This is a genomic window from Candidatus Acetatifactor stercoripullorum, assembly GCF_944382095.1.
GTDB lineage: Bacteria > Bacillota > Clostridia > Lachnospirales > Lachnospiraceae > Acetatifactor > Acetatifactor stercoripullorum.
On record NZ_CALWMU010000020.1, the window covers coordinates 1 to 55777 of the forward strand.

The 55777-nt window shown below is 48.9% G+C and carries 51 protein-coding genes and 1 other RNA gene; 4 read left to right on the forward strand and 48 right to left on the reverse strand.

Features of this window, described 5'->3' with window-relative positions; translation table 11 throughout:
* Positions 1 to 221: 221 nt before the first annotated feature.
* The 5 genes from ssrS to SHK35_RS07565 form a co-directional block, all read right to left on the reverse strand.
* A non-coding RNA gene (gene ssrS / locus SHK35_RS07545) (6S RNA) lies at positions 222 to 429 on the reverse strand.
* Positions 430 to 493: 64 nt separating this feature from the next.
* Complete coding sequence (locus SHK35_RS07550) at positions 494 to 2296, reverse strand: aminopeptidase P family protein (protein ID WP_318709297.1); 1803 nt, start codon at positions 2294 to 2296, stop codon at positions 494 to 496.
* A gap of 46 nt (positions 2297 to 2342) precedes the next feature.
* Entirely contained in the window at positions 2343 to 3008 is a 666-nt protein-coding gene (gene deoC, locus SHK35_RS07555; RefSeq protein WP_318709298.1) for a deoxyribose-phosphate aldolase, read from the reverse strand.
* 93 nt (positions 3009 to 3101) lie between these two features.
* Positions 3102 to 4589 (reverse strand): threonine synthase, encoded by a 1488-nt coding sequence (gene thrC / locus SHK35_RS07560; RefSeq protein WP_318709299.1) that lies wholly within the window; start codon positions 4587 to 4589, stop codon positions 3102 to 3104.
* A gap of 157 nt (positions 4590 to 4746) precedes the next feature.
* A complete protein-coding gene (locus SHK35_RS07565) occupies positions 4747 to 5367 on the reverse strand; it encodes a cell wall hydrolase (protein WP_318709300.1) in 621 nt (206 codons plus the stop codon).
* Positions 5368 to 5512: 145 nt separating this feature from the next.
* Between SHK35_RS07565 and SHK35_RS07570 the strand changes: the two genes are divergently transcribed.
* Complete coding sequence (locus tag SHK35_RS07570) at positions 5513 to 6334, forward strand: hypothetical protein (RefSeq protein ID WP_318709301.1); 822 nt, start codon at positions 5513 to 5515, stop codon at positions 6332 to 6334.
* Here the strand turns inward: SHK35_RS07570 and SHK35_RS07575 are convergent.
* Genes SHK35_RS07575 through rsxC form a run of 7 tightly spaced genes read right to left on the reverse strand, consistent with a single transcriptional unit; the run spans position 6319 to position 12531 of the window.
* The gene (locus SHK35_RS07575) at positions 6319 to 7437 is read right to left on the reverse strand and encodes a glycoside hydrolase family 25 protein (protein WP_318709303.1); all 1119 of its coding nucleotides are present in this window, start codon (positions 7435 to 7437) and stop codon (positions 6319 to 6321) included. The genes SHK35_RS07570 and SHK35_RS07575 overlap by 16 nt on opposite strands.
* Positions 7438 to 7457: 20 nt before the next feature.
* Positions 7458 to 8267: an RnfABCDGE type electron transport complex subunit B gene (locus SHK35_RS07580; protein WP_318709304.1), complete on the reverse strand. Its 810-nt coding sequence runs from the start codon at positions 8265 to 8267 to the stop codon at positions 7458 to 7460.
* A 14-nt stretch (positions 8268 to 8281) separates the two neighbouring features.
* The gene (locus SHK35_RS07585) at positions 8282 to 8866 is read right to left on the reverse strand and encodes an electron transport complex protein RnfA (protein WP_318703983.1); all 585 of its coding nucleotides are present in this window, start codon (positions 8864 to 8866) and stop codon (positions 8282 to 8284) included.
* The gene (locus SHK35_RS07590) at positions 8867 to 9625 is read right to left on the reverse strand and encodes an electron transport complex subunit E (RefSeq protein WP_318703984.1); all 759 of its coding nucleotides are present in this window, start codon (positions 9623 to 9625) and stop codon (positions 8867 to 8869) included. It lies immediately after the preceding gene.
* Positions 9618 to 10241: an RnfABCDGE type electron transport complex subunit G gene (locus tag SHK35_RS07595; protein WP_318709305.1), complete on the reverse strand. Its 624-nt coding sequence runs from the start codon at positions 10239 to 10241 to the stop codon at positions 9618 to 9620. The genes SHK35_RS07590 and SHK35_RS07595 overlap by 8 nt, the downstream gene beginning before the upstream one ends.
* Positions 10238 to 11200, reverse strand: a complete 963-nt coding sequence (locus SHK35_RS07600) for an RnfABCDGE type electron transport complex subunit D (protein ID WP_318709307.1) — start codon at positions 11198 to 11200, stop codon at positions 10238 to 10240. The genes SHK35_RS07595 and SHK35_RS07600 overlap by 4 nt, the downstream gene beginning before the upstream one ends.
* On the reverse strand, positions 11197 to 12531 hold the full coding sequence (gene rsxC / locus SHK35_RS07605) for an electron transport complex subunit RsxC (RefSeq protein WP_318703988.1): 1335 nt from the start codon (positions 12529 to 12531) through the stop codon (positions 11197 to 11199). Before rsxC ends, SHK35_RS07600 begins: the two co-directional genes overlap by 4 nt.
* Before the next feature lie 155 nt (positions 12532 to 12686).
* On the opposite strand from rsxC, the gene SHK35_RS07610 reads away from it, so the two are divergent.
* Positions 12687 to 13790: a ribonuclease H-like domain-containing protein gene (locus SHK35_RS07610; protein ID WP_318703990.1), complete on the forward strand. Its 1104-nt coding sequence runs from the start codon at positions 12687 to 12689 to the stop codon at positions 13788 to 13790.
* Between the two features lie 39 nt (positions 13791 to 13829).
* Here the strand turns inward: SHK35_RS07610 and SHK35_RS07615 are convergent, their stop codons facing one another.
* From SHK35_RS07615 to SHK35_RS07720, 22 genes are all read right to left on the reverse strand, one after another.
* Positions 13830 to 14606: a CheR family methyltransferase gene (locus tag SHK35_RS07615; RefSeq protein ID WP_318709308.1), complete on the reverse strand. Its 777-nt coding sequence runs from the start codon at positions 14604 to 14606 to the stop codon at positions 13830 to 13832.
* A 20-nt stretch (positions 14607 to 14626) separates the two neighbouring features.
* Positions 14627 to 15775 carry a 30S ribosomal protein S1 gene (gene rpsA / locus SHK35_RS07620; RefSeq protein ID WP_318709309.1) on the reverse strand — a complete coding sequence of 383 codons (1149 nt, stop codon included), beginning with the start codon at positions 15773 to 15775 and terminating at the stop codon, positions 14627 to 14629.
* A complete protein-coding gene (gene ispH / locus SHK35_RS07625) occupies positions 15756 to 16604 on the reverse strand; it encodes a 4-hydroxy-3-methylbut-2-enyl diphosphate reductase (protein ID WP_318709310.1) in 849 nt (282 codons plus the stop codon). The genes rpsA and ispH overlap by 20 nt, the downstream gene beginning before the upstream one ends.
* The gene (cmk, locus tag SHK35_RS07630) at positions 16604 to 17272 is read right to left on the reverse strand and encodes a (d)CMP kinase (protein WP_318709311.1); all 669 of its coding nucleotides are present in this window, start codon (positions 17270 to 17272) and stop codon (positions 16604 to 16606) included. Before cmk ends, ispH begins: the two co-directional genes overlap by 1 nt.
* Positions 17273 to 17333: 61 nt before the next feature.
* Complete coding sequence (locus SHK35_RS07635; protein ID WP_318709312.1) at positions 17334 to 18566, reverse strand: NAD(P)/FAD-dependent oxidoreductase; 1233 nt, start codon at positions 18564 to 18566, stop codon at positions 17334 to 17336.
* Between the two features lie 11 nt (positions 18567 to 18577).
* Positions 18578 to 19513 (reverse strand): MurR/RpiR family transcriptional regulator, encoded by a 936-nt coding sequence (locus SHK35_RS07640; RefSeq protein WP_318704001.1) that lies wholly within the window; start codon positions 19511 to 19513, stop codon positions 18578 to 18580.
* Between the two features lie 25 nt (positions 19514 to 19538).
* On the reverse strand, positions 19539 to 20102 hold the full coding sequence (locus SHK35_RS07645) for a TetR/AcrR family transcriptional regulator (protein WP_318704003.1): 564 nt from the start codon (positions 20100 to 20102) through the stop codon (positions 19539 to 19541).
* Positions 20103 to 20325: 223 nt separating this feature from the next.
* A complete protein-coding gene (locus tag SHK35_RS07650) occupies positions 20326 to 21753 on the reverse strand; it encodes an oxaloacetate decarboxylase subunit alpha (protein ID WP_318704004.1) in 1428 nt (475 codons plus the stop codon).
* 43 nt (positions 21754 to 21796) lie between these two features.
* Positions 21797 to 22948, reverse strand: coding sequence for a sodium ion-translocating decarboxylase subunit beta (locus SHK35_RS07655; RefSeq protein WP_318704006.1), 1152 nt, complete (start codon positions 22946 to 22948; stop codon positions 21797 to 21799).
* A 45-nt stretch (positions 22949 to 22993) separates the two neighbouring features.
* Entirely contained in the window at positions 22994 to 23389 is a 396-nt protein-coding gene (locus SHK35_RS07660; protein ID WP_318709313.1) for a biotin/lipoyl-containing protein, read from the reverse strand.
* A 40-nt stretch (positions 23390 to 23429) separates the two neighbouring features.
* Positions 23430 to 24230, reverse strand: a complete 801-nt coding sequence (locus SHK35_RS07665; protein ID WP_318709314.1) for an OadG family protein — start codon at positions 24228 to 24230, stop codon at positions 23430 to 23432.
* Between the two features lie 19 nt (positions 24231 to 24249).
* Positions 24250 to 25680: an acyl-CoA carboxylase subunit beta gene (locus SHK35_RS07670; RefSeq protein ID WP_318709315.1), complete on the reverse strand. Its 1431-nt coding sequence runs from the start codon at positions 25678 to 25680 to the stop codon at positions 24250 to 24252.
* Between the two features lie 157 nt (positions 25681 to 25837).
* A complete protein-coding gene (locus tag SHK35_RS07675; protein ID WP_318709316.1) occupies positions 25838 to 27196 on the reverse strand; it encodes a D-alanyl-D-alanine carboxypeptidase family protein in 1359 nt (452 codons plus the stop codon).
* A 51-nt stretch (positions 27197 to 27247) separates the two neighbouring features.
* A complete protein-coding gene (gene scpB, locus SHK35_RS07680) occupies positions 27248 to 27817 on the reverse strand; it encodes an SMC-Scp complex subunit ScpB (protein ID WP_318709317.1) in 570 nt (189 codons plus the stop codon).
* A 29-nt stretch (positions 27818 to 27846) separates the two neighbouring features.
* Entirely contained in the window at positions 27847 to 28593 is a 747-nt protein-coding gene (locus tag SHK35_RS07685; protein ID WP_318704018.1) for a segregation and condensation protein A, read from the reverse strand.
* Positions 28562 to 29482 carry a metallophosphoesterase gene (locus SHK35_RS07690; protein WP_318709318.1) on the reverse strand — a complete coding sequence of 307 codons (921 nt, stop codon included), beginning with the start codon at positions 29480 to 29482 and terminating at the stop codon, positions 28562 to 28564. The genes SHK35_RS07685 and SHK35_RS07690 overlap by 32 nt, the downstream gene beginning before the upstream one ends.
* Before the next feature lie 62 nt (positions 29483 to 29544).
* The gene (locus tag SHK35_RS07695; protein ID WP_318704022.1) at positions 29545 to 30705 is read right to left on the reverse strand and encodes a D-alanyl-D-alanine carboxypeptidase family protein; all 1161 of its coding nucleotides are present in this window, start codon (positions 30703 to 30705) and stop codon (positions 29545 to 29547) included.
* A gap of 77 nt (positions 30706 to 30782) precedes the next feature.
* A complete protein-coding gene (locus SHK35_RS07700) occupies positions 30783 to 31376 on the reverse strand; it encodes a putative ABC transporter permease (protein ID WP_318704024.1) in 594 nt (197 codons plus the stop codon).
* 88 nt (positions 31377 to 31464) lie between these two features.
* Positions 31465 to 31641 (reverse strand): 30S ribosomal protein S21, encoded by a 177-nt coding sequence (rpsU, locus tag SHK35_RS07705; RefSeq protein ID WP_016290398.1) that lies wholly within the window; start codon positions 31639 to 31641, stop codon positions 31465 to 31467.
* Positions 31642 to 31797: 156 nt separating this feature from the next.
* Positions 31798 to 32793, reverse strand: coding sequence for a hypothetical protein (locus SHK35_RS07710; protein WP_318709319.1), 996 nt, complete (start codon positions 32791 to 32793; stop codon positions 31798 to 31800).
* Between the two features lie 83 nt (positions 32794 to 32876).
* A complete protein-coding gene (locus SHK35_RS07715; protein ID WP_318709320.1) occupies positions 32877 to 33440 on the reverse strand; it encodes a chromate transporter in 564 nt (187 codons plus the stop codon).
* Entirely contained in the window at positions 33437 to 34003 is a 567-nt protein-coding gene (locus tag SHK35_RS07720) for a chromate transporter (RefSeq protein ID WP_318709321.1), read from the reverse strand. The genes SHK35_RS07715 and SHK35_RS07720 overlap by 4 nt, the downstream gene beginning before the upstream one ends.
* 384 nt (positions 34004 to 34387) lie before the next feature.
* Here SHK35_RS07720 and SHK35_RS07725 point away from each other — a divergent pair, with 384 nt between their 5' ends.
* Positions 34388 to 35269 carry a LysR family transcriptional regulator gene (locus SHK35_RS07725; protein ID WP_318709322.1) on the forward strand — a complete coding sequence of 294 codons (882 nt, stop codon included), beginning with the start codon at positions 34388 to 34390 and terminating at the stop codon, positions 35267 to 35269.
* A 62-nt stretch (positions 35270 to 35331) separates the two neighbouring features.
* On the opposite strand, the gene alaS is transcribed toward SHK35_RS07725, so the two are convergent.
* The 14 genes from alaS to SHK35_RS07795 form a co-directional block, all read right to left on the reverse strand.
* Entirely contained in the window at positions 35332 to 37986 is a 2655-nt protein-coding gene (alaS, locus tag SHK35_RS07730) for an alanine--tRNA ligase (RefSeq protein ID WP_318709323.1), read from the reverse strand.
* Positions 37987 to 38065: 79 nt separating this feature from the next.
* The gene (locus SHK35_RS07735) at positions 38066 to 40093 is read right to left on the reverse strand and encodes a hypothetical protein (protein WP_318709325.1); all 2028 of its coding nucleotides are present in this window, start codon (positions 40091 to 40093) and stop codon (positions 38066 to 38068) included.
* Positions 40094 to 40096: 3 nt separating this feature from the next.
* A complete protein-coding gene (locus SHK35_RS07740) occupies positions 40097 to 41782 on the reverse strand; it encodes an Hsp70 family protein (RefSeq protein ID WP_318709326.1) in 1686 nt (561 codons plus the stop codon).
* A 6-nt stretch (positions 41783 to 41788) separates the two neighbouring features.
* Positions 41789 to 44863, reverse strand: coding sequence for a tetratricopeptide repeat protein (locus SHK35_RS07745; protein ID WP_318709327.1), 3075 nt, complete (start codon positions 44861 to 44863; stop codon positions 41789 to 41791).
* Positions 44864 to 44879: 16 nt separating this feature from the next.
* Complete coding sequence (locus SHK35_RS07750) at positions 44880 to 46268, reverse strand: glycine--tRNA ligase (protein ID WP_318704041.1); 1389 nt, start codon at positions 46266 to 46268, stop codon at positions 44880 to 44882.
* Positions 46269 to 46308: 40 nt separating this feature from the next.
* Positions 46309 to 46878, reverse strand: a complete 570-nt coding sequence (locus SHK35_RS07755) for a hypothetical protein (protein ID WP_318709328.1) — start codon at positions 46876 to 46878, stop codon at positions 46309 to 46311.
* A gap of 72 nt (positions 46879 to 46950) precedes the next feature.
* Entirely contained in the window at positions 46951 to 47601 is a 651-nt protein-coding gene (gene recO / locus SHK35_RS07760) for a DNA repair protein RecO (protein WP_318709330.1), read from the reverse strand.
* Positions 47540 to 47722, reverse strand: a complete 183-nt coding sequence (locus SHK35_RS07765) for a hypothetical protein (RefSeq protein ID WP_318704048.1) — start codon at positions 47720 to 47722, stop codon at positions 47540 to 47542. Before SHK35_RS07765 ends, recO begins: the two co-directional genes overlap by 62 nt.
* Positions 47723 to 47777: 55 nt before the next feature.
* The gene (gene era / locus SHK35_RS07770; RefSeq protein ID WP_318704049.1) at positions 47778 to 48695 is read right to left on the reverse strand and encodes a GTPase Era; all 918 of its coding nucleotides are present in this window, start codon (positions 48693 to 48695) and stop codon (positions 47778 to 47780) included.
* On the reverse strand, positions 48688 to 49710 hold the full coding sequence (locus SHK35_RS07775) for a DUF4349 domain-containing protein (protein WP_318709331.1): 1023 nt from the start codon (positions 49708 to 49710) through the stop codon (positions 48688 to 48690). Before SHK35_RS07775 ends, era begins: the two co-directional genes overlap by 8 nt.
* Positions 49711 to 49774: 64 nt before the next feature.
* Positions 49775 to 52690, reverse strand: a complete 2916-nt coding sequence (locus tag SHK35_RS07780) for an insulinase family protein (RefSeq protein ID WP_318709332.1) — start codon at positions 52688 to 52690, stop codon at positions 49775 to 49777.
* A gap of 36 nt (positions 52691 to 52726) precedes the next feature.
* Positions 52727 to 53146, reverse strand: coding sequence for a hypothetical protein (locus tag SHK35_RS07785; protein WP_318704057.1), 420 nt, complete (start codon positions 53144 to 53146; stop codon positions 52727 to 52729).
* A gap of 45 nt (positions 53147 to 53191) precedes the next feature.
* Positions 53192 to 53935, reverse strand: coding sequence for a sigma-70 domain-containing protein (locus tag SHK35_RS07790; RefSeq protein WP_318709333.1), 744 nt, complete (start codon positions 53933 to 53935; stop codon positions 53192 to 53194).
* 25 nt (positions 53936 to 53960) lie between these two features.
* The gene (locus tag SHK35_RS07795; RefSeq protein WP_318709334.1) at positions 53961 to 54824 is read right to left on the reverse strand and encodes a hypothetical protein; all 864 of its coding nucleotides are present in this window, start codon (positions 54822 to 54824) and stop codon (positions 53961 to 53963) included.
* 233 nt (positions 54825 to 55057) lie between these two features.
* Here SHK35_RS07795 and SHK35_RS07800 point away from each other — a divergent pair.
* Positions 55058 to 55777 (forward strand): BadF/BadG/BcrA/BcrD ATPase family protein (locus SHK35_RS07800; RefSeq protein WP_318709335.1); only part of this gene is annotated, 720 nt, incomplete at its 3' end.

Here is a 55777-nt window from a genome sequence, read left to right on the forward strand (position 1 = left end):
TGTTCGTCAGACCAGAGATTTGCCTCCACCTTCCTTCAGATTCCACCTCACGATGGACACCCTTGGTCTTGGCTGTACCCTTCCCACTACCAGGGCGGGTTGGGGACTTTCACCCGTTAGCGACGTGCGCCGCAAGGCGCACCCTGAAAAGAGCAGCCCTGACGGACTGCTCTTTTTCTTTTGTTTTCACGAAGCAGCACAGCTTATGTGATGCTCCTTCTTATATCCCCGAAATGCCGCCCCTTGTTTTTTGACTCCTAGCAATGCTAGGTGGGCAACCGCAACCAGCCTTTTGCCTTCCCTTCCAATCCTCTCAGGCCAAAGACCCGGCGAGTGAGGGCTTGACAGCCAACTGGCAATATAGGAATCCCGTTTAAAGTAAATGTAGGTTCAAAAACGAACAAGAGTTGTCGTGCATTTCAGGTTAAGTATATTATAGCCAATCTCAGCCCATAATACAACTGTAATTTTTGCCAAAATCCGGCGGAAAATTTCACTGCTCTGCGCCGGTCTCCTTTTTCAGCCAGTCTCTCTCTTCCTGTGTCAGATAAGGTGATATTTTTTTATATACCTCCTTCTGATACCATGCAAGCAGCTCCTTCTGGGTGTCGTTTAAGTACCTTTCGTCAATGCCTTCCCTGTCAATGGGAACCCAGGTCAGTGTCTCAAAGTGCATAAACTGCCCGTATTCATTCTTTACGTCATTTTTGGCGATCATCACATTCTCAATGCGGATGCCATATCTTCCCTCCACATAGATGCCCGGCTCATTGGTAATGTCCATTCCCTCCTCGATCACCGCCTCCGTCATGCCGTCAGTAAACCGCCAGCGCAGATTCTGGGGACCCTCATGCACATTCAAAATATAGCCTACGCCATGTCCCGTTCCGCACTTATAGTCCAGCCCCTCTTTCCAGATAGGCTGACGGGCGCAGATGTCAAGATTTCGTCCGGTGCAGCCGTAGAGCCAGCGGGCAGCCGTCAGCTGCAGCATTCCCGCCGCCACAAGGGTATAATGCTTCTTGATCTCATCGGAAATGGGGCCCAGCACGATGGTTCTTGTAACATCCGTGGTTCCTCCCAGATACTGTCCGCCGGAATCCACAAGCAGCATTCCCTCGGGCTTAAGCTTGGCGCAGTTTTCCGGGGTTGCCTCATAGTGCATCATGGCAGCATTGGCCTTGTACCCGGCAATGGTGGGAAAGGACAAATCCAAAAATTCCGGTATCTGCCGTCTTAATCCCTCCAGATAATCCGCCGCCGACACCTCCGTGATCTCCTGCTTTCCAATATTGGTTTTCAGCCAGTAGATAAACTTTGTGACAGCAACGCTGTCCTTTAGATAAATCTCCTGCATATGAGCCAGCTCCACAGGGTTTTTCACCGCCTTTAGGAGCTCTGTGGGATTTTTTCCTTCCACAGGCTCACACCTCTCACAAAGAATTTTATACAAAAGATAGCTGCAGTGTCTTTCATCCGCCAAAACCTTGCTGTCACCGGGAAGTCCCTTTAAATACTCCACAATGCCCTCATAGGGATAAAGCTGTACGCTATGTGCCTCCAGATACTGCCTGGTCTTTTCGTCCAAAGCCCGCTCCTGCAGGAACAAAACGGCACCCGTCTGTGTGATAAATCCATAGGACATGGCCACAGGATTGCATTCCACGTCACAGCCTCTGATATTAAACAGCCACATCAGATCATCCAGCTTTGTCAGCAGCAGACTGTCCGCCCCCGCTTCCTTCACCTTGGCTCTGGTTTCCGAAAGCTTCTCTTCCATGCTCTTTCCCGCAATGCTCTCCGCAAGCACCGTTATTTTTCCTGCTGGAAAAGGTGGGCGATCCTTCCAGAGCGTATCAGCCAGATCCCCCGTACAGGCAAAAGAGACTTTTTTCTCCTCCAGCGCCTTTTCCAATTTCCTGCCCTCCATGGCGCTTATCACTCTGCCGTCAAAGCCCAGGGTTTCCCCCGTTTTCATCCGCTCCTTTAAAAACTCCTCCAGAGTGGGCACTCCCGCATCCAGCATCCGGAACAAATCCACGCCCGTACCCTCAAGCTCGGCCTGGGCCTGGATAAAATAGCGGCCGTCCGTCCAAAGTCCCGCACCCTCCTGCCATACTAACAGCGTTCCATTGGAGCCGGAAAAATTGGAAAAGAATTCCCTTACCTTAAAGTAATCATTCACATATTCAGAATTGTGAAAGTCCGCCGTAGGCATCATGTAATAGTCAATGTGTTTTTCCTTCATCAGCGCCCTGAGACCGCTAAGACGCTCTTTAATCACCGTATTTTCCATCCTTCTGTTTCCTTTCTGTCCCTTTTTTCTAAAGTCCCGAATGCTTTTAATATCCTTCCACAGTTTCTCCCTTCAGCAGCCCCACTGCCTTAGAGGTGCCGATCCGGTCACAGCCCAGGGAGAGAAACATTTCCAGATCCTCCAGCGTAGAAATGCCTCCCGCCGCCTTGATCTTTACATCAGGGCCGATATGCTTTTTAAAAAGCTCCACATCCTCCCTGACAGCGCCCCCGGTGCCAAAGCCTGTAGAGGTTTTAATGTAGTCCGCTCCTGCCCTTGTGACAGCCTTGCACATGGCTATTTTTTCTTCCTCCGTCAAATAACAGGTCTCCACAATTACTTTTAGAATATGATCGCCGCAGGTCTTCTTCAGGCGGCGGATTTCCTCCTCCACCTTTTCATAGAGACCGTTTTTCACGTCGCTTATATTGATTACCATATCAATCTCACTGCAGCCATCTGCCAGAGCCTGAACGATCTCCGCCTCCTTCGCCTCCGTAACGCTGTAGCCTAAGGGGAATCCTACCACAGTACAAATTTTAACCTTGTCTCCATAGGCCTCATGAATTCTCTTCACATACGCGGGGGGCACACATACGCTGGCCGTCTGATATTCCACGGCCTCGTCGCAGAGCTTTTTGATATCCTCCCAGGACGCATACGGCTTTAACTGTGTGTGATCCACTCTCTTCAGTATTTCCTGTGCCGTCATAATAACCTCTTTCTGCGCTTTCCTGCGCGCTTTTTTCCCTGTATGCACAAAGCAGAATCCCTTGAGGATTCCGCCCTGTTTCGTTTTTATGTATTAAAGCTTTAAAAATTCTCTGACTACATTCTGCATTTGATCCACATCACACTGCTTGTCATGTACCACCGGGGCCATACGAATCTCCTGAATCGCCTTAGGCACCTCTACATTGGCAATTTGGGAAAGGGCATCCACCAGAGCAAAATCGTCCATTGCGTCATACTTTGGATCGATGGCGTTCATTACGCTTCTGGTAAACTTAAAGGGACTGGCCGTAGATGCGATCACAGTCTTTGTCTCATCCTTCGTTTCCGCTTTATATTTCCCATAAACCGCCGCAGCCACCGCCGTGTGGGTATCCAGCACATAGCCGCAGTCCCTGTATATTTTTGCAATGGTCAAAGCCGTCTCCTCTTCCCCTGCAAAATTTCCGTAAAAGTCGGAGAGCTGTGCTTTCATGTCATCTGTAATCTCATATTTTCCCTGTCCGCCCAAGGCCGCCATAAGCTCTTTGGTTTTCTTGGCATCGCTGCCCGCAATGCGGTAAATCAGACGCTCCAGATTGCTGGAGATCAAAATATCCATGGAAGGTGATGAGGTCAGCACAAATTCCCTGTTGCGGTCATATACGCCTGTGGAAAAAAAGTCGTAAAGCACTTTATTTTCATTGGAAGCACAAATCAGCTTACCGATGGGAAGCCCCATGTTCTTTGCGTAAAAGGCCGCCAGAATATTGCCGAAGTTTCCTGTGGGAACCGCCACATTGATGGGCTCTCCCTCTGCAATTTTTCCTTCCTTAAGGAGCTTTGCATAGGCATACACATAATAGCAGATCTGAGGCACCAGCCTGCCGATATTGATAGAATTGGCAGAAGAAAACTGAAAGCCCTTCTGCTCCATCTCTGCAGCCAGAGCCTTATCTCCGAAAATTTTCTTTACCCCTGTCTGGGCGTCGTCAAAGTTCCCATGGATGCCCACTACCAGCGTGTTGTCTCCCTTCTGGGTCACCATCTGTTTTTCCTGAATGGGGCTGACGCCGTTCTTGGGATAAAAAACGATAATCCTAGTGCCTTCCACACCAGCAAAGCCTGCCAGCGCCGCCTTTCCGGTATCGCCAGAGGTAGCCGTCAGGATCACGATCTCGTTCTGAATATGATTTTTCCGAGCCGAAGCCGTCAGGAGATGGGGCAGAATGGATAACGCCATGTCCTTAAAGGCGATGGTGGGGCCGTGGAACAATTCCAGATAATATGCTCCTTCCGCTTCCACCAAAGGCGCAATCTCATCTGTGTCAAATTTCTCATCATAAGCCTTTTGAATGCAGTCCTTCAGCTCCTCTTTCGTGAAATCTGTCAAAAAAAGCTTCATCACCTCGTAGGCGGTCTCCTGATAGCTTAAGCCGGAAAGCTCCTTAAGACTCTTATCCAGCGCAGGAATATGGTCTGGCACAAAAAGTCCTCCGTCCTCAGAAAGCCCCTTGAGAATCGCCTCAGATGCCGTTACCGCCAATCCCTCGCTTCGTGTACTGTGATATAATACGTCCATATTTCTCCTCATTCTGCCGCGTGAGCGGCTTTGTAATCAGAAGGAATCTTCTCCTCGCTTCTGTGCTGCTCATTTCGCATTACTGCATTATTGTAGCATAATTTTATACGGGGTGCAATCACTTTCCAAAAGCCCGGAAACAGGGGCGCTTTGCCTGCTATCGGAAAAATTCATGTCCGCCATATTGAAACAGAAATGTAAGGTTTTCGTCAAACCATTTCATTTTATCACTGTCCGCATATTTTCTCGCTGCAAAATAAAGAGCTCCCTGGGAAATATCCTCTCCCTCAAGGGCACGTCCAACTGCTTCCCGCGTCTCTTCACTGATTTGCACCTTCCATATTTTTCCATTTGCCACCGGTGAAAACTGGGTCACTCCATTTTCCCGCTGAAATACTACCTCCGACACCGTGTCCGGAAATTTTACGCTGTTTACCCGGTTTAATACCACATTGGCCACCAAAAGCTTTCCTTCTTCGTCCTCTCCTCCTGCCTCGGCCTCCACAATCCGCAGCAGAATCTCCAAATCCTGATCCTCCAGATCATAAGCCAGCTCCTTTTTGAGTACGTCGAAATCCACCACTCTCTGCCCGGATGCCGCTGCTGACACGATTCCCATACTGCTGCTTTTACTGTCCGCTAATATACTTTCATCTGCCTTAAGCTCGTAGGCCGGCCGGGACGCCAGCTTATTTTCCTCTACGCCCCTCAGGCACAAAAAGCCAAACAGGAATAACAGATTTAAAAGCGCAAGCGCGCTGACTGCCTTTTTATACATAATGCCTTAACGCCCTTTCTGTTTTCAATTTTACTTCCAGCCATATATTAGTCTATGAAGCAAGTCCTAAAAATATTTCTAAATTGTTCCTATTTGTAAAAATAATGTTATAATAGGTTTACATTTACATGAGGTGTTTTTGATCATGAACAGATATGAGAATGAATCCAAACCCCATTATGAGGGTGTTTTTTGTTCCAAAAAAAAAGACGGGACCGTATACTACCGCGCCTCTTTAACCTACCGCAGAAAGCATATCAGCCTGGGAAGCTTTTCTTCCCCCCAGGAAGGCCGCTGTGCCTACAGGGAGGGACGGCGGCTTTTGGAGGATGAATCCGTCACCCTGCACACCTATGAAGAGAGCTCTCCTCTCCCCTTTGCAAAATGGGTCTGCCTTTTAAACTTCCGGGACAACGGTATCTATTTCGGAAATCCCATCTATATGGGACAGCGCTTTTTTTACTACTATCTGTCTCCGTCTCATGTACTGAAATTCGATCCCGACGATTTATTTTATTATGCCTCTCACAAGATCATGTGCCGGGGCAGCCATTATTTTGTGGCCGATTACGGAATGCAGGTAAATATCCGTTCCCGTTACGGCATTAAGAATTATGCGGTTCCAGGTGTGGACTTTCGTTTTATCAACAATGATCCAACAGACTTCCGCCGGGAAAATCTGGAAATAAAAAACACCTATCATGGAATCCGTTTGGAAAAACAAAAAAACGGACAGTATCTATATACTGTCCGCATTCATGTCAGGGGAACTTATCTGGTGGGAAGATATGCCACAGAGCTGGAAGCTGCCATTGCCTATAATAAAGCCATTGACTGCCTGAAAAAGAACGGCGTTTCCAGGCAGTATTCCCCGAATTACATCGAGGGAATCTCCCCTTCCAGATACGCCCAGATTTACTCCTGCCTTGAGATTTCCCCAAAAATCATAAATTATTTTTCAGAGTAATCAATAAAGCTGATATTTAAATCGGCATAGCCTGCAATGCCGTCAATGGATGCTTTCTTTGTGTACTGCCACATGGTAAACCGATAGGGATAATCGGGAATATCCGACTCCTGGGAAAGCCAGACATCATAAGCTGTCAGCTTTGACAGGTCAATATCCTTTAACAGCCATTCCTTATCTCCGTAAAGCATGGCCTTATAGCCTGCATTTTGAATGGTGTCCAAAAAGGTTTTTGTAATCTCCGTTTTCTCCGACTTGCTTAAGCTATCTATCCGGGAAGCGTCGTTTTCAATATATTCCATATCAAAGGCCACCGGATAGGTGATCTCATAATCCTTTATGTTTTCCAGCACCATGTTGGCCTCCTCCACAGCCTCCTCGTTTGATATGGCCTGGGAAAAGAAATAAACGCCGATCTCAAGCCCTGCGTCGGAGGCCCGCTTTATGTTTTCAGCAAAGTACTCGTCCAGCACAAGCTGCCCGCTTCCATAGCCCCTTGCCCCTACACGCAGCATTACAAAATCCACTCCCGCCTTCTTCAGCTTTCCAAAATCCACATAGTCCTGATACTTTGAAATATCCGCTCCCACAAAGGAAACCAGCTTGCCGTCCTCATAATACTTCATAAGATTGGACTGATATACCAGCCTGGTAAAATCATACTCATGCTTGGGAAGATAAGGGCTGATCAACACCCATTCTTCTTTGCCGTCATCATATTCAATTAAGGTATGCTTTCCGTCCGTAGCCGGGTCATTTTCCACAGTCTCCGGCGTTTCCTCCTGTGAAGGCTCTTTCGCTTCTTCTGTTTCCTCGGGATACATATCCCAAAAGTCAAAATCATCCGGACTTAATGTGCTTCCCGTCAGAATATCCTCCGTATCCGGATAGCTGCTTCCTTCAGCAGACTGCTCCAGAGTCTCCTCCTCAATAAAAACGCCTGTCTCTTTTGCCTGTGCCTGCCTTTTCCCTGCAGGACTTTGACTGTTCATAAGGAGCACCACCGCAAGAATGGCTCCCACAAAAAGCGTTACCGCCACAATGGCAGAAACCACTGTGGGCGTAAGCCCGGAATGGTCGTTATAATCCTCCGGCAAGCGCATGGCTGTTTCCTCCTTTTCTTCTATTTCGCCCCTGAAAGCCTGACAATGGCCTTTTTCGGACATTTTTCCTCACAAATACCGCACCCGGTACATTTTTCCTGATCGATCACCGCATGGAAATTTTCCACCTTCACCGCCCCCTCAGGACAGGACCTGACGCAGATGCCGCAGCCCACACAGCCTGTCTTGCATGCTTTTGCGGTAACCGGCCCCTTGTCCGTAGAGCTGCAGGCAGCTGCCGTCTTTGCCTCATAGGGAATCAGGGAAATCAAATGCTTTGGACAAACCTGTACGCATTTCCCGCAGGCCTTGCACTTTTCTCTGTCAACCAGGGCGACGCCGTTTACCACATGGATGGCGTCAAAGGGACAGACCTGCACGCAGGTGCCAAATCCCAGGCATCCGCTGTTACAGGTTTTGGGACCGCCGCCAGGCACAAAGCTCATCATACGGCAGTCCTTTGCTCCATAATAATCGTAATCCGTCGCCGCCTTGTCACAATCTCCCTGACAGTGCACAAAGGCAGTCATTCTCCGGCTCTCTCCTGCGTCCACTCCCATGATTTCGCCAATGGCCCTTCCCACTGCTTCACCACCTACGGGACAGCCATTCACCGGAGCCTCCCCTTTTACGATGGCAGCCGCAAGTCCGGAGCATCCCGGATACCCGCAGCCTCCACAGTTATTTCCCGGCAGCGCCGAAAGCACCTTTTCCTCTCTTTCGTCTGTCTCCACCTTAAAGCGGATACCGGCCACTCCCAGAAAGAGTCCAACAAAAATACCAACAATGCCTACTACGGCCGCTGCAGCCGCAATTCCTGCTATACTCATATGCCGCCTCCCTTCTATAACAGCCCGGAAAATCCACAGAAGGCGATTGCCATAAGCCCGGCGGTCAAAAGCACCATGGGCATGCCCTGAAAGGATTCCGGCACATCATTGTAAGCCATTTTTTCCCGCAGTCCTGCGAGAATCACAATGGCCATAGTAAAGCCTGCGGCTGTGGCAAAGCCGTTTACAATGCCCGTCAGGATACCGTACTCCTTCTGCACATTAGTGAGCGCCACACCCAAAACGGCACAGTTTGTGGTAATCAAGGGCAGATATACTCCCAATGCCTTATACAGCCCCGGCATGGCCTTTTTTAAGAACATCTCCACAAATTGAACCAAGGCTGCGATCACAAGAATAAAGACAATGGTCTGCAGATACTCAATATGAAATCTCTGCAGCACATATTTGTAAATCACGCCTGCAACCGCACTTGCCAAAGTTATCACAAAGATAACGGCAGTTCCCATTCCTGCCGCCGTGCTGGTCTTTTTCGACACTCCAAGGAAAGGACATAATCCAAAAAACTGGCTTAAAACCACGTTGCTGACCAGGGAGGAGCCTACCAGCAGAAGCAATAAATCTCTCACATTCTCCATTTATTTCCCCTCCTCTTCCAGATTCAGGATTTCCATATCCTGTGCAGCCTTCTTCTCTGTTTTGGGAGAAGCATCATAAAATGCGTGGCTGCAGCCGCCCTCTGAACATCCTGCACAGTCTCCGCCGCAGCCTGCCTGGCTGCGTTTTACGCTCCTGCCCTTCCTTCGTGCCACAGACTTTATATAATTCTGGAGGGCAGTCAGCGCTGCGAGCACAAAAAAGGCACCCGGCGCCAGAATGAAAATCGTAATGGGCGTATAGGAATCCGGCATCAGCTGCAGGCCAAACAAGGTTCCTGAACCCAGAATTTCCCGGACCGCACCGATGCAGGTAAGGGCCAGGGAAAAGCCAAGCCCCATGCCGATGCCGTCAAACAGGGAAGGAATCGGCGGATTGGAATAGGCATAGCTCTCCGCTCTTCCAAGAATAATGCAGTTTACCACAATCAAAGGTATGTATACGCCAAGCGACTGATTCAGCACAGGAAGATAGGCTTCCAAAAGCAGCTGCACCACTGTGACAAAGGATGCAATAATCACAATGAAGGCCGGAATTCGCACCCTGTCCGGTATCAGCTTCCGCATCAGGGAAATAATCAGATTACTCATGGCCAGCACCGCCGCCGTAGTCAGGCCCATCCCCAGACCATTCATGGCCGAGGTGGTCACCGCCAGGGTGGGGCACATGCCCAAGGTCAGCACAAAGGTAGGATTTTCCTTGATCAATCCGTTGTAAAGTCTTTCGCCTGCTTTATTCATTATCCGCACCTCCCTGCCTTAACGCTTCCGCCACCTTAAGTCCGCCGTTTACTGCATTGGTCACTGCCTCTGTAGTAATGGTTGCGCCGCTGATGGCATCTATCTCACTGTCGGAGCTGCCCCCGGTCTTAGTATAGGTAAACTGAGAAACCTGTTTCCCGCGAAACTGCGGCGCCAGCACCTCCTGCGCCCTCATGCCAAGTCCCGGCGTCTCCGAAATCTCCAACAGGGAAATGCCGTTTAATGTGCCGTCCAGCGTCACACCCAGATAGAGCACAATATCTCCTCCATAGCCCTCCGTAGAAGTACTCTGCACTACGTATCCCATAAGACTGCCGTCTGCTCCAAGCGCCTGAAAAACAGTTCCAATCTCCACACCTGTTTCCGCCAGCTCCAAGGCCAGTTCCTCTGACGCTTCATAGGGAAGCTCTGCAAACTGCGCCGCGCTCTCAAACACCTGGGCACAGGCCTCCTGCACAGCCTTTTCTTCCTGAATCCGAATGGGCTCCTTGGTAAGCTCATAGACAAAGCCCAGAATCAATCCTGCAATCAGCGTAATAGCAAATAAAATGCCCGCCTCCTTCAGCATGACATTGACATCACTGTTCTTTTTCATGGCCTGCCTCCTTCCCTGGAAGATTTCCGCGCGCCCAGCTTTCTGGATGTGCCGAAGGCCCTGGGCATGGTGCACTTTTCAATCAGAGGAACCAGCAGGTTTCCCAAAATAATGGCATAGGACACGCCCTCCGCCGACGGCCCGAAAATCCGGAAAATTCCGGTGAGAAGCCCTAAAAGAATTCCGTACACATACTGTCCCTTCCCGGTGATGGGCCTGGTCACGTAATCCGTAGCCATGAAAAAGGCCCCCAGCATCAGACCGCCCCCTGCAAGCTGCGCAGAAAGATACGCCGGATCAAAGCCATGTCCGCCGAAGATGCCTGTAAACAATACAAAGGTGACAAGATAGCTTCCCGGAATCCTCAAATCAATAATGCCAAGCAAAATCAGAAAGCACGCCCCAATCAGAAGAGCGATCATAGAGGTCTCTCCGATGGTTCCAGCCGTACGTCCAATCACCATGCTCATCACGTCAACGCTCTCACCGGCCTTAAGGGACGCCAGGGGCGTGGCTCCTGTATACGCATCGCAGGAAAAATCCGTCATCTGCGCAGGAAAAGAAATCAAAAGAAAGCATCGGGCCGCCAGCGCCGGATTCATAAAGTTCTGCCCCAGTCCTCCGAAAAGCATTTTCACCACAAGTATGGCAAATACGCCTCCAAGAACAGCCATCCAGAGGGGAAGGCCCACCGGCAGATTCATGGCCAGCAAAAGTCCCGTCACCACAGCGGACAAATCCGTTATGGTCGTTTTTTTTCTGTAAAGGCCAAACAAAAATTCCGTCAAAACCGTACTGGCCACTGTAACCAATATCAGCAAGGCCGCTCTGGGGCCGAAATTATAAATTCCAAAGCCTGCCGCCGGCAATAAGGCAATGACCACAGCAGTCATAATTCCGTTTGTGGTTGCCTGAGAACGGATATGAGGGTTGGATGATATTTTCATTCGTTGATTCACTTGCTCTTCCCTCCTGCTTCCTTTTTCTTTGCAAGCTGTATCTTCCGCATGGATTTAATCTCCTGGGTCAGGGGTCGTTTTGCGGGACATATGAAGCTGCAGCAGCCGCATTCGCAGCATTCCATGCCATTATGCTTCAGAAATGCCGCTTCGTCAAAGCGCTCCGCGTCATCTGCCAAAATGCTGGGCACAACTCTTCCCGGGCAGACGTCCACACATCTTCCACAGTTGATACAGGGTCCCGGTTCCATGGCAGACACATCGTCCTTTGAAAAGGCCAGCAAAGCCGTTGAGGTCTTTGTGACAGGCACATCCAGATCAAATATCCCGATTCCCATCATGGGGCCGCCGCAGATCAGCTTCTCTGGGGCAGTCCGAAAGCCTCCCGCCCCATCCACAAGCTCCTTGTAGCTGGTACCGATCCGCACCCGGAAATTCCGGGGATTTTCAATAGCATCCCCGCTGACGGTTACAATCCGCTCCATCAAAGGCCTTCCCTCTACCACAGCGCGGTAAACAGCTACCACGGTGTCCACATTATTCACTATGCAGCCTGCGTCTGCAGGCAGCATGGAAGAGTTGATTTTTCTTCCGGTGACAGCGTAGATCAGCTGCCGCTCCGCTCCCTGAGGATATTTTGTTTTCAGTGCTCTTACGCTGATCCGCTTTTCATCTCTGCAAAGCTGGCGAAGCAGCTTAATGCAGTCCGGCTTGTTGTCCTCCACCGCCAGAATCCCCTGGGCATGATCAAACAGCTTCAGCAAAATTTTCAAGCCGCCGATCACCCGTTCCGGCTCCTCCTTCATCCTGCGGTAATCCGAAGTCAGATAGGGCTCGCACTCCGCACAGTTTACAATTACAAACTGTATTTTATCAGGCCGCCTGGGGGAGAGCTTTACATGGGTGGGAAATCCAGCTCCTCCCATTCCCACAATACCTGCATCCTTTATAATCTGTAATATTTCATCCTTATCCAGCTTTTCCAAAGGGGCTACAGGATAAAATCCCACATCCTCGTACAAGCCGTCATTTTCTACAATAATGCTCATAACCTGCTCGCCGGTCACCGTTCTTCTGGGCTCAATGCCCTTTACCGTTCCCGAAACGGAGGCATGGACAGCTGCAGAGACAAAGCCTGCGGCCTCCCCGATCTTCTGACCGGCCAAAACCCTGTCTCCCTTACTCACGATGGGCTTCGCCGGAGCGCCAATGTGCTGCGACAAGGGATAGACCAGATCTCCCTTGGGAAGCATTTCCTGAATCGGCTTGTCCTTGGACAGCTCCTTGCCGTCATAAGGGTGAATGCCTCCTGTAAATGTTAGCCTCGCCATATACTTTTCGTCCTTTCCGTATATCCGCCTGTCCGCGGTTTGCAGTTTAAATATACTATTTTTTTCAATAAAATACTACTGCAAAATAAAAATTTATGCTATGATTAATACAAAATCAGCAGTTCGGAAACTTTATCTGCGCAAGGAGGTACACCATGAAAATTTCCGAGGAAATCTTAGAACATTTTTCCATCTCCTATCCCTTAGAGCGGATTGCCCCCCTGGAACGCATTCTGTTTCTGGATATTGAGACCACCGGCTTTACTGCAAAGTCATCCTATCTCTATCTCATCGGCTGCGCCTATTACCAGTCCGGCAGATGGCACACCATACAGTGGATCGCCGAAAATTACAGTGAAGAGGCCGCCGTGCTGGACGCTTTCTTTTCCTTTGCCAAACCATATGAATATTTGATACATTTTAACGGCAATAATTTTGACCTGCCTTTTCTTTCCCAGAAATGCCTCCAGCTTTCTCTTCCCTACAGCTTTGAGGGCATGACCGGCATTGACCTGTACAAAAGAATCCGTCCCTATAAGTTTTTTCTGAAGCTGCCAAACTGCAAGCAAAAAACCCTGGAGCAGTTTTTGGGCATCCACAGAGAAGATGTCTTTTCCGGAGGCGAGCTGATCGGCATTTATCATGATTATGTAAAATCTCCCAGTGAATTTGCCCAAAAGGCATTGTTCCTTCACAACGCCGACGATATCAGAGGTATGCTGGAAACCCTTCCCATGTTAGCCTACTATGACCTGTTTAACAGCTCCCCCAGAGCAAAAAAGGTACAGGCCAACTCCTACCGTGACTTAAACGGACACAGCCGAAAGGAGCTGTTGATCACCCTGCAGCTTCCCACCGCTCTTCCCAAACAGATTTCTGCTTCTGCAGGCGGCTGCTATTTCCACGGTGAGGGAAGAGAGGCTTCTCTCAAGGTTCCCATCTATGAGGAGGAGCTTAAGTATTTTTACTCTAATTACAAGGATTACTACTATCTCCCCGCGGAGGATATTGCGCTCCATAAATCCGTAGCAGGCTTTGTGGACAAATCACACCGAATCCCGGCCACTGCCGCCAACTGCTATACGCGCAAATACTCTTCCTATCTTCCCCAATGGGAGCTTATTTTTGAACCCTTCTTTAAGCGGGATTACAAAAGCAAGGAGCTTTTCTTCGAGCTGACCGACGAAATGAAAAAGGACAGGGATTCCTTTACCGCCTACGCCAGCCATGTTCTATCCATGATGGCCTCTTCCTATTAAAAAAAGAACCTGCTTGCCTTCAGGTTCTTTTTTCTGCCATTAAGGCTTCTGGTAAAAGAAAGAATTCTTTCTTTCAAATCCCACATCCTTGTAATTCATGATCTGTTCCGTGCTTCCGATGAACAGCATACCGCCTACAGCAAGAGAACGGCAGAATTTGCGGAATACCTCATCCTTGGCTTCCTCTGTAAAATAGATCAGCACATTGCGGCACACAATCAAGTGATATCCGCTTGGATATGTATCCTTTAAAAGATTGTGCTCCTTAAACTCCACGCGCGCCTTCACAGCATCCGAAATCTTATAGGAGGGTCCCACCTGTGTAAAGTATTTTCTTTTCATATCCTCCGGCACGGCTGCAATACTCTTTTCAGAGTAAAGTCCTACCTTTGCCTTGGCAATGACCTGTTTGTCCAGATCGGTTGCAAATATCCTTATATGGTCCAACGGGACATGGCGTGAAAGAGCCATCACCAGGGAATACGGTTCATCGCCTGTGGAACAGGCCGCACTCCACACCTTCAGGTTTTTGCCGAATTTCTGAATCAATTCAGGAATAATCTGGGTGTCAAGAATCTTCCACTGCTCCGGGTTCCTGTAAAATTCAGACACATTGATAGTAATATAGCTGACAAATTCCTCAAACAGAGCCCGGTCTGTTTTCAGCGCCTGCACATACTTGTCATAGCCCACAATCTTGTGCTTGGAAATCAAAGTGTCAATACGGCGCTTCATCTGCTTTTCTTTATAGCAGTTCAAGTCAATGGTCGTCAGGGCCAAAATTTCTCTTTTGAAGTACTCATAATCATATGCCATGAGCGTTCCCCATTCCACTGTTATTCTTCACTGTTTTCCGCTTCGGCTGCAATCACTGCATCAATATCCACAGAAACCACGTCTTCATCGGATTCCTCAGCCTTTTCAACAGGCTCGGGCGCAAGCATTGCCTTGATGCTCAGAGAAATCTTTTTGTCCTCTTCGTTGAAATCTACAACCTTTGCGGTAATTTCCTGACCGATGCTCAGCACATCCGAAGGCTTCTCCACATGCTCCTTGGCAATCTGGGAAACATGCAAAAGCGCGTCCACTCCGGGCTCCAGCTCTACAAAAGCGCCGAAATCCGTCATTCTGGCAACCTTTCCGGTCACCACATTTCCCACCGCATATTTTACAGCCGCATCTCTCCAGGGATTGGCCTCGTCAAATTTCAAGGACAGCGCAATCTTGTTGCCGTTAATTTCCTTAATCAGCACCTTAAGCTTGTCCCCTACCTTAAATACCTTTTTGGGATGCTCCACTCTTCCCCATGACATTTCAGAAATGTGAAGCAGGCCGTCAGCGCCGCCCAGATCAATAAACGCACCGAAATCTGTGACGTTCTTTACAACGCCCTCCACCACATCGCCTTCCTTGATTCTGGCAAACAGCTCCTTTTGCAGCTCTGCCTTTTTAGCCAGAATCAGCTGCTTGCGGTCGCCGATATATCTCCTTCTCTTGGGATTATATTCGCTGATTACAAATTCAATCTCCTGTCCCGCATACTTGGACAGATCCTTCTCATAGGTGTCGGAAACAAGGCTGGCCGGGATGAAAATTCTCACTTCGTCTACAATCACACTCAGTCCGCCCTCCAGCACCTGGGCAACCGTAGCCTTCAGAACCTCCTTGTTGTTATACGCCTCTTCAATTCTCTTGTTTCCTCTGTCCGCAGCCAAACGCTTGTAGGTAAGCAGCACCTGTCCTTCGCCGTCGTTCACCTTCAGGATTTTTACCTCCATGGTGTCCCCGGGCTTGGCCACAGTCGTCAAATCAACGCTGGAATCGTTGGTGTACTCATTTTTTGTAAGAATGCCGTCCGACTTGTATCCGATGTTCAGGATGATTTCATCCGGCTTCACATCGATGACCGTACCTTCGACTACCTCTCCTGCGTGTATTGTCTTTAATGATTCTTCCAGCATTTGTTCAAAAGTTAATTCTGACATAATTTTGAACCTCCTCGATTAATTTGTTTGGGGTGGAAGCCCCTGCAGTAATACCCACTAGTCGAACAGCTTTAGGTAGATCTAAATGCAAGTCATCCAGTGTCTGTATAAAATAGGTGTTCGCACATACTCCGCTGCAGATTTCATACAGCTTTCTGGAGTTGGAGCTGTGTTTCCCTCCTATCACAATCATAACGTCAGCCTCCGCCGCAAGAGCCTTGGCAGAACGCTGGCGTTCTTCCGTAGCATTACAGATAGTATTCACAACACTATCATTGTAACCTTTTTTTTGAAATATTTCAACTATATGTTGAAATTTATTGTAATTAAATGTCGTTTGAGAGACAAGACATATTTTTTCCCCCTTCGCAGGAGTGTAGGAAAGGGCCTCCTCAGGGGATTCCAGCACGGTCACCGGGCCGCTGCACCAGCCCACAATCCCTTCTACTTCGGGGTGTCCGGCGTTTCCTATGACAATAATATGTCTGTCCTCTGCGCTCTCCCGTTCCACAATCCTGTGTATTCTCTTCACAAAAGGACAGGTTGCGTCCACATACTCCAGCTTTTTTCTTTCCAAAAGCTCATAAATCGATCTGGGCACTCCATGGGCCCTGATCACCACACAGCCCGAAGAGAGCGCTTCCAGCTCTTCCCTGCCTTCTATCACGCGGACGCCTTTCTTTTCCAGGTCCCTGACCACTGCTTCATTGTGGACAATAGGACCATAGGTATATATAGCTTTCCCTGTTTTCACCAATTCATACACCTGATCCACCGCTCTTTTTACACCAAAGCAGAATCCGGCGCACTGTGCAAGTCTTACCTCCATCACCGCCGCCTTTCCCGGCAGATATCCATAATCCGTGTGATCACTTCCTCCACAGTCATGTCCGAGGTATCTACCTGTACAGCGTCATCCGCCTGTCTTAAGGGAGACGCTTCCCGATTCATATCCCGGTAATCTCTCTCCTCAATCTCCCTGCGGATCGTATCCAGATCACAGTCCTGTCCCTTCTCCAAAAGCTCCTCATATCTTCTTTTGGCGCGCACCCTGCTGCTTGCAGTGAGATAAATCTTCACCTGAGCGCCCGGGAGCACACAGGTCCCAATATCCCTTCCATCCATGATGCAGTCCCTCTGGGCCGCCAGCTTCTGCTGCATTTCCACCAGCTTTCTGCGCACAGAAGGCTGGGCGCTGGTAATAGAGGCCGCATTTCCCACCTCTTGTGTGCGGAGATAGGAATTTACATTTTCACCATTTAAATACACCACCTGTTCTCCGCCTTCATAACCGATGGAGATATCCGCTTCTTTACACTTTTCTGCTACGGCCTGGGCATCCTTTAAATCCACTCCCTCTCGCAGCATAAAAAGAGCCATGGCACGATACATTGCCCCTGTGTCCACATAAATCAGGTTCATCCTTTTTGCCACCGCCCTTGCAATAGTGCTCTTTCCTGCCCCTGCCGGTCCGTCTATCGCCACGTTAAAGCTCATATCCATACCCCTTATCTGGTTTCTGTTTTTCATTATATATGAATACCATAACAAATGTCAATTAACATCCTGCGCACGCACGGCTCCCGGCCAAATGGCCCGTAGACCATGCAATCTGTAGGTTAAAGCCTCCTGTCAGCCCATCCAGATCAAGCACCTCTCCCGCAAAGTACAGGCCCTTTATCCGCTTAGACTCCATTGTGGAGGGGTTGATATCCTTCACAGATACGCCTCCCTTTGTGACAATCGCCTCCGAAAAGCCCCTTGTCCCCGTGATGGTGAGGGAAAGCCCCTTGATCAGTTCTGCAAAGGCCCTCCTGTCCTGTCTTGTGATTTCATGCACTTTTTGTTCTGGAGAAATCCCGGAAAGCCTTACCATAACCGGAATCAGCTTTCCAGGAAACAGCCCCGCCAGGGCATTTTTAAACTGCTTGTTTTTATTCTCCTCAAAGTCCCGAAGGAGCCGCCTGTCAAGCTGCTCCAGGGTAAGGGCCGGCTTTAAATCAATAAAAAGCTCCGCCCTTTTTTCTTCCTTATTGTAATAACTGCTGGCGCTTAAGACAAGAGGGCCGCTCACGCCAAAATGGGTGAAAAGCATTTCCCCAAAGCCGCTGTATTTTTCCTTTCCATTCACCTTGAGCGTGACTGCCACATTCTTTAGGGAAAGCCCCATAAGCTCCCTGCACCATTCTTCCTTTGCGCAAAGAGGCACCAGGGACGGCCTGCATTCCACCACTCTGTGTCCTGTGGCCTCGGCAAACCGGTACCCGTCCCCCGTAGACCCCGTGGCCGGATAGGACATGCCTCCTGTACAAACAATACAGGCGTCCCCCTCTGCCGTCTCCTGGTCCGCCAGACGCACCCCCGCAAATCGGTCCTGGTTTGTCAAAATTTCCTGAACCCTTTGATTCAGCCGGATATCCACCCCTCTCTTTTTCATCTGGCGCTGCAGTGCCGCAATCACGTCGGAAGCGTGGTCTGATACGGGAAAGACTCTCTCTCCCCGCTCCGTTTTCAGAGGACAGCCCGCCTTCTCAAAAAGCTCCATGACCGCCTGATTGTCAAAACCGGAAAAAGCGCTGTACAAAAACTTTTCATTCGTGCACACATTCTGAAAAAAGGTCTCCCTGTCCGCAGCATTGGTTACATTGCATCTGCCCTTGCCCGTGATATAAATTTTCTTCCCGGGCTTTTCATTTTTTTCAAACAGACACACTTCATTTCCCTTTTCTGCAGCTGCAATAGCCGCCATCATTCCGGCGGCTCCCGCGCCGATTACAATTATTTTTCCCATCTTTATCTTTTTTAGCTTTCCTTTCCCGAATCATCTTTTCTCAGTGAATAATTCAGCATAGGCTCATCATCAATAAAGTTAATTTCGTCGTTCAGATAAACCTGATAATTATTCCATGTCTCCTCCAGCATCTCCAGATTCCGCCTGACCTCCTGAGGACACTTCAGGCACAGCGCCACCACCAGGGCATTGATCACGCTCAAAGGCGCCACCAAAGAATCCACAATAGAAACCATGTCGCTTCTTGCCAGCAGATTGCAGGAGGAATAGAGATTCATGGGAGAATGAATAGAATCTGTAATGGCAATGACCTTGGCATTTCTGTCATTGGCAAATTCCATGGCTTTTAAGGTGCGCATGGAATACCTGGGGAAACTGATGCCGATAAAGCAGTCCTTCTCATTGATTCTTATCATCTGCTCAAAGGTTTCGCTTACACTGGTGGTGGCAAGCAGCACCACCCTGTTTCTGATCATATTCAGATAAAAATGAAGAAAGGCAGCCAGCGGTTCATTGCTCCGAAGCCCCATAATATAGATAGTGTCTGATTCCAATATAATATTGACAGCCGTTTCAAAGGCGGAAGGGTCAAGATTCTGTATGGTATGCTGCAGCTTTTCAATATCTGCCGTCAGCACCGAGGTCAGCACCTCCGACTGAGAGATTCTGCCGTACTTGGCATCCATCCGCTGTACGTCGTTCAGCTTACTTTTCACGCATTCCTCCAGAGCCTTCTGAAACTCCGGATACCCACGGTATCCCACCGCAGAGGCAAACCGCACCACCGTTGACTCGCTGATGCCCAAAGTCTCCCCCAGCTTTGCCGCCGTCATGAACACAGCCTGGTCATAATGCTCCAGAATATAATCCGCAACAGCCCTGTGGCTTTTGCTCATTTTTGCGTATTTTTCGCTGATCAGGCTAAGTACGCCGCTCTTCCTCTCCATGAAATGTCAGACTCCTTATCTCTCCTTATTTCAAAGTGGTATTCCCCGAAAATGCAAGGTAAGTCCGGTTTAAGAGCTCCATAGTCTCCACATCGGACAAGTCATAGTCTCCCGTCAGCGTCATGCACGCCGCCCCATGGATGAAAATCCACATTTTTGTAAACAATTCTCCCGGCTTTGGACATCCGCTCACTCTGGCAAGATTGACCTCATAAACCACATTCCCGGCATTACCGTTTAGAAGCTCATACATGCTTTTCTTCTTCCGGCTGCCGGACACAAACAGAAGCTCAAACAAATGCTTTTCCTCTCTGGCAAAGGCAATATAAGCCATGCCCAGATTAGAGAAAGGAAGCTTGCCTGTTCTTGGATACAAGCTGCAATAATCCTGAAAAAAGGAAGCCGCCTTCTCATAGACAGCATCCCACAGCTCCTCCATGCTCTTATAGACACGGAAAATGGGCTGGGTGGAACAGCCGGCCTTTGCCGCCACCCTTCTGGCCGTCACATTGGAAAAACCCTCCTGCCTGGTCATGGCAAAGGCAGTTTCCAAAATAATATCCTGTGTAATTGATTCCTTGCGGGCCATACTCTCCTCCCTTCGTTTTGCGGCAGTCTGTGCACAAATCTTTCCAATTTCTTATTGCATTGCTATAACACTTGTTATTTTACTTTAGCATAGAGCGTTTGTCAATGGGTTCCAAAAAACGTGTGCCGCAGGCGCGCCACGGCAAAAAGCTGCCCCAAAGCGGCGCTTTTCCAAGCGTCCGTCTCTGAGGCAGCCATCCTTAAAAATTTAGTATTCTTATGGTTTAAACAGGATATGCGCCGTTCTTGGTATCGGCCTGGGTCATATCTACTTTCTCCTGCTGGGCCTGGCGATACTTGAAGAATTCCATTGCCACCTGAGGGAACAGTGCATAGCTGAGCACGTCCTCATCCTGCTGCTTCCATTCCTTCATTTCACCCTCCAGCTTATCCAGCTCGTTATCCAGCAGGTCTGCATAACGACAAGTAATTCTCTCCTCTCCGGGAATAACCTTGTCGATTACCTCCTGATTCATGGGCTTTACAGTCTGTCCGTATTCGCCGCGCAGAACTGCCTTGGTTTCCTTTGTAGCCATCTTGTAGCGCTCGCCCATCAGCACGTTGAATACAGCCTGGGTACCCACAATCTGGGAAGAAGGCGTAACGAGAGGGGGTTCTCCCAGATCCTTACGCACTCTGGGAATCTCCTGCAGCACGTCGTAGTACTTATCCTCCGCATTCTGCTCCTTTAACTGGCTCACCATGTTGGAAAGCATACCGCCCGGTACCTGATAAAGCAGCGTCTTAATATCAACGCCCATAACCTTGGGATTGAGAAGGCCGTTTTCAAGACACTCATCTCTGTAAGGTCTGAAATAATCTGCAATTTCCGCAAGCAGATTTTGATCCAGTCCGGTGTCGTAGGGCGTTCCACGGAAGGTCTCAACCATAACCTCAGTTGCAGGCTGGGAGGTACCCATGGCAAAAGGACTGATCGCCGTATCGATAATGTCCGCCCCGGCTTCCACACCCTTTAAGTAGGTCATGCTGGCAACACCGGAGGTATAGTGGGTGTGCAGCTCAATAGGCAGCTTTGTGGCTTCCTTCATGGCAGATACCAGCTTGGTAGCCTCATAAGGAAGCAGCAGGCCCGCCATATCCTTGATACAAATAGAATCCGCGCCCATTTCCTCTACTTTTCTTGCAATATCGGTCCAATATTCCAGAGTGTAGGCATCTCCCAGAGTATAGGAAAGGGCAACCTGAGCGTGTCCTCTGCCCTCCTGCACCTTGAATTTGTTGGTTGCATTTACTGCTTCCTGAAGATTGCGCAGATCGTTCAGACAATCGAAAATACGAATGATATCAATACCGTTTGCAATGGATTTCTGTACAAAATAGTCCACCACGTCATCTGCATAGGGTCTGTAGCCCAAAATATTCTGTCCGCGGAACAGCATCTGCAGCTTGGTATTCTTAAATCCATCGCGCAGCTTTCTAAGCCTGTCCCAAGGATCCTCTTTTAAGAATCGAAGAGACGCATCGAAGGTTGCTCCGCCCCAGCACTCAACGGCATGATATCCTACCTGATCCATCTTGTCCACAATGGGAAGCATAAATTCGGTGGGCATTCTGGTCGCAATCAGAGACTGGTGTGCATCACGTAATATGGTTTCCGTAATTTTAATCGGTTTCTTTACTTGTTCTGACATTCACGAAATTCCTCCATTTTATTTTACAATTAATATGCTCTCTTTAGAAAACGCCGAAGATTGCCATAAAGGTTCCGGCAGCCACCGCAGTACCGATAACGCCTGCCACATTAGGGCCCATAGCGTGCATCAGCAGGAAGTTGGTAGGATCTGCCTCCGCTCCCACCTTCTGGGATACACGGGCTGCCATAGGCACTGCCGACACACCTGCAGAACCAATGAGCGGATTCACCTTCCCCTTGGAGGCCACGCACATCAGCTTGCCGAACAATACGCCCGCAGCAGTACCAAACATAAATGCAATCAGTCCCAGCGCCACGATCTTCAAGGTATCGGCATTCAGGAATGCCTCCGCGCTGGTGGTCGCTCCTACGGAGGTGCCCAGCATAATAACCACAATGTACATCATTGCATTGGCTGCGGTATCTGTAAGCTGTCTTACCACACCGGATTCCTTAAACAGGTTGCCCAGCATAAGCATACCTACCAAGGGAGCCGTAGTGGGAAGAATCAGACACACTACAATGGTAATGATAATAGGGAAAAGAATTTTTTCCAGCTTGGAAACGGGGCGCAGCTGCGCCATCTTTATTTTCCGCTCCTTCTCCGTGGTCAGAAGCTTCATAATGGGGGGCTGGATAATAGGCACCAAAGACATATAGGAATATGCCGCCACGGCGATGGGACCTAAAATGGCAGTCTGCCCCAGCTTGTTTGCCAAAAAGATGGATGTGGGGCCATCCGCTCCGCCGATAATGGAGATCGCCGCCGCTGCCATATCGTTAAAGCCAAGAGCGATCGCTCCGAAATAAGCTGCAAAAATACCGAACTGGGCCGCCGCTCCTAACAAGAAGCTCTGCGGGTTTGCAATCAAAGGACCAAAGTCCGTCTGGGCGCCTACCCCCAGGAAAATCAAACAGGGCAGAATTGCAAGTTCATCCAGCTTGTAAAAATACCACAGCATACCGCCTGCTCCATTAGCTGCCTCATCCGGGCTGATCATAATGTCCGGATAGATATTTACCAACAGCATGCCGAAAGCGATCGGAACCAAAAGCAGAGGCTCAAATCCGTGGCGGATAGCTAAGTAAAGGAAAACGCACGCAACCAGTATCATGATGAAGTTTCCCCAGGTCAGGCTGAAAAACGCTGTCTGATGAATCAGGTTGTTGAGCGTAGTTGTTATATATTCCATTTGTTGACCTCCTGTTGTTTACTTTCGCTGTAGACTTACGTCTGACTAATTCATAGTTGCCAGTACAGCGCCTGCTTCAACAGAGTCTCCAACTGCTACGTCAATACTTGCTACGGTGCCATCCTGAGGCGCCACTACAGGGATTTCCATCTTCATGGCTTCCAGAATTACAACAGGATCGCCAGCCTTTACTGCCTGTCCCACGCTTGCTTCCAGCTTGAAAATCTTTCCGGCTGCCCCGGCTTCAATCTTAACGCTTCCCGCAGCTTTAGGCGCTGCAGGTGCAGGTGCGGGCGCAGGTGCCGCTGCAGGTGCTGCCGCTCTGGGAGCTGCAGGTGCAGGCGCCGCTGCAGGCGCTACAGGCGCTGCAACAGAGGACGCGCCCTCTTCCACTACTACATCATATACGTTTCCATTAACGGTTATGGTATAATTTTTCATTTTTCATTCCTCCATAAATTTAAGTTTGTTTCAACCGTCTTTAGTATCTGCTTCTTCTGACCTTGCGGATAGAGCGCACCACAAAGCCGTCCGTAGAGGTTTTTCCCTCGCTTGCGGCTATGGCCGCTGCAATCACCGCTATCAGCTCCAGATCATCTGTCTGGGGCGCTGTCGCTTCCAGGACAGCGGTCTGCTGTGCCGGGCTTTCCACCGCAGGCTTCTTTTCTTCCTTCTCATCCTGATTCTTTTTCCCGGTCTGCATCTTTGCAAACACTCCAAAGCAGCTGATAATCAGACAAATCAGGATCAAAACGCAGAACACAGTGCCCATGCCCACCAGGGTATTCAGGGTTGCGCCCATCATCAGCTCGCCCATGGAGGACATCGGATTCAAAGCCGAGGATTCCAGCACCATGAACATATCGTTTGAGAAAATAACTTCTGCTTCCGCATCCTTTTTCTCTCCCTCTACCTGCACGTACACGATGATCTGATCGTCGTCGATTCTTCCCTCAGCCTCACCGATGGCGGTTATGCTTCCGATATCCGCTGCGGCGGAATGATAGGACTCTATGGCCGAAGCCAGTGCGTACCCGTCTACATTCATGCTGTAGTCATTGCCGAAGATATACTCAATTTCTTCGTTGGTATTCTCCGCAAATGTCTGGGCGGCAGCATCATCCATAAAACTCGCAAGCAGCGGAACCACCTTCTGAGCCGCCAGCTGTTCTGCATAATCCACCTTCTGCTGTTCATATTCCGTCAGCGTCTCTTCGCTTCCGCAGGCTGTCAGACCAAAGATACAGGTAATCATACATATTAAAGCAAAAAATTTCTTCATCTTATAATCACCCTTTCTCTTAGACTGTTCCGTGTTTCTTTGCAGGACGTCCCTCGCTCTTTGTAAATAACATCTCAAAGGCGCCGATCACATATTTTCTGGTGTCGGCAGCATCTACGATCTGATCCACATACCCTCTTTTTGCTGCACTCTTTACATTCAGGGCAAGCTCTTTATATTCCGCAGCCTTCTCGTCTATCACATCCGCCCCCTGGCCGTCATACATAATCTTTGCAGCCAGCCTGCTGTCCATGGTTCCAATCTCCGCATCCGGCCAAGCCATGGTAATGTCCGCACCTATGGCCTTGGAATTCATCACAATGTAAGCCGTGCCATAAGCCTTGCCAATAATCACATTCACCTTGGGAACGGTAGCGTTTGCAAAAGCGTATGTAAGCTTTGCAGCCGCCTTTGCAATGCCCTTTTCAGAGCACATGGTAGCCTCATAGCCCTTTACATTGGTCAGGGTGAGCACCGGAATTCCAAATGCGTCGCAGAAATTCACGAAGTCAGCAGCCTTTTCACAGCCCTTCTTCGTCAGCACCGCATCCAGCTTCTCGGACACATTACCCTCGGCATCGAGGACTTCACTGCGGTTTGCCACTGCGCCGATGGTTACGCCGTTTAATTTGAGGAAGCCTGTCACCATATCCTTCGCATAGCCGGCCTTCACCTCAAAGAAGTTATAATTATCCGCAAGCACGCGAAGGCCCATCGCAGTATCCCCCACGCAGCCTGCCAGCTCAGCGCTGGCACGGTTCAAATCATCCGTGCAGTCGTCATAATTTAAGTTGTCCTCATTGTTTGCAGGCAAAAATCCAATCAGCGCCCTGATGCCGGACAAAATGGAGGCTTCGTCCCCAACCACGTCCACAATGCCGCTCTCCTGAGACTGAAATGCCGCAGAAGAGGAATCGCATTTTGTGATCACATTGCCCGCCAGCGCATTGGGAGAATTTACAAACAGCTTTGCATTTTTCTCCTCCATAAAGGTAAAGTCAGTCAGCGTGGGAAACAGGCCAAGTCCGCCGCCGCAGGTGCCAAAAATGGCAGTGATCTGAGGAATCACTCCGGAGGCCATTGTCTGTTTCAGATAAATTTCACCAAAGGCAGCCAGCGCATCTGTAGCCTCCTGCAGTCTAAGCCCCGCAGAGTCAATCAGGCCAATCACAGGTGCTCCTGTCTTCATCGCCAGATCATAAAGGTTGGAAATCTTTTTCGCATGCATTTCGCCGATGGTTCCGTTCATCACGGCCGCATCCTGGCTGTATACATACACGAGATTACCGTCGATCACTCCGTAGCCGGTAATGCAACCGTCAGAAGGAGTTTCGTTTGGTTTCATGTTAAAATCAGTAGCTCTTGCAGTTACAAGTCCGCCGATTTCAACGAAACTGTTGTCATCGAGTAAAGCAGTAATTCTTTGACTCGCTTTTGAAGTAGTACTCATGCTTTCAGCCCTCCGTTTATAATATGAATAAATAAAAACAAATTAATAGAGGTGGCATTTTTTGATTATAAAGCAAATGCCCCCATGATTAACGTCAGTTTAGTATAACACAAAAAAAGCAACTCGCAAAGAACGAATTGCAATTTTTTCACATTTTTTACATTCCTTGTGCTCCTGCAGCCTCCGTTTGCAAAAACCGGCAGCATATTTGCTCCAGGCACCAGACAAAGTCTATTTTTTCCACAGTTTCCATGGCAATCACAGTATCCGTCCTGTATATGGCATCATCCACTATGTAATAAATATTCCCCACCACTGTTCCGCTTTCCACAGGGGCTTTCAAATTCTTTTTTATCCGGCATTCCACCTGGATTTCTTCCCCCTCCCGCAAAAGAAGCCCGGGAAGCCCATCCTCATCCTCCTGTACGGAAAGAGGCACAAAAGCCGTCTCCCCTAATATCCGTGTTCTTCCTCCCTCCACAGGAATGGGCGCCAAGTCCCCCTGGGAGATAGCTGTTTCCTGCTCCGAAAAGGCTTGATAGAAATAGGAATCCAGTCCATACTGCATCAGCTCCTTCGTATCACTCCACTTATAATTTTTATTGTTGGGCCACCCGCAGGCTAACAGCGCCACCACAAAGATCCTGCCCTCGCTTTCAAGGGCTCCCACATAGCAGTACCCCGCCTTGTTGGTAAACCCCGTCTTTCCGCTCAGGGCCCCTGTCATCATATTCAGAAAGGCGTTGTGGTTGGTGCAGGAAAAGCTTCTTCCATTGGCCGAAAAGGAATAGCTGGGAGTCCTGGTGATTTCCAAAAAAGCATCCTTTTTCGGAGACTGCCCCACGCAGTAAGCCATAATCCGCGCAAGCTCCGTGGCCGTGGTGCAGTGCTCCCGCTCCACGATCTCTCCATTGTTCAATGTAATGGTCTCTGTGGCGTCCAAACCGTTTGGCGTGATAAAATAGGTGTTTTCACACCCTAGCTCCTTCGCCTTGGCATTCATCAGCGAAGCAAATGCCGCTACCGCCATCCTGCTTTCCTCCGCAGTAAAGTCCGACGTGCTTTTATTCTGCAGTTCCTGGGACAGATACCTTTTCCCGATGTGTTCCGCCAGCGCAGCCGCCGTATCATTGTGGGATTCCAGCATCAGGGAATAGAGCAGGTCCTTCACAGTATAGGTCTCTCCCTTTTTCAAATACAGCTTCACCTTGGGCATTCCAGCCGCATAAGAGGAAACCTGCAGCGTATCCTCCATATCCGCGTTTTCCAGCACCACAATGCAGGTCATAATCTTCGTTGTGCTGGCCATGGCCATTGGCGTATCCGCGTTTTTCCCATACAGCACTCTTCCCGACTGGGCATCGATCAATGCTGCCGATGCAGCATACAGGGAAAAATCGGGCTGCGCTTCACTATCTTCCTCTTGTCCTGCCCACGCAAAAAGGGGCGCCTGCATGAATAAAAATAATATGCCGGCAAACGCCCCTACGATCCAGTTTCGTCCTTTCATAGTCATTACATACTTTCCAGGATTTTCTACTAATATATGTTTTTTCGTTTTGTCCTATTACACATCCAGCTGCAGCGAGACCTCCGCCTCCGCCTGCTGCTTAAACTCCTCTACCTGCACCGGATTTAACTCCGGCAGCTCCTCTAAGCTCTTTACCCCGAAGCTCCTAAGAAACTGCTCCGTGGTTCCAAATAAAAGAGGACGCCCCGGCGCATCCAGCCTCCCAAGCTCCGTGATCAGATCGTATTCCAAAAGCTTATTGATGGCGTGGTCACAGCTTACCCCCCGCACTCTCTCCACCTCAACCCTGGTAATGGGCTGTTTATAGGCAATGATGGAGAGCGTCTCCAAAACCGTGTCCGTCAACACAGGCTTTCTCGGATTTTTTGCTATTTTAATCAGATATTCGTACATATCCGGCTTCGTGCACAGCTGAACCGCATTGTCAAACTGTGTCAGCGCAATTCCTCTGTCCTCCTCCTCATAGCGTCTGGACATATCCTTCAAAATTGCATTTGTGGTCTTTACGTCCTCCTCTATCACCTGCGCAAGACGGCCAATCTCCACAGATTCTCCCATGGCAAACAATACCGCCTCAATCACTGCCTCTGCCTTTGTCCGTTCCATCTATGTATCCGCTCCTATCTGCCGCAGCCTCAGGCCACGTTTGAGGTAATCATAATATCGTCAAAAATATTCTCCTGACTGATCTGTATTTCTCCCAGCTTCATCAGCTCCAGAATGATGAGAAAGGTGACGATCACCTCCATTTTGCTGGACTGCTTTTCCAGCAGCCTGCGAAAGCTGAATTTTTTGTGTTCTCTGGCGTACGCCTCCACATACAGCGTTTTTGCATCCATATCGATCTCATCCTTTTCGATATTGCCATACTGGCTTCGGATGGGATCAATCTTGTCCTCCTGGCGCTTGATCATGGATTTAAAAATTTCATGCAGCTTGTTTAATGTCATATCGCCCACAAGCTCCTGATAATCAATGGGGGGCTTATAGGCGGCCACCTCCTTTGGGAGACTCTGGCTGCGGTATATGCTTCTGCCCGCATCCACCTGTCTGTCCCTGAGCTCCAGAGACATATACTTATACATCTTGTACTCCAAAAGCTTCTGTACCAGCTCCGCTCTGGGGTCCTCTTCTTCCCCTTCCTCGTTGACCTCCTTGGGCAGCAGCATTCTGCACTTAATGTCGATCAGCGTGGCAGCCATCACCAGAAATTCACTCATCACATTCATATCTCTTTGCTGCATCTGCTTGATATAATCCAGATACTGCTCGGTAATCTCCACAATGGGAATATCGTAGATATCAATTTTATTCTTGTCAATCAGATGAAGCAGCAGGTCCAAAGGGCCTTCAAACACTTCCAGTTTTACCGGTATCGCCATAATCAGTCCTCCCTGCGTCCGTTTTCTTTTCCCCGGACGGTACAAGATCCACCACCAGCACCTCTGCGGGATTAAAAAGCCGGATAGGTATGGTGTGCATTCCCAGCCCTCTGCTTAAAAGCATGGAAGAATCTCCCTGTCTGAAAAGTCCGCCGTCGTATTTGGGAAAAAGACGGATTCCGGGAGACACCACACCCTTTCCCCAGAAAGGAATTCTGACCATGCCGCCGTGTACATGTCCGGAAAGCACAAGATCAGCCCCCCATTCTGCATACTGGGGAAAGTAATCAGGATTATGGGCGATCAAGATATTATAGCCTGCCCTGTCTATCCTTCCCAGAATGCTTTCCAGGTAATCACCTTCCATTTTCTGAACCCGGAATCTTTTATAATACTGCTTGTCTATCTGGGAACCATATATCACCACTCCCGCCTCCGGCAGAGAAACGTGCTCATTTACCAGCAGACAAATCCCCATTTTACGCAGCGCCTTTTCGTACTGCTCTCCCAAATCTCCATATTTGGAAGGATACAGTTTCAGCCGGTGCTCGTGATTGCCATTTCCGTAATAGACGGGATACAAAGCCGCAAGCGCTTCCAGAAAATGCAGCGCAGCCTCCGGACTTTTCCCCGGTTTTGCGGTAAGCATATCTCCCGCCACAAGAATAAAGTCCGGTTTGCACTCCTTGATAGCTGCAAGCAGCCGTTCATTGTTCCTTCCATATTGCTTGTTATGCAGATCTGCCAGCACCACAAAGCGACAGCTTTTCTTTATGCGTGCATCCTCCATTCTGTACCTTGCCACCACAAACCGGTTGCTGTCGTAAAGCAGCACCCAAAGGCAGATCAGCGCAAGAACGCCTATTATCGTAATCAACAGATTTATCATGGTATCCTCACAAAGCCTTCGCCCTTTACAGCGTTCTTTCTATTTTAGCACACTTAACCCGTTTACAAAAGGAAAAATACAAATATTTTTTTCAGATAGTCAAAATAGCCCGCCTTTTCAATGCTTTCTGCATACAGAATGGGAATGCTGCCAAGCTCTTCTCCATTTAAAAGATAGCGGGCTCTCCCGGCCTCGCTTCCTTCCTCCAGCGGAGCTTTTGCTTCCTGTGGCAGTTCAATGACCTTTTCCACTCCGGAAAGGGCATTTCCCTGAATATCCAGATACCTGAATTCCCCGGCATATTTCACATCCACCTGCTCCTTCACGCCCCCTTCCACCAAAAGGGGCTCCAGTGCATCCTGATTTTCGTCTATGTACAGATCACAAACGCTGTAGCCGTAATTCAGCAATGTCTGTGCATCCTGAAAACGCACCTTGTAATCCGGCGCAGCCATGACCACAGCAATCAAGTCAATGCCATCCTTGCTGGCCGTAGCAGACAGACAATATTTTGCTTTTGCGGTGGACCCTGTCTTCAGTCCCGTGGCCCATTGATATTGCTTCAAAAGCTTATTGGTGCTGGTCAGCGTAAAAATGCTGCTCCCCTGGCTGGTTACATGGGTGATGTCCTCCATCCATATCTTTGTATAATCATAGACCTGGGGATATTTCGTGATCAGCTCCCTTGACATCAAGGCCACATCCTTGGCCGAAGAATAATGATTGTCGGAATTGGTCAGCCCACAGCAGTCCTCAAAATGAGTATCCTCCATGCCAAGCTCCGCAGCCTTCTCGTTCATCAGACCAACAAAGGCCTCCTCGCTGCCCGCTATATGCTCCGCCACAGCCACACTTGCATCATTTCCGGATGCAACGGCGATACATTTTAACATAGTATCAAGGGTCTGCACCTCTCCAGCCGCCAAAAACACCTGAGAGCCTCCCATGGAGCTTGCATACTCGCTGGTAACCACCTCATCCTCCAGACTGATTTTTCCGGCTTCGATCTGTTCAAAAGCAAGAAGCAGCGTCATAATCTTTGTGATGCTTGCCGGACTTCTGCGCTCTGAGGCGTTTTGTTCGTAGATCACCTGCCCTGTGGACGCCTCTATCAGGATGGCGGACGGCGCAGATATGCTGATATCTGCATAAACCGTTTTGTCCATACACAGAAACATCACAAAGCACAGACAAAACGCCGCTATTCTCCGTTTCCCATACATAAAAAAAGCCACGCTCCCCTATTTTCTTCTAGTATAGAATATGGGAGTGCGGCCTCAGATATTCCTTCCGGCAGGGATTAATACCACCTGGCAATAAAGGAACAGCATCTATCCACAAACTGCTTTTTCTTTTCCTTCACGTCAATGTGAAATGCTTTCATCAGCTGGATCACATAATCCACAGCTACAATCAGCAAAATCACATGCAGCGCCCGGACTCCCTGATCAAACCTCACGGAATCAATCAGGCGGTAAACCGCCATGTTCAGAAACTGCACGATCCCTATGGCATAAAACCCCCAGCAGACAGTGCTCTCCAGGCAGATAATACCCTGAAAATTAAAGGGCTTTTCATTATAGTCCCACCAGAGCTTTCCAAACAGCCGGATCATGGCCCGGCCCACTATGTACTCAAAGACAGTGGCCAGAAACGCTCCTGCCAGATAAAGCTTTATGTATTGTCCTTTCAGAGGACAAAGCACAAGATAGCCGATCACAGCGCCAAAGCCGTAAATCGGACAAAAAGGACTTTTAGCAAATCCTCTGTTCGTCAGCCTGCGGTTGCAGAAGGACATATAGACAGACTCCACAAACCAGCCCAGAATGCTATATACCGCAAATGCCGCTACCAGATGATAAACATCCGTCCCAAACAGCTCTCTTGTCCACATGACAGTCCACCCCTCAGTATTTTTTACAGACTCATTTCTCCTATAACTACAAAGTCCTCAGTCGTAACCGGCCAAGGACTTTTGTGGATTAGTTATATTTACGTTTTCTTGCTGCTTCAGATTTTTTCTTGCGTTTTACGCTTGGCTTCTCGTAATGCTCTCTCTTACGAATCTCCTGCTGAATACCAGCCTTCGCGCAGCTTCTTTTAAAGCGGCGTAAAGCGCTATCCAAAGTCTCGTTCTCTTTTACGATTACGTTTGACATGACTACACCCGACCTCCCTTCAGTCCCTCTAGTAACATGACTGATTGGGTTATTCTTTATGTACAGTGTCTTACCACGTGCACATTTAACATTATAACACAAAAAAGTTGTTCGTCAACTATTTTTTTACATTGACCAGTAAAAATTTAAAAGCTTTCACCTCTCTGCCTCCAAAACTTCAAAACAATCAGTTGCAATGTAATCTTTTCCTTCCGCCCCATAAAGTACAATGCGGTATATTCCTGGCAACAGACTGGAAAGAAATTGAGTTGATTCAGGAGGTACTAAAACACTTGTGTCTTGATTGGCCGGACAAATTTTTGACATCGCTGTATTGTCAATACCATAATCTAAATAAATCCACACTCCCCTATACCACATTTCCAATGCAGGCATATCTCCATTACAAATCCAGTCGTTCGTCCTAGTATTATGAACAGTACAATTTAAATACCCTCCTTCCTCTTTTGTCAGGCTTACATCCTCAGCCATCCGCATAGAATCCATATTTTCCTTATCCAGATAAGTAGGACTTAGCTCAAAGGCCGGCAAATAAATGGTTAAGTCTTGATCAGCATATTTGTTTTGCAGGCTGTCCCATGCTGAAAATTTTGTACTCATAGGCGGTATGTATCCCAAAACATATGTCTGTTCATTTTCTAAGGCAATTTTCAGCCGATATCCTTTTGTAGCCGCATCTATAGTGTTTTGGCTCAATTTTTCAAGCCCGGCAGCATTAAAATATCCCCCATTTATCTCATATGTCACTAAGTCATATGAAAGTACATTTCCTTCCCCTGAAAATATCAAACTTTGACGACTAGTTTCACTAAGTGCATCTACATTCTGCAAGTCGATAAATGTTACGTCTGTTCCTTTTGGAACCTGAATTTGAAAATTTCCTGTTAAAGAGCAGGAAATTTCTCTCCATTTCGGATATTCCACCCACAATATATCAGATACCGTAAAATTACTTTCCACTAATCCATAGGAAAAAGTTTCCCCTTCTGCCATTTGCTCTATAAAAATTTTGTTTTTTAAAGCCATTCCGGCTCCGCCAATCACAATACCCAGAAAAAAGAAAAATAAATAAATAATGACTTTCCTCTTATTTCCAGTATTCATACCATCTGATATTACTTGCCTATACATAAGTTTTCCCCTTCATCAAAGATGATTTGGCTTAGATATTTTTCCCCAAGCACACATATTCTGCATATTTCTACATTCTATTTTTACCCTCCCGCCACAGCCACTGCCAGCTTCAGGACACCGGCAAGCAGCATCACAAGGATGGGATTCATTTTCCATTTTTTCAGCAGTGCAAAGCTGACAATAAAAATAACAACCAGACTCCAGTTGGTGCCTGCAGGCGTAACGGCTCCATCGTTTCCCCAAAAAGCCGATACAAGAATAGAAATTCCTGCGGATGCTATCATTGCCACAACCGCCGGGCGAAGCGTAGTCAGCACACTCTGTAATACATTCATGCTGCGATACTTTAGGTAAATCCGTGCCAGCAAAGTGACGATGACGCAGGAGGGCAGGATACATCCCGCCGTCGCCACAATAGCTCCCGGAATGCCGGCAATTTTTATCCCCACAAAGGTAGCGGAATTGACGGCAATAGGGCCGGGCGTCATTTGGGAAATGGTAATCAGGTCGGTAAATTCCGACATACTCAGCCATCCGTGTGACGTTACAATCTCTCCCTGTATCAAGGGCATTGCGGCATAACCGCCCCCAAAGCTGAACAGGCCAATCTGCAGAAAGCTCAAAAAAAGCTGCAAATAAATCATTGGGCCTTCCTCCTTTTTGGCAGAATTGTCCGAATGATACCGATCACAATACAAACCAAAACCACATAGACAACATTAATTTTCAAAAAGCAGGTTGCTGCAAAGGCCGCCGCCATAATCAAAATTGAGGACAACTGTTTCCCATGGATAACGCCCGCTCCCATTTCAAAGACCACCGCCGCGATGACTGCCCCCACTCCCGCCTGCATGCCTTCCAAAATCTGGCTGACAATAAAATTATCCCGAAAGGCATTATAAAATACAGAGATCAGAGAAATGATGGCAAAGGGTGGAATAATTGTGGCGATAATAGCAGTGGCCGCGCCAGCCATGCCGGCCAGCTTATACCCCACCACAATGGCGCCATTGACAGCAATAGCGCCGGGGGATGACTGGGCGATTGCAATCAAATCCAGCATTTCATTTTCTTCAATCCAATGGTATTCATCTACAAACTTTTTCTTCATCAGCGTTACAATGACGTAACCGCCGCCAAAGGTAAAAGCGCTCAAATAGAGAGTGGAAATAAATACTTTTAATAAAACCTCTTTTTTACTTTTCATCTTTCCTCCATTCCAAATCCGCTTTTCTCTTATAAGTATAGTACATCTTGACAGATAAAGAAAATACTATTACTCTATAATTACCATATATAATTTATTATATGTAATGACATTGCGGTCAAAGGGGGGGCAGTCACAAATCGCCAGAATTGTTTGTCATCTGCAGGAGTCTTAGTTGCTCCTGGAATCGGCAAAGTTGCGTTGTGAGAAAAAAATCCGCTTGTTTGAGCGCAGCGAGTTCGGATTTTTTGGAACGCATTTAGCAAATTTGTCGATTCCTGGTGCAACTTGGCTCCGAAGCCGCAAACAATTCTGAGGATTTGCGACAGGGAGACCTTTTGACCCTGACGCCATGTAATTTATTATTATTATAGGAAAAAAGCTATGACCCTTCGACACATGAAAATATTTGTGGCTGTTTTTAAGCACAGCAATATCACAAAAGCCGCCAAAGAGCTGCATCTTGCGCAGCCCTCCGTAAGCGTTGCCATAAAGGAATTGGAGGAATACTATGGCGTGCGGCTGTTTGAAAGAATCGGGAGGCGTATTTTTCCGTCGGAATGCGGAAAAGAATTTTTTGATTACGCCCTTCACATCGTTTCTCTTTTTGAGGATATGGAAAAGAAAATAAAAAACTGGAATCAGTCCGGGGTTCTCCGCGTGGGCACAAGCATTACAATCGGAACCCATATGCTTCCTCTTCTGATTCAGCAGTATCAGCTCCAATATCCTGAATTGAAAATAGAAGCATTCATAAGCAGATCCAGCGATATCGAACAAAAAATCCAGGACAACTCCATCGACATCGGCTTGATCGAAACCAGGCCTGAGCATACTGAAATCCATTCGGTTCCCTTTATGGAGGACACTATGTGCGCCATCGTTTCCTGCAGCCATCCCCTGGCCGGGCAAAAATCCACTACCCTCTCACAGTTAGCCGAATTTCCGTTTCTCATGCGGGAAAAGGGAAGCGCCGGAAGGGAGCTTTTGGACGCGTGTTTTTCTCTCCTGCAGTTATCTGTCTCTCCCATATGGGAAAGCGCAAGCACACAAGCCATTGTCAAAGGCGTTGCAGGCGGAATCGGAGTGGCGGTGCTTCCTTATCTTCTTGTGGAAAGGGACATCCAGCAAAATGTTGTCAAAATGCTTCCCCTCAAGCCGCCACTGCAGCGGGAATTAAATATCATTTACCACAAGAGCAAATATCTCACACCAAACATGAATACCTTTATTTCTCTGTGCAAAAATTATGGCAAGGAGGGCTAGCCCTCCTTGCCATAATAAATTCATAGCATATTGCTGTTGAAAAGTTCTGTGCCTCCGCTTCTTCAGGAAAGCTGCGTCTCCAGCACCTTTGCAGCCTCCGCTATGGCAGCGGGAATTCCCGCCGGATTTTTTCCGCCGGCCTGGGCCATATTGGGACGGCCTCCGCCGCCTCCGCCCACCAGGGAGGCAATACCCTTGATCAGATTGCCTGCATGGGCGCCATCCTTCAGAGGAGCATCCGTTACCATGGCGATTATATTCACCTTTCCAGCCTGATTGGAAAGCAGCACCACAACGCCCTCACCCAGCTTTTCCTTCAGCTGGTCTCCCAGCTCTCTTAAGCCGTTCATATCTACATTATCCACACTGGCTGCCAGCAGCTTTACGCCCTTTATCTCCACCACACTGTCCATAACGTTTCCCAGGGCCTCCTTGGCCGCCTTGCTCTTTAAGGATTCGTTCTCAGATGAAAGCGCCTTCACCTGGGCTGTCACATGCTCGCACTTTTCCACAAGAGCCGCCGGAGACGTCTTCAGAATCCTGCAGGCCTCCTCCAAGGTCTGCTCCAGATTCCGGTAATAGGCAAAGACGCCATTTCCTGTCAGCGCCTCGATTCTGCGCACCCCTGCCGCAACACCGTTTTCAGAAACAATCTTAAAGGCCGTTATTGCTCCGGTATTTGCCACATGAGTTCCGCCGCAGAGCTCTGTGGAAAAATCTCCCATCTTTACCACACGGACCTTCTCTCCATACTTTTCTCCGAAAAGCGCCATGGCTCCTGTCTGTTTTGCCTCCTCCAGAGTCATGATCTGCGTAACCACAGGAAGGTTTTCCGCAATCTGTTCGTTGACAAGCTCCTCTACCTTCCTGATCTCCTCCGGCGTCATAGGTGCAAAATGGCTGAAATCAAAGCGCAGTCTTTCGCCGTCCACATAGGAGCCGTTCTGCTCCACATGAGTGCCCAGCACTTCCCTTAAAGCCTTCTGCAGCAGATGGGTGGCGCTGTGGTTTTTACAGGTATCCGCCCTTCTTTTGGCGTCCACTGTCAGGGAAACCGTATCGCCCACCTTGAGCATTCCCTTGGTTACCTTGCCGATATGTCCTACCTTTCCTCCCAAAAGATGGATGGTTTCCTTTACCTCAAAGCTGCCGTCTGCAGTGACGATAGTGCCAGTATCCCCGTTTTGTCCTCCCATGGTTGCATAAAAGGGAGTTTCCTCCACGATCACAGTACCCGTCTGCCCGTCGGTAAGCGCCTCCACAAGCTCCGTCTCAGTGGTCAGCACCGTAATTCTGGAATCGTGCTTCAGTCTGTCATATCCCACAAATTCCGTGGTGATGGCGGGATCGATGGACTCATAGACCGTCACATCAGCCCCCATATAATTGGTCACCTTTCTTGCCTTGCGGGCCTGTTCTTTCTGTTTTTCCATACATGCGCCAAAGCCCGCCTGATCCACGCCAAAGCCCTTCTCTGACAGAATTTCCTCCGTCAGGTCCAGAGGAAAGCCATAGGTGTCATACAGCTTAAAGGCATTCTCTCCCGGAAGCTCGCAGACACCCGCTTTCTTCATCTCCTCTTCCATCTCATTTAAAATGCTCAGGCCCTGGTCGATGGTTTTGTCAAATTTGTCCTCCTCCTGGGTCAGCACATTTAAAATAAAGGCCTGCTTTTCCTCCAGCTCCGGATACCCGTCCTTGCACTCATCAATGACAGTCTGGCTTAAGCTTGCAAGAAACTTTCCTTCAATTCCCAGAAGCCTTCCATGTCTGGCCGCTCTTCTGATCAGACGGCGCAGCACATAGCCCCGGCCCTCATTGGAGGGCATGATGCCGTCGCTGATCATAAAGGTGGAGGAACGAATATGGTCCGTAATCAGACGGATGGACACGTCCTTGGCCTCATCCTTCTGATATTCCACTCCCGCAATCTGACAAATACGGTCTCTAATTGCCTTCATGGTGTCAATGTCAAAGACAGAATCCACATCCTGCACAACTACCGCAAGACGCTCCAGCCCCATGCCTGTGTCAATGTTCTTCTGTGCCAGCTCCGTATAGTTCCCATGCCCGTCATTGTCAAACTGGGTGAATACGTTGTTCCACACCTCCATGAACCGGTCACAGTCGCAGCCCACCTTACAGTCCGGCTTTCCGCAGCCGTACTTGATTCCTCTGTCATAATAGATTTCAGAGCAGGGACCACAGGGACCTGCGCCGTGCTCCCAGAAATTATCGCACTTACCGTTCTCATCCCGGTAAAAACGGGTAATTTTTTCTTCCGGTACGCCGATTTCCTTTGTCCAGATTTCAAAGGCTTCATCATCCTCACAGTAAATGGAGGGATACAGCCTCTCCGGGTCCATGCCTACCACCTGGGTGAGAAACTCCCAGCTCCATGCAATGGCCTCATGCTTAAAATAATCCCCAAAGGAAAAATTTCCAAGCATCTCAAAAAAGGTCAGATGTCTGGCTGTCTTTCCTACATTTTCAATATCTCCGGTCCGCACACATTTCTGGCAGGTGGTCACCCTTCTTCTGGGCGGTATCTCCTGACCGGTAAAATAAGGCTTTAAAGGCGCCATGCCTGAATTGATGATCAAAAGGCTGTTGTCATTGTGAGGCACCAGCGAAAAGCTCTTCATCTTCAGATGCCCCTTGCTCTCGAAAAAATCAAGAAACATCCTCCGCAGTTCGTTTACACCATATGCTTTCATGGGATTTATCCTCCTATTTGCTATCTTTACGTTTTATCATTATATCTGTCTCCAATGTTCCCGTCAAGAGACGGTTTCTTTAAGTCCAAAAGGCAAGCTGGTAGTAAAAGGTATAAAACACAGAGGGCGCCGTGTCCGCCAGACGCTCTGCGTTATCCGTAAACAGCAGCATCAGATAAAAGGCCATCGTAACGGCGAAGGCCGCATTTTGTAAAAGCCGCAGCAGATGAATTCTGTCCGGCATTTCCCGATTGTACTGCCAGGCCGAAAACCACGCAGTCAGGGCTCCCAGATAAAGGAGCCATCCAAAATCGCTGAAATACCGAAGCAGCACGCCCGCAGCCTGGGCGTCCACACACACCACCAAAAATCCCAGAACCACAGACATAAGGGCAAAAGCATATACGGACCTTTTTGGAAACCACTTTCGCTTTCCCAAAAACCAGAGACCAGAAAATGCCATGAGGTTCACCGGAAAAAATCCGCCGAAGGTTCCTTCTGTTATGGCTTTTCCCATGTAGGAGGTCCACTGGGAGACCTGCTGTAAATAGGGAAATCTTGCGGAAAGACTGGGGGGCTGAAACAGATAAACAAAAAACGCCTGGGGAAGCCTTCCCAGATCAACGCCCCGCCTTGTCATATCATTTGTGGTAAGATTATAGGTGGCTCCGAAATCAAAGGGCGAACCAAAACGCCTGTAATTGTACAGCATGAGAAAGGCGCCCACCGCCACATAGGGCAAAATAGCAAGTAAAGTCTTTCCCCAGGTTTTCCTGGAAAACAGCAGCCTCTTTTGAAAGACGGCTTCCCAATAGATCGGGAAAATCAAAAGAGAGCCCAAAAGAAGCTGGGGCCTGCAGCCGGCCACAAGAGCCATGGACAGACACCCTGTGACAAGCTTCCATGTGGTCACCTGGTTTTCCTTCAATGAGGAAATAAAACAGCCAATTCCAAACACAGACAAGGTTATGCCCAGCAGAATGGGAAGGGAATAAAAATCCGGCCTTCTCATGATAGTTAACGCCCCACAGCCGTTTATCATCAGCAGTGTTCCCAAAAGCCAGCCTGCGTAGGGAATGCTTCCCTTAAAATATCTGCGCACCAGATTTGCGGAAAGCCAAAATACCGCCAGAATAAACCCCACCCCGGTGATCAGCACACCAAGTCTTGTGGGAAAAGGGGTCCCCGTCACCAGATACCAGGGCAGATAAAACAAAAGCACCGGCACAATGCCAAAATACACATAGTATTTTCCGTTATAGTAAGCCACATCCCAAAGGTAGCTTTCCCCCGCGCCCTCCGTTATTTTCTGCCGCATGGCATAATCATAGGGATTTTCCATGGATGCCAAAGAGGCTGGCGGCACATCCTCCAGATAAAGCTGTCCCTTAGACAGAGCAACCGCCAGCTTGTGATACTGCATATGGTGCTCCCATTCCACGTCCCCAAACACCGGATTCAAAAACACCACTCCCACAAACAATCCAATCTGCAAAAGAACCGCCGCAAGGGTGATCCGCCTCTGAGACCAGGAATCCGCCGCCTGCATCTCTTTGTAATATTTCCCCCTTGCAGAAGCAAACGCCAGAAACCAAATGGTCAGTGTCAGCACAAAAAAGCGCAGCAGAGAAAAATTCACAGGTATTTTGGGATTCAATATCAGCTCGTCAATTTGAATGATGTCTCCCTGGCCTGCAGCCAGAAAAATCACAAGACTTTTGCACTCCCCCGACAGATGGAGCTTTAAATACTGGCTTCTTGGGACATCCTTCAAAATCTGCCGGTCCGGCAGCACATAATAATCCTGGTTTGCCTCGTCCGCGGCGTACACAGACACAGTAGTGACCTCTTCGGTTTCCTTTCCCTCCGGGTCAAGCCTGGTAAAGGAAATTTTGATCGCATTCAGCTTTTCGTTGATCTGGGGTATCTCCAGCCGAAGGGACTCCTCCACCGTAATGCTGCCATCCGCATTCCATTCACCGCCTGCATAAATACGTACATTTTCCGCCTCTTTCGGCTGATTAAAGGCCGTAAGGAGGCTGGAGTACTGGAAAAGGGTCAGCTCCAGCAATAAAGCCAGTAAAATTGCCTTCCACCATCTGCCCATGTATCATTCATCCTCCTGCTCCAGCATCTCGTTGAGCTCCTCCCTGGCGGTTTCAATTTCCTCATGCTTTCCCTTTTTCAGTGCAGTCTCAAAGGCCGTAATATAAAAATCCAGCTTTTTCCTGCGTTCGCCTAAGGATTCCTCGTACATTCTTTCCGCCCGAAGCAGCACCAGCCTGTTCTCCTCGTAATCCCTGGGCTGGATTTTCAGGTAGGCCAGCTCCTCCATGCGCTTTGCAATCTCCTCGTCGGTCATTTCATTATCCTGGCCCTTAATAATCAGCTTCTGGCTTAAGCCGGTGGAAACCACCTTTACCTCCACCTCCAAAAGGGAATTGATATCATAGGTGTAGGTCACATCCACCGCCTCCTTCCCCTTGGGCCCCGGCGGAACCGGTATTTCCAGCTCACCCAGATACAGATTGTTGCGTGCAAAGCGGCTTTCTCCCTGAAGCACCCGGACGCGCACCTTCTCCTGATTATCCCTGGCGGTATAAAGACGCTCCGTGTGGCTTGCAGGAATCACAGTATTTCGCTCTATAATGGGACAGAATCTCCCATCCTCAAATTTTCCCTCTTCATACTCCACTACGATCTCCGTGCCCAGCGTAAAGGAGCATACATCCGTAAGGATAACCTCCTTCACCTCGGCCCGTCTTTCCTTCATGGCCGCCTGTACCGCCGCTCCAAGAGCCACCGTCTCGTCCGGATTCAGCTTGGTATCCGGAAATTTTCGAAACAGACGAATCAGAAAATCCCTCACAATGGACAGCCTGGTGGCGCCGCCGATTAACAGCACCTCGTCGATATCGCTCAGCTTCAGTCCTGCGTCCGACAAGCTTTTCTTCACCGGCTCCCTGATCTTCATCAAAAGCTCCTCACAGGCCTCCTCATACTCCTTGTAAGTAATCTGCTCCTCCTTTGTCTCCTCTCTGTATAAAAAGGACATGGTCACCTTCTCATTGTCACTGATGGCGCATTTGGCCTTCTCCGCCTGACGGTACAGACGCACCTGCTCCTTTTCCGACAGATTCTGCAGCTGCAGGCCGCTTTTGTGCAGAAAAAGCTTTGCCATCACCTCCGTGAAGTCCTCTCCTCCCAGATAATTGTCCCCTGCCACAGCTCTCACCTCAAGAATATTGTGATAAAGCTCCAGCACAGACACATCAAAGGTTCCTCCCCCCAAGTCAAACACCAGGAATCTGGTGTCTCTTGTTTTGTCATACAATCCATAGGCCACCGCAGCCGCAGTGGGCTCGGAAATCATGCGCTCCACCTTAAGGCCGGCCAGCTCTCCCGCCCTCTTGGTGGCCTTTCGCCTCTTATCGTCAAAATAAGCCGGTACACTGATGACTGCTTCCGTGACCTCTTCCCCCAGAAAATTTTCCGCATCCTCCTTCAGCGCCCGAAGCACCATGCTGGAGAGCTCCTCCGGCTTAAACCTGTGCCCGCAAAGATCATAAGTCCGCTCCGTCCCCATGCTGCGCTTAAAGGCCATAGCCACAGACTCCGGATAAAGACTCATTCGCTCTCTGGCTGTCTCTCCCACATAAACGTTACCCTCTTTGTCAACGCTCACCACCGAGGGGGTCAAATGCTTTCCCAGCCTGTTTGGTATAATCTTCGGCCCTTCCTCCGTAAAATAGGCCACCAGACTGTTTGTAGTTCCCAAGTCAATTCCCACTATCATAAACAACTATCCCTTCATATGTCTTATGGCAATCATATATTCATCCTGAGGCATCCGTTTCAGATTCCTCAAAAGCCGTTTCATGGCTTCCTCCTTCTCTCCTGCCCGAAGCAGGTAAAGAATGCGCACACCCTCCATTTCCTTGCAGACACATTGCGTACAAAAGTGACAGATTTCCAGCTCCGGTTCCCGGTCAAGAATTTCCTTAAGGGTCTCCATGGATTCCGTATACCAGGCCGCAAGAAAAACGATCTGCAGATGCCCCTTCTCCCGGTTATAATAGGCCCTGGAGCCGGACTGCTCCTCCTTTACCAGCCAGTCCTTAAGCTTTTCTGCATATTTTTTCCCCTGTCTGTCATCCCCGCAGACAATGGAAGCAAAAACCACATCACACCATACCTCTTCAATATCGTCTATCCGGCGTTTCGAAAGAAGCCACTGCGCCTCCTCGGCACATCTTACAAACCATTTCATGGCGTTCTTCCTGTTTCCATACATCAGCTCCTGCCAGCCCTTTTTGCTGTAATAATTTTTAATTTCCCCATAAATCTTTTGGTTCTCCCTCTTGAAGCGCCAGGGTGTTTTCCAACCGGGAATCTGCTTCCCAAGCTCTTTTTCCCATGCCTCCAAAAGTTCGTCGGCCTTCTCCCTCTGCCCCGCCTCCTGGCAGACGGATACCAGCGCATGATACAGATCGAAAATACTTTCCCTGCGGGAATAAGCTTCCCTGATAAGCGCCTCCGCCTCCGAAAGCCGGCCTGTCTTTGCCAAAGCCTTTCCCAAGGCCGCACGGGAATACACGTTTTTGCCGACCTGCTCTTGATATTTCAAAAAGGCCTCCGCCGCCCTGTCATAGTCCCCCAGAAGAAGATACAGATTCCCCATATCCACAAATATAATGGGAGACATTTCCTTTTGTCCATAGAGAATTGCCTTTTTGATATAAATCAGCGCCTTTTCATAGTTTCCCTGATACTTATAAACAAAGCTGAGACCGTTGAGGGCATAAGGCTGGGCCGGATTTTCCGCCAAGGCCTTCTCAAAATCCTCCCTGGCCTCCTCATAGTGATGTGCCGATCTATGGAAAATGCCTCTTTCCACCAGCATAAAGGTGCCTGGGAACCAATATAGATAGGTGGTCAGCATGGGAAGACTCTTCCTGTAAAGCTCTTCGTCTCCCTCCGACACCTTTGCACAATATTTTTTACGGAAGGCACTTAGCTTTTCGTCCAGTTCATCGCCGTCTGGGATCGAATCCCTTCTGTCCATCTGATAACGGTAGGCGTCCAATATAACGCTCTTTATGCCGTTTGCCTGGGCTTCCTCAAGCAGGCTTTTCAGCTCATCCGTATATTTCAAATCAAGGTACACCTTTGCCATATGTTCATAAGAGCGCACATAGCCCGGGAAATAGCTGATACACTGTCTGCCGGCCTGTATTACCCCCGCAGCGTTCCACTGTCTCCTATACACCTCAAGGGAGGTGGCATACGCCGCATAGACCTGATAATCCTCCACCAGCCGCCTCACAAGCTCCAGACTTTTTTCGTATTCCTCCATCTCCATGTAAATCTGCGCCTTCTCCAAAAGCAGGCCAATATCCCTGCCGGTTCCCGTTTCTATTTTTTCCGCTTCCGCAATGGCCAGAGGAAGCTTCCCTTTGTCCACATAGCCCAGATTTCGATAACACTGTATGCGGATCAGATACGCCTGGCGTATGCGGTCTTTATCTCTCTCCCTTTCCTCCCCGCTCTCCTCTCCTGCAATTTTCTCCTCCAAATGGGCCTGCCAGACTTTTGACAGCTCTGCCGCCTGTTCATATTCTGCCTCCTCCACAAGCAGCTTAGTCAAAAGCCCCTTCCGTTCCGTCTCCCGTTCCCTGGGTATCCTGCCCTCCAAAGCCTGTGCCAGCCGGATGCCCGCAGATATCTTTCCATCCTGCAGAAAACACCAGCCCAGCTCTAAGCCTGCCTCCCAGCTGTCTTTTCCCCCGCGCTCATATGCTTTCTCCAGATCCTTTTCAATCTCCTTGTTGATCTTAGCCAAAAGCTCCATGAACCTGTCGTCCGCCCCCATGGACAGCACCGTTTCCGCACATTTCTTTGCCTCTTTAAAGCTTCCCTGTTCATAGTACCACTGGGTCAGACGCACATTGGACATATAGTGGGACTCATTTTCCTTCTTCAGCTCTTCATAAATAGCAGCCGCCTCTTCTTTTCTTTCGTTCCTCCACAGAAGCTCCGCCGTGTTGTAGCAGATCATGGGGTCCTTGGGATAACGCTCTCTAAGCCCCAGCAGTCTGCTTATGTCCTCTTTTGTTTTTTCCTGTTTTACCGCCAGATTAGCCTTGCATATCTCCAAAACAGGATGAAAAATATGCAGTTCCTCGGCATTTTTTATGTATTCCTCCGCCTGGGCAAGCTCTCCGTCCTGTATGGCCTGCCAGCATCTGTCATAGTACTGTAAAAACAAATCATAAGGGGCGTCTTCCTCCCCTTCAAACTGGGAAAACTCAATTTCTTCGCCCCGCTCGCATTTACTGAGGATATACCGCACAAAATCTGCCGGAAAGCGTTCCCTCAATTTCTCCGCATCCTCTGTAATATGCAGCATTTTGTTAAAGAGCTCCCAGACCGCTCCAGGCAGCCGGAAATGATCCATGAGAAAACGAAGCAGCTTAAACCGGCAGTTCTCTTCCTCCTCAAGGGACAAAAACACATCCTCCGAAAAAAGCGCCTTCCATTTTTCCACATCCTGCCTGCTTTTTATATTTCCGTAAATTTCGGCGGCTTTTTCCACCCAAAGTCCGGACGGCGTGGTATCCCTCTGCTGCGCGGCCTGCTGTTCTTCTTCCTGTGTGCGGGCGTAAGCGCAGGCTTCTTCATAGGCGCTTCTCAAGCGCTTGAAGCCCTCCGGATTGTCCTCGGGATTGGTCATGGCAAGCTTTTGTCTGTAAGCATTCTTTATGGCCCGTTCATCCTTCGTCTGTTCAATTCCCAATACCTGAAAAATTTCCAACAGCTCCATAACAATCTCCATTCCAATAACACAAAGAGAGCAGAATCTGCTTCTGCTCCCCATATGACGCCTCCATCAGCTAAAATGTGAATTTATCCGCAAAATATGCGTCCAAATCCGCAATCGCAACCCGCTCCTGCTCCATGGAATCACGGAAACGCACCGTCACCCTGCCGTCCGTCTCCGAATCAAAATCATAGGTAACGCAGAAGGGCGTGCCGATCTCATCCTGACGACGGTATCTCTTTCCGATATTCCCTCTGTCGTCAAATTCACAATTATACTTTTTAGAAAGGGCCGTATAAATCTTTTCTGCGCCCTCATTCAGCTTTTTGCTCAAAGGCAGCACACCGATCTTCACCGGTGCGAGGGCCGGGTGGAATCTGAGCACCGTGCGCATATCTCCTCCCTCAAGCTCCTCCTCATCATACGCCGCGCACAAAAACGCCAGCACTACCCTGTCTGCTCCCAAAGAGGGCTCAATCACATAAGGAATATATTTTTCCTTTTTCTCATCGTCAAAGTAAGACAAATCCTCACCCGAGGTTTCCGCATGCCTCGAAAGATCGTAATCCGTTCTGTCGGCAATGCCCCAAAGCTCTCCCCAGCCAAAGGGGAACAGAAATTCAATGTCCGTGGTGGCCTTGCTGTAAAAGGAAAGCTCCTCGGGAGAATGGTCTCTTGCCCGCATTTCCTCATCCTTCATCCCCAGGCTCTTAAGCCAGTTGATGCAAAAGCTCCTCCAGTACTGGAACCACTCCAGGTCTGTTCCGGGCTGGCAGAAAAATTCCAGCTCCATCTGTTCAAATTCTCTGGTACGGAAGGTGAAATTTCCGGGCGTAATCTCATTTCGGAAGGACTTGCCGATCTGTCCAATGCCGAAGGGCACCTTCTTACGGGAGGTCCGCAGCACATTTTTAAAATTCACAAATATGCCCTGAGCCGTCTCAGGTCTCAGGTACACCGTATTTTTGGCGTCCTCCGTCACGCCCTGGAAGGTCTTAAACATCAGGTTAAACTGCCGGATATCGGTAAAGTTATGCTTTCCGCAGCTGGGACAGGGAATCTCATGCTCCTCCACAAAGGCTTTCATTTTCTCCTGGCTCCAACCGTCTACACTCTCTGAAAGGGCAATCCCCTTCTCCTCACAGAAGTCCTCAATCAGCTTATCCGCCCGGAAACGCTCATGACACTCCCTGCAGTCCATCAAGGGATCGGAAAAGCCGCCCAGATGGCCGCTGGCCACCCAGGTCTGGGGATTCATCAGGATGGCGCAGTCCACCCCTACGTTATAGGGATTTTCCTGAATAAATTTCTGCCACCATGCCCTCTTTACATTATTTTTCAGCTCCACTCCCAGGTTGCCGTAATCCCAGGTGTTGGCAAGTCCTCCGTAAATCTCGGAGCCCGGATACACAAATCCTCTTGACTTGGCCAGCGCCACGATTTTTTCCATTGTTTTTTCCATAACATCCTCCATTTCAAAGCGTTTTGCCGCCTTATCGCATTTATTTCATAAACACATATGCCATGTCCTCAGCCGCCGAGGCGTCCACGCTGCCATCCTCTTCCAGGACAGCGCCTCCGCCTGCCCGGACTGCCTTTCGGGGACAGTACAGCTTCACCTTCTGATCCGTGATCAAAACATACTGTCCATCCTCAGCATCCGCCGCTTCCAGCTCATAGCCCTCTTCCTGTGCCTGGGCTATGGTGCCGTAAAACAGGACGCCGTTATTGTAATCTGAAAAGGTGTCTGTGCTGTCATATTTTAATACCACAACCACCTTGCCGCTGCCGTCCTCAAGCTCCTCCACCTTCTCCACGAAAACAGGCTCTGTCTCCCCGCTCTGTTTCTGTGCATTGTAAGCCGCAGCCTCTTCCGACACCATTGCGGCAAGCCCGTCAATGTTGTAATACTCTTTGTCAAACACGTCCACCAGATAAGAGGTAACCGTGCCATCCTTATCTACCGCCAGAGAAGGCGTATCCACCACATCCGGCACCTTTGCCTGCCCGCAGCCGGTCAAAAGCAGCGCGCAGAGGAAAGCACAGACTGCCGTCCAGTTTCTTTTATTCATACAATCTCCTCATCTTTACCATTCAGGCATTCATCATAACAAATTACATTATACCCAACTTAAATCACTTTTTCAACAAAGAGTTTTCAGGATTTCAAGGCTTTTAAATTCCCGGTCCGTAAAACGTTTTCTGTACGCATCGGCCACCTGGGAAAGCTCCTCAAAAACCTCTTTTGTCACCGTGAACGTATAAAGCTTTTCCACAGGACTGTCCACTATGTATTGAAGCGCATATAAGGTGCCCTCCCGCAGCTGTCTGTCCCGGGGCGGCCCGGGATATTCCCCGTTCACTGCAATGGCCTTCAGCTCAAAAACACATCGAACCAGGGGATTGGGCAGGCTGGGCGCGCACAGCGCTCTCAGGGACTGGTATAAAAGCTTTAACAGCTCTCTCTCGTCATTGTTCTCCCTGGCATAATAATCTGCCACCTCCGCAAAATACATCCCATAGCAGGCCCCTTCGAAATCTGTGCGCAGCGTTTCAAAATAATTCTGAATCTCCGCTTCCGCCAGATGGTAGGAGCTTTTCCCGGGATACAGCTGAAACCTTCCGAAGGAAAAGGGGATAACAGCAGCCGCAAGTCTGCTTCCCGGTTTTCTGACCCCTCTGGCAAAAGCAGATATCTTCCCCATTTCTTTTGTCAGCAAACAAATACGCCTATCATACTCTCCAATAGGCGTTTGTTTCAATATCATTCCTGTCACGCATATCATTTCCCGCATAAGGCTTCTCTCCCGACTGTCCGCTTTCTCCCTCATGGGGTCTGTCTTTGTTTACGTAGGATAAATAATCCTCTATTCTGCCGGTATTTAAAAATTGCTTCCAGTAATTTAATGTCTGCATCTTCTGCTTCCCCCTGACCTTGTTCTAATGTTAGGGTTCGCATTTTGCATTTTTTCTATTCGCCGCCCGAGGCATCTTTTGGGTGATATCCAAAATTTTTCAGAAGAAAGTCGCTGTCCCTCCAGTCCTTTTTCACTTTGACCCAAAGCTGCAGATTTGCCTTTCCCTGAAGCAGGTCCTCTATCTCCGGGCGGGCCGCAGAGCCGATTTTTTTCAGCATCTGCCCGCCTTTTCCAATAACAATGCCCTTGTGGGAGTCCTTTTCACAGACGATAGTCGCTTCTATATCCCAGATTTTTCCGCGCTTTTTCATGCTTTCAATACTCACGGCAATCCCGTGGGGAATTTCCTCGGAAAGCAGTCTGAGCGCCTTTTCCCGGATCAGCTCCGACACAATCTGGCGCATGGGCTGATCCGTAATGGTGTCCTCGTCATAAAAGGCATCTCCGTAAGGAAGATACTGCAAAATACACTGCACCAGCGTATCCGTATTGTCGCCCTTAAGGGCGGAGACAGGCACAATCTCCTGAAAATCAAATTCCTTTCTGTAGGTGTCGATAAAGGAAAGTATCTCCGCCCTTTTTACGGTATCCACCTTATTGATCACCAAAATCACCGGCGTTTTCGTACGCTTCAGCTGCTCGATGATATGACGCTCTCCCGCTCCAATATAGTTTGTGGGCTCCACCAGCCACAAAATCACATCCACCTCATTCAAGGTACGCTGTGCTACATTCACCATATAATCGCCCAGCTTATTTTTCGCCTTGTGTATCCCCGGCGTATCCAGAAACACGATCTGCCCCTGGGGAAGGGTCAGCACTGTCTGAATCCGGTTTCTGGTGGTCTGTGGCTTATTTGAGGTGATGGCAATTTTTTGTCCAATCAGCTGATTCATTAAGGTGGACTTGCCCACGTTTGGTCTGCCGATCAGGGCTGCAAAGCCCGATTTGTATGCGTCGGCCTCACTCATGTTTTTCCTCGCTTCCCTGCGCTTTTTCCTGCGCACTTCGTTTTTTTTGTCTCTTACTGCATTTGACTGCAATGAATATCACAAGCAGCACAAAAACAGCCGTCAAAGCCAGATAGGGAAGGTTGATCAAAAAGCCCACGAAGAATTCCCGAAATCCCCGGCCGATATTTTTTATGCTGGTCATAAAGCCGTTCCCAATCCGTTCCCAGACGCCTTCTTCCTCCACCGGCGTAAGCACCTCCACCTCGTTGATATTCAGATATACGGTGCTGTAATCCACGCGATTGTCATAGGTTCTCAGCTGGGACTCCATGCTCTCCAGCTCGTATCTGACCTCAGACAGACGGGATTCTATGGTAATGATATCTTCTACGGTCTCCGCCCGTTCCATAAGCGCCAGCAGTCTGTCCTGTTCGGTGGACAGGGCATCCCTGCGGCTCTCCAAATCCACATAGGTTAAGGTCACATCCTCCACGTTATCGGAGCGGCGGACCACATTGGAGACTTCGGAGACCGTATTCAAAAAGTCATCCAGTCTCTCTGCCGGAATGCGGGCGGTCATATCCGCATTTCTGGTCCCCTGGTAGGAGGAATAGCTGCTGCCGTTATAGGTGTTCATACTCTCTATGTATCCCCCCAGAGAAGCCACCTGATCCTCCAAGGTCTTTAGAACCTGGTCAAATTCCCTGGTCTCCACATCCATGTCCACCGTCTTGATCAGCTTACGGCTCTCCAGATATGCTTCCGCCGAAAGATTCCCGCCGCCTTCATCAGTCTGTGTAAAGCTCTCCGCTGCCGCCTCCGTAACGGCCTCCTCCATGCCAGCTTCCGCACCAATGCCAGCTTCCGTGCCATAGGAGAAATCCCCGTTTGAAGACTGGGTCATCATAGAGTCCGCGGCCATCTTTTCCCCGGATGAGGACGCCGCTCCACAGCCTGAAAGCCCTAAGAGCAGCAGCCCTCCTAAAAACGCCGCTAATACTTTTCTGCAGTTGCCTTTGCTTAACCCTCTCATAATCTTACCCTCCGTTTCTTAATCTGTGAAATAAATTTCCTTTCAAAAACTAAGACGAAATCCCTCATAAAAGGTTCTCAACCACATCAAATTTTTCCTGTGCTTCCTTTATTTTACCGGCGCTTCCCACCACACAGAGAAGCTCCTCATTCAAAAAGGCCTTCACCTGCTTCGCAAGGCTCCTCATGGTTTCCGGCTCTGCCGCAAGCAGCTCATCCCGCTCCCTCTGCAGCATTTCCTGGGTCAGGCCCGTCATATAGGCGCTTAAGGAATAAAGTCCCTTTGCAGCCGGATTCATGGGCACATCCAGATCGCTGACCGCTCCGATCACATACTGGGTCATAGTCCGTTCATCTGCGGAAAACTGAGAAATAGCCTCCGGGGCCTCCTCGTAAATCTGAAGGGTCTTTTCCAGATTGGGGTCTCTGTAGGATACAAAATAGCTGTCCCCGGATCTGCCAAAGCCGCACATGCACCCGTAGGCGCCTCCCTTCACTCTCACGTTCACCCACAGATATTCATAGCCCAGCATTACCTTAAGCACCCGCAGCGCTCCGTGATAGGGCAGTCCCTTCTTGCGGAAATTTCCGGCCCTGCACACATACTGCACCTGTCCTGAGGTTAGGAAGCCTTCCTTTCTTTTTATCAGCTCTGGCACATAAGCCTCCCTTTGGACGGGGCAAGCATAAAGCCGCTCCTCCAGCGCCCCAATGGGCTCTGTAAGCTCCTTGAGGGCTTCCTCCTCTCCCACAAAGTCAACCATCAGGTTTTCCTTTCGGAAAATCATTCTGGCCAGCTGGGCAAGGCACTCCGTAAGCCGCTCTTTTTCCTCCTCAAAATGCGTTTCCAGTCGGCTGATCAGCCGGTAAAAGGAAATTCCCGACAGCACCTCTCCCACAGCGCCTGATACACTTGCGCCAGCCAGGGCCCGGCCCACTGCCACACTGTGGCCCGCGGAAATCATCTGGGCCTGCATTCTGGATTTTCCCTCTGCAAGAATTTCATAAAGCCTTTTGGTATCCGAAAAATCACTGGTGAAGAGAATCTCCTGCATCAGCTCCACTGCTTTGCCCAGATTTTCATACAGAGCCTTCGTTTTCAGCTCAAGGGTGACGCTGAAACGGTCTGAGTCCTCCACATTTGCATAAACGTTGTTTACCGCGGCCATCCCTCCTGTCACCAGATTCATCTCGTTAAACAAATCTCCATACTGATAGTGCTCTGTATTCAAAAGCCCAAGGCAGCCCTTCAGCACGCCAATATACGGAAAATATTCTCTGGGAATATCCTTCACAAAAAAGATCAGGCGCAGATAGCCGATACCGTTTGTAAAAACAGGGTGATACAAAAGTCTGGTATCCCCCAGAAGTCGTTCCTCATTGACCAGAGCATTTGCTTCCTTTTTTAAATCCTTCCTGGTCAGCAGAGGAATCTTCTGCAGATCCTCCGGACTGTCCGGTGTTTCCTGAAACTGCAAAAGAAGCTCCTGCCTGTCCTTTACCTGTGCACGCTCTTCCGGCGTCATTTTTTCCAAAATATCCTCAAGCTTTTTCTTGTTTTCCTCCTCCTGTATGGCTGCCAGACCCTTATGAGGCTTTAAGATCACCACCGAGGTATGGGGATTGCGCAAAAGATACTTGTCTGTGAGAGCTTCAAAATACCCCTCGGATACCTTCCTTTTCAGTTCTCCAAAGGTATCCAGGGCCTCAATGTGGAGAAAGGGCTTCGTCTCATCATAAAGCCAGCTGTCCATAATCTGCAGTCCATACATCAAGCCCTTGGGATAGGAGCCAAAATCCGCTTCCCTGTACTTAAACTCATAATAATTGATGCCCGCAAGCAGGGCCTTTTTATCGAAGCCCTCTCTTACAAGCCTCTCCAGCTCCTGTTTAATGGTATCCAAGAACAGCTTCTCCTTATTCAGGGAGGTTCCCTTTGCCACTATGCTGAAATAGGGCTGACGGATGCCGTTCTCATAGATGCTGTAGACATCCTTTCCCACCTTCAGATCGGTGAGCTTTTTCTTTAAAGGCGCTCCCGGAGCGGAGCAAAGGGCATAATCCAATATCTGGAAGGCCACATACAGCTCCTTGTCCAGGCTGTCTCCCACGGACACATTAAAGGAAAGATAGGTATTGTCCTCCTCATCCTCCTCTTCATTTAAGGGATATTCCCGCACCACCCGGTTCTGCTGTGTAAAGGCAGGCTCCTCTCCAATGGAAGAATCAATCTCTTTTTCGTCAAAGGCAGAAAGATAATGCTCATCGATAAACATAAGCTTCTCTGCCATATCCATATTGCCATAGAGATAAATGTAGCAGTTGGATGGGTGATAATATTTTTTGTGGAAGGCAAGAAACTCCTCATAGGTAAGCTCCGGGATTACCTGCGGGTCTCCTCCCGACTCCCAGGCGTAAACCGTGTGCGGGTAGAGAGAACGCATCATTTCCCGCTCCAGCACGTCATCCGGGGAGGAAAAGGCCCCCTTCATCTCATTGTACACCACACCGTTTAAGGACAGCTCCCCTTCCTCAGAAAGCTCATAATGCCATCCCTCCTGGCAGAAAACAGCCTCTTTCTCATAAATATTTGGATAAAACACCGCATCCAGATAAACGTGCATCAGATTCTGAAAATCCGCATCGTTACAGCTTGCAACGGGATATATGGTCTTATCCGGATAAGTCATTGCATTCAAAAAGGTATTTAAGGAGCCCTTCACAAGCTCCACAAAGGGATCCTTCACAGGAAATTCCTTTGAGCCGCACAAGACAGAATGCTCCAGAATGTGGGCTGCCCCGGTGGAGTCTTTGGGAGGTGTGCGGAAGCCTGCGTAAAACACCTTGTTTTCATCGTCATTGGAAATCAGGACCACTTTTGCTCCTGTTTTTTTATGCCTGCACAAAAAGCACAGACTGTTGATATCCTTACTTTCTCTTTTCTCTAATATTTCATAGCTGGATAACTCTTCTACTCTCACACATATACCTCCTGCCCGCCTTTTGGGACAATTCCTTTAAAATGATGCCAAAGCAAGCTTGCTCAGGATCAGCTCCTGCACCACCACACCCTGTTTTTCCTTCTCCGAGGCAGGTATCCCGGCCAGTGCTTCCACGCTCAAGGTCCGCGTTACATACCGTTTCCCCGGCTTGCCCGTCAGGCTCTTTTTCTCCTCAAGAATGTTGATTTTCACCCGGGCCTTCATCTGTTTATATATCTTTAGCAAAAAGCTTTTGGAATCCAGGTAATACAGATTGCTCTCTAGCGTATCCTCCGGGTGGGCCTCCGGGAGAATATATCGCTCTACCAGCAGCCGGAATTTAAAGGGAAGCTCCTCCGTATCCACAATTTCTCCCAGCGTATATTTTGTCCCTATATACAGATTGCCCACATCCTGCATACTGTATTTATTGTCCTCGTAAATTGTCTGTTTCATCTCATCTCCATGCCAGCCACAAAGCCGGTCCCTTTCGCAGTTCCCTTATGGCTGCGTATTCTCAATATATTCGATCTGAAAGCCGCTCATGCGAAGCGCGTCCTGAATGCTTTTTAAGGACATGCCCGTCTCCTGGGCCAGCTCTTCCTTTGTCACCTTCCGGCATAACGCCTGGGACAGCTCTTTCGCTTTCTCTGTCACAAGATTTACCTTTTCCAAAATCCGCCGGTCCATTTTCTCCTGGGCTGCATTTTCCTGGATAAATTCTTCCATGGCTCTCATAATCATACTGGAGAGCATTCCCTGGGCCTCCTTCGGCTCCTCTAAGCTTCCCAGCAGTTCCACTCCAATGGTGAGCGCCACATTCCCCTCTCCGATCAAATCCTCCAGATAAACCCCTTGTCCCGCGTAAAGTCTGGCTATCTGTGCCACGTCATTTAAATAAATTTCCATCAGCCTCTTTTTGGCCGAAATATCTCCGGCCATGGCAGAAAGGGTTATGGCATGCTTCTCTCCCTGGCTGCACTGGGAAAGCATTTCGATTTCCTCCAGATAGCCCTGCAGAAAATCCCGTTCCTCCTCAGTAAGATATTCCTCCGGATCAACCGGCTCCCCGATGCCGATCCGGTGCTTTTTCAGGTAATCAAAAACCAGCTGCAGCTGCTCCTCCTCCAAAGAAAGCTCTGCGAAGGCGTCCCTCACCTGCTCCTCCTGTATAAAGCCGCCCTGTTCTCCCGCCAGCTTTTTTATCTGCTCCAGCGTTTTTGCAAATACTACTTCCCTGTCCATACAGTCTCCTTATCTATCTTTCTGTCTACTTCACATGCTCATGGGTAAAAAGGTGGTATTGGCAGTACTCGTAATTACCGTTGCATTTGGAGCAGAAGCGGAATTCCAATGTGGGATCATCTGCCTCCGTGCGGCCGCAGATGGCGCAGCGGTGCCCCGTAGCCTTGACGTTTCGTTTTACCTCCTGCTTGAAGGCCGCCCTGCGTTTTATCTGTTTTGGAGTCATATGAATCCTGTTTTTGGTGCGCGCATAAAATACGATAAAATTCAACAGAGACGCTCCGATAGCCATCCGTGAGAAAAGATTGCCGCTGGCGATAAACTCCCATACCATCATGACAATATACACAATTCCCATCCATTTTACCTTGATGGGGATCACAAACATGAGAAGCACCTGCACATTGGGGAAGGTGGCGGCAAAGGCCAAAAATATGGACATGTTGATGTAATAGGTGCTGAACATAAAGGAGCCCTGGGTAAACAAAAGGGAAGCAACCACGCTGTCCATACCGCCGGTAACCAAATAGTAATAGCCCATGCACAGGAAGCTGCCAATCACAGTAAACAGCATACCCATGAACAGATACACATTATACCGGTAAGTACCCCAGGTCCGCTCCAGAGAGGTTCCTATATTATAATAGAACAAAAGCATAATGATGGTAAAGGGGTCCAAGGAGCTGGGCGGAACGATTATCCAGGTCACAAGCCTCCAGATCTGTCCATGAAAAAGGATTTCATAAGGGTTGAGTGTCAGATAAGTAAGAAAGCTGCCGTTAATCAGGTTGATAATATATCCTGCCACATAGCATAAAATCAACACCAGTGAAATATTGGGTATGGCATATCTGCCAAATTTTTTTTCAAAATTGCTCATCCGCCGCATTTCCTCCGTCTATTTCTTTTAAAAATCCCTCCGCATTTTTCGCCTGGCAGAGGAATATATTGTTCAAACAGTCCTGCTCTATTTTAACATTCCGTCTCCCATAAGTAAACCAAGTTTATAAAACTTTCATTTCTCAGTCTCGTTGCATTTTGTCGATATGTGTCGTATAATACCAGATGCAACTTGCAAATTCATTGGCCCATTCACCAATCAATTAGGAAGGACGCGGTTATATGAACACAAAAAACGCAGCGGCAGCTCTTGGCATTGACATTGGTTCCACTACCGTCAAGATTGCCCTTTTGGATGAAAACCATAAAATTCTTTTTTCCGATTACAAAAGACATTATGCAAATATTCGCGAAACTTTATCCTCTCTTTTAAAGGATGCCTATGACAAGCTGGGTAATCTCACCCTGCATCCCATGATCACCGGCTCCGGAGGGCTTACCCTGGCAAATCATCTGGAAGTGCCCTTTACCCAGGAGGTCATCGCGGTGGCATCCTCCCTGCAGGAGCTTGCCCCAAAAACCGATGTAGCCATAGAGCTGGGCGGCGAGGATGCAAAAATTATTTATTTTGAAGGCGGAAACGTAGAACAGCGTATGAACGGCATCTGCGCCGGAGGAACCGGCTCCTTTATCGACCAGATGGCTTCTCTTTTGCAGACAGACGCCGCCGGTCTGAACGAATACGCGGAAAATTACCAATCCCTGTATACTATTGCGGCCAGATGCGGCGTGTTTGCCAAGTCCGACATCCAGCCCCTGATCAACGACGGCGCCACCAAGGAGGATCTGGCTGCCTCTATTTTTCAGGCAGTGGTAAACCAGACCATCAGCGGTCTTGCCTGCGGCAAGCCCATCAGGGGACATGTAGCCTTTTTAGGAGGCCCCCTTCACTTTCTGCCCCAGCTAAAGGCTGCCTTTATCCGCACCCTGAATCTGGATGAG

What these genes read in the sequence shown, in the direction of transcription:
- SHK35_RS07550 (WP_318709297.1), bottom strand. Translation starts at nt 2,296, where the DNA reads ATGGAAAATACGGTGATTAAAGAGCGTCTTAGCGGTCTCAGGGCGCTG.
- deoC (WP_318709298.1), bottom strand. Translation starts at nt 3,008, where the DNA reads ATGACGGCACAGGAAATACTGAAGAGAGTGGATCACACACAGTTAAAG.
- thrC (WP_318709299.1), bottom strand. Translation starts at nt 4,589, where the DNA reads ATGGACGTATTATATCACAGTACACGAAGCGAGGGATTGGCGGTAACG.
- SHK35_RS07565 (WP_318709300.1), bottom strand. Translation starts at nt 5,367, where the DNA reads ATGTATAAAAAGGCAGTCAGCGCGCTTGCGCTTTTAAATCTGTTATTC.
- SHK35_RS07570 (WP_318709301.1), top strand. Translation starts at nt 5,513, where the DNA reads ATGAACAGATATGAGAATGAATCCAAACCCCATTATGAGGGTGTTTTT.
- SHK35_RS07575 (WP_318709303.1), bottom strand. Translation starts at nt 7,437, where the DNA reads ATGCGCTTGCCGGAGGATTATAACGACCATTCCGGGCTTACGCCCACA.
- SHK35_RS07580 (WP_318709304.1), bottom strand. Translation starts at nt 8,267, where the DNA reads ATGAGTATAGCAGGAATTGCGGCTGCAGCGGCCGTAGTAGGCATTGTT.
- SHK35_RS07585 (WP_318703983.1), bottom strand. Translation starts at nt 8,866, where the DNA reads ATGGAGAATGTGAGAGATTTATTGCTTCTGCTGGTAGGCTCCTCCCTG.
- SHK35_RS07590 (WP_318703984.1), bottom strand. Translation starts at nt 9,625, where the DNA reads ATGAATAAAGCAGGCGAAAGACTTTACAACGGATTGATCAAGGAAAAT.
- SHK35_RS07595 (WP_318709305.1), bottom strand. Translation starts at nt 10,241, where the DNA reads ATGAAAAAGAACAGTGATGTCAATGTCATGCTGAAGGAGGCGGGCATT.
- rsxC (WP_318703988.1), bottom strand. Translation starts at nt 12,531, where the DNA reads ATGGCGAGGCTAACATTTACAGGAGGCATTCACCCTTATGACGGCAAG.
- SHK35_RS07610 (WP_318703990.1), top strand. Translation starts at nt 12,687, where the DNA reads ATGAAAATTTCCGAGGAAATCTTAGAACATTTTTCCATCTCCTATCCC.
- SHK35_RS07615 (WP_318709308.1), bottom strand. Translation starts at nt 14,606, where the DNA reads ATGGCATATGATTATGAGTACTTCAAAAGAGAAATTTTGGCCCTGACG.
- rpsA (WP_318709309.1), bottom strand. Translation starts at nt 15,775, where the DNA reads ATGTCAGAATTAACTTTTGAACAAATGCTGGAAGAATCATTAAAGACA.
- ispH (WP_318709310.1), bottom strand. Translation starts at nt 16,604, where the DNA reads ATGGAGGTAAGACTTGCACAGTGCGCCGGATTCTGCTTTGGTGTAAAA.
- cmk (WP_318709311.1), bottom strand. Translation starts at nt 17,272, where the DNA reads ATGAGCTTTAACGTGGCGATAGACGGACCGGCAGGGGCAGGAAAGAGC.
- SHK35_RS07635 (WP_318709312.1), bottom strand. Translation starts at nt 18,566, where the DNA reads ATGGGAAAAATAATTGTAATCGGCGCGGGAGCCGCCGGAATGATGGCG.
- SHK35_RS07640 (WP_318704001.1), bottom strand. Translation starts at nt 19,513, where the DNA reads ATGGAGAGGAAGAGCGGCGTACTTAGCCTGATCAGCGAAAAATACGCA.
- SHK35_RS07645 (WP_318704003.1), bottom strand. Translation starts at nt 20,102, where the DNA reads ATGGCCCGCAAGGAATCAATTACACAGGATATTATTTTGGAAACTGCC.
- SHK35_RS07650 (WP_318704004.1), bottom strand. Translation starts at nt 21,753, where the DNA reads ATGTCAGAACAAGTAAAGAAACCGATTAAAATTACGGAAACCATATTA.
- SHK35_RS07655 (WP_318704006.1), bottom strand. Translation starts at nt 22,948, where the DNA reads ATGGAATATATAACAACTACGCTCAACAACCTGATTCATCAGACAGCG.
- SHK35_RS07660 (WP_318709313.1), bottom strand. Translation starts at nt 23,389, where the DNA reads ATGAAAAATTATACCATAACCGTTAATGGAAACGTATATGATGTAGTA.
- SHK35_RS07665 (WP_318709314.1), bottom strand. Translation starts at nt 24,230, where the DNA reads ATGAAGAAATTTTTTGCTTTAATATGTATGATTACCTGTATCTTTGGT.
- SHK35_RS07670 (WP_318709315.1), bottom strand. Translation starts at nt 25,680, where the DNA reads ATGAGTACTACTTCAAAAGCGAGTCAAAGAATTACTGCTTTACTCGAT.
- SHK35_RS07675 (WP_318709316.1), bottom strand. Translation starts at nt 27,196, where the DNA reads ATGACTATGAAAGGACGAAACTGGATCGTAGGGGCGTTTGCCGGCATA.
- scpB (WP_318709317.1), bottom strand. Translation starts at nt 27,817, where the DNA reads ATGGAACGGACAAAGGCAGAGGCAGTGATTGAGGCGGTATTGTTTGCC.
- SHK35_RS07685 (WP_318704018.1), bottom strand. Translation starts at nt 28,593, where the DNA reads ATGGCGATACCGGTAAAACTGGAAGTGTTTGAAGGCCCTTTGGACCTG.
- SHK35_RS07690 (WP_318709318.1), bottom strand. Translation starts at nt 29,482, where the DNA reads ATGATAAATCTGTTGATTACGATAATAGGCGTTCTTGCGCTGATCTGC.
- SHK35_RS07695 (WP_318704022.1), bottom strand. Translation starts at nt 30,705, where the DNA reads ATGTATGGGAAACGGAGAATAGCGGCGTTTTGTCTGTGCTTTGTGATG.
- SHK35_RS07700 (WP_318704024.1), bottom strand. Translation starts at nt 31,376, where the DNA reads ATGTGGACAAGAGAGCTGTTTGGGACGGATGTTTATCATCTGGTAGCG.
- rpsU (WP_016290398.1), bottom strand. Translation starts at nt 31,641, where the DNA reads ATGTCAAACGTAATCGTAAAAGAGAACGAGACTTTGGATAGCGCTTTA.
- SHK35_RS07710 (WP_318709319.1), bottom strand. Translation starts at nt 32,793, where the DNA reads ATGTATAGGCAAGTAATATCAGATGGTATGAATACTGGAAATAAGAGG.
- SHK35_RS07715 (WP_318709320.1), bottom strand. Translation starts at nt 33,440, where the DNA reads ATGATTTATTTGCAGCTTTTTTTGAGCTTTCTGCAGATTGGCCTGTTC.
- SHK35_RS07720 (WP_318709321.1), bottom strand. Translation starts at nt 34,003, where the DNA reads ATGAAAAGTAAAAAAGAGGTTTTATTAAAAGTATTTATTTCCACTCTC.
- SHK35_RS07725 (WP_318709322.1), top strand. Translation starts at nt 34,388, where the DNA reads ATGACCCTTCGACACATGAAAATATTTGTGGCTGTTTTTAAGCACAGC.
- alaS (WP_318709323.1), bottom strand. Translation starts at nt 37,986, where the DNA reads ATGAAAGCATATGGTGTAAACGAACTGCGGAGGATGTTTCTTGATTTT.
- SHK35_RS07735 (WP_318709325.1), bottom strand. Translation starts at nt 40,093, where the DNA reads ATGGGCAGATGGTGGAAGGCAATTTTACTGGCTTTATTGCTGGAGCTG.
- SHK35_RS07740 (WP_318709326.1), bottom strand. Translation starts at nt 41,782, where the DNA reads ATGATAGTGGGAATTGACTTGGGAACTACAAACAGTCTGGTGGCCTAT.
- SHK35_RS07745 (WP_318709327.1), bottom strand. Translation starts at nt 44,863, where the DNA reads ATGGGGAGCAGAAGCAGATTCTGCTCTCTTTGTGTTATTGGAATGGAG.
- SHK35_RS07750 (WP_318704041.1), bottom strand. Translation starts at nt 46,268, where the DNA reads ATGGAAAAAACAATGGAAAAAATCGTGGCGCTGGCCAAGTCAAGAGGA.
- SHK35_RS07755 (WP_318709328.1), bottom strand. Translation starts at nt 46,878, where the DNA reads ATGAATAAAAGAAACTGGACGGCAGTCTGTGCTTTCCTCTGCGCGCTG.
- recO (WP_318709330.1), bottom strand. Translation starts at nt 47,601, where the DNA reads ATGCGGGAAATGATATGCGTGACAGGAATGATATTGAAACAAACGCCT.
- SHK35_RS07765 (WP_318704048.1), bottom strand. Translation starts at nt 47,722, where the DNA reads ATGCAGACATTAAATTACTGGAAGCAATTTTTAAATACCGGCAGAATA.
- era (WP_318704049.1), bottom strand. Translation starts at nt 48,695, where the DNA reads ATGAGTGAGGCCGACGCATACAAATCGGGCTTTGCAGCCCTGATCGGC.
- SHK35_RS07775 (WP_318709331.1), bottom strand. Translation starts at nt 49,710, where the DNA reads ATGAGAGGGTTAAGCAAAGGCAACTGCAGAAAAGTATTAGCGGCGTTT.
- SHK35_RS07785 (WP_318704057.1), bottom strand. Translation starts at nt 53,146, where the DNA reads ATGAAACAGACAATTTACGAGGACAATAAATACAGTATGCAGGATGTG.
- SHK35_RS07790 (WP_318709333.1), bottom strand. Translation starts at nt 53,935, where the DNA reads ATGGACAGGGAAGTAGTATTTGCAAAAACGCTGGAGCAGATAAAAAAG.
- SHK35_RS07795 (WP_318709334.1), bottom strand. Translation starts at nt 54,824, where the DNA reads ATGCGGCGGATGAGCAATTTTGAAAAAAAATTTGGCAGATATGCCATA.